Consider the following 57,671-nt stretch of genomic DNA (forward strand, 5'->3'; position numbering starts at 1 on the left):
TGCTTTTGCCGTTACGCACCACCCCGTCAGTAGCTGAACAGGAGGGACAGCTGATAGAAACAGAAGCCACTGGAGCACCTCAAAAACACCATCATACACTAAATCAGTAAGTTGGCAGCATCACCTTTTATTGAGAAAAATCTCATCACCAATTAAGTATCGACACCTACTGTACCTATCTCCATGCTGCCAGAATAATCCTGGCTTACTATTTCCGGGGTAACAGAAAGACACACCCGGTAATATTTTATCTAATCCCATAGAGAGGTTGAACTGGATAAAACGACTTTTTGGGCATTGAGTAAGACATCAGAAAACTTCCGGCAGATTATTCTGATGGGATACGCAATTGCCAGTCTGATGATTGCTGAAGCATTGAAACCCAACAGCACAAGGAAACTCGCCTTTACGCTGGAGAAAATTTGGGTCAGGGATGTTTATAGTCGGCAATTTATCCAGACCTGCCGCAACAGAAATGGAATGGAAAAGGATGCACAGCGCAAAACGCCGGGATCGATATCGCCGTATACGAAACACTAACTGTACCTGGCAATATCCTCACTACACATCACAGGTATTTGACCAACTTGAGTATCTGACGCAAAAACTCGAATACACATTACCGAGTGACACTATATCTCAGGCGATTATTACGACAGATTACTATCTGGCCTATGCGCTGGGTCGACATTTATTTTCAGGAGCACGTACCGCGATCTTCCAGACCATTGAATCGGCCAAAGTCAGCCTGCGAGAGTCGGTAATTAGTCAGTTAGTGGTTGATATGGAAGGTTTAACAATCTCTTATTTTGATGTTCTGGAGTATCTGCGCCAGCTAATTAAACCGCGGAATAACATCCAAATCTTCATATTGCTTTCCCGCCACGATGAAGACCTAATCCCTTTTATTTCTCTGTCCGGTCCATTTTATATCTTGTCACGTAGCCTGCGCCTCCCGGAGATGCGCCGCGCTTTATTGTCGCCAGTCCTTAACTATATTCACTCCAGGCACATAAACCAGCTCGATTGGGAGATGGTGGAATTACTTTTACAAGGTAACTCCTTAAAAGAGATTGCTTTGTTACAAGCTCGCCCCTACCACCGTATCATCTATCGCCTGAACCAGCTGATTGCGCGTCTGGGCTTAGCAAACCGGCAGCGTTTTTTGCACCTAATACATCGCCTCAGCGTTACCTCTGCTCATTTAATTTAACACCCTAACCCTATGTGCCATAAGATTTTTTAGGAAATTACTTATTTTTATATGAGATAAAAGATCTAAATTTCACAACTATTTAATATTTACAACTATTCCTGGTATTATGCTAACTTCCACCACCCCAGTAAACCATACTGATTCTGTGCATACCAGCACAAATAGCGTCATTCCCACCTTAACAAATCCTAAACAATTAGTTTATTGTATTGTTTTTACCATTTAAAAATTTTTTTCAGTCTGCCATAATTCAAACAGCAGTAAAATAATGCCAATAGTCATTAACACATCTGGATCTTTTAGAACATCCTAACTGACATTAACAACCTGAATGTTGTAAGCCTTTTCCGAAAGAACAGAGCAGGTATAATCCCCATAGTTTTCTGATTAATTGTTAGTTTTCCCAGTGTGAAATGGATTTTCCACAAATTCATTGTTCTGTAGAAGAGCAACCGAATAAACAAGGATGAAATAATATTTATTCGACTCTCCCTCAGAACAACCCTTGGCTATTTGACAATATTATAACGCCTGATGTTTTATAAAATTATCAAGATACGCATACAGTTTGAGGCATACAACAATGAAACCAGCATCCGTTATCATTATGGACGAACACCCTATTGTCAGAATGTCGATAGAAGTACTACTTGAAAAAAACAGTAATATCCAGGTTGTGTTGAAGACCGATGACAGCCGTACGGCAATAGAGCACCTGCGCACTTACCCTGTCGATCTTGTCATTCTGGATATTGAACTACCTGGTTCAGATGGATTTACATTACTCAAGAGAATAAAGTCTCTGCAGGAGAATACTCGGGTGCTGTTTCTCTCCTCCAAATCGGAGTCTTTTTATGCCGGGCGTGCTATCCGGGCCGGTGCAAATGGTTTCGTCAGTAAACGAAAGGATTTAAATGATATCTACAATGCGGTAAAAATGATTTTATCGGGATATTCTTTTTTCCCTTCAGACACCCTTAACTTCATTAACAATATAAATATGAAAAAAGGTGTATTGAATGACATGCCGCTCTCTAATCGCGAAGTTACGGTTTTGCGTTATCTGGCAAATGGCCTCTCTAATAAGGAAATTGCTGAGCAGCTGTTACTCAGCAATAAAACGATTAGTGCTCACAAAGCTAACATCTACGCCAAACTCGGCTTGCACACTATCGTTGAGCTGATCGATTACGCAAAAATGCATGAATTAATGTAATAGCACTCCCGGCGAGACTTCGTTCGGGAGCGTTTTATCCGCGCATTGATTAGTTATAGTTAATCATAAATGTGGCATCGGCCCTGGCGAGGCCTGGCTGAACCCCGTCTGCTAACGCGATATAGTTGGCGAAAAAGGTCAGCGTGGCATTGCCGTTTTCATCAATCCCTACGGTTTGGCTGGCCTGCTCGAGCGGTAATCGCGTACGGTCACTGTCATGCAGTTCGATCGCCACCTTTTGCGCCATCACCGCGTCATCAAGCGCCAGCAACGTCGTACCCGGGGCCGGAGTACCAGAAAACGTTATTGACGCGGATCCCGGCGGGCAGCCTTCCAGCTTCAGCGTAAACGCGACTGGTTGGGTAGTATCCCCGCTGGTCTGTAACTGCTTTGTTGGCCAGGTGCCCAATTCAACCGACTTATTGCTGTCGCTGGCAATCACCGCACAGGTAAAGTCCACCACGTTTCCGCGCAGTTCAATATTGATTTCGCCCAGCGATGAGGCCGCATGGCACAACGAGCTGAATGTCAGTATGGGCAGCATCACCAGAAGCGCCCATGAAGTTGGCGTTTGCTTGTTAGTCATAATCTACTCGCAGATAGCCACGGGCAGTAAAAGGCCCTTCGGTAGGTTTATTCCCCGTCACGCTGACCGGCCATGTCCGAATACTCACGTTTGCCGCGGCGTTATCATCCAGTTGAAATGGGATCGTGCTGGACAGATTATTGGGCGTCAGCGGTCTACCGGTTTTGTCGGCGACAATGAACCCTAAGTCAGGATTGTCTGATACCATCATTTGCCCGGAGGCTTTCTCGGCCTCTACCCGCATGGTTAAGTATGCCTGTGCAGCGACGTTGGTGCATTTTATCGCCACCGTTTTGGTCTGCGGATTAATGCCTTCGGGACGGTTTCCTGCCCCCGCCTTGCTGAACAACGATGCGCCAATATCGCCAAAATCAAACTCGACAATCTGCCCTGCGTTCACCTCACAGTTTTGTGGAACCTCCACCTTACCGCTGTAGCTGATGGTATAAACCGGCGTGCTTAGCGCATCTCCAGTACTGGTCGTGACATAGACTCTGAACATAGTCTGGCGCGGGATCGGCACCATGTTAATAAACGAGCGGATCACTTTGAGTTTAAACACCAGGTTTGAATCCTGTACGCCAAAAGGCTTCTGCTTCGAAACGTTCGAGTCAACGCCCATACGGATATAATTTCGCGGAGGATAAAACAACCCGGCATAGCTGTCGGTGATGCTCATGGCCCCCAGCAGGTAGTCATTGAGCTTCAGATACTGAAAACCACCCTCGGTACTTTGAACCGGAAGTTCAGTGACATAGCTTCGATAGGTGTAATTCACCGTTGTCCCAGCCGGACAGGTGGCATTAACGCCAACCCAGCCCGATTTTTCCGGTAACGTCACCACCTGCCCCGGCTGATTATTGCTGCTGTTAAAGACGTTCGACAGATCGTAAAAAACATCCGTTGGTGTGCCATTCGAGTTTTGGCAGACCGTCGCCCAGGACGAATGAGCCATCAGCAGTAAAGCGCTTCCCAGTAACAAACCTGTTTGTCGTTTCATCGTATTATTCCTGTCGTGCCGTTGGAGATTCGCACGTCACGTTCGTGAGCGTCACCGCCTGTTTCAGACTCTCCTCAGGCAAGGCATAGTGCGCCACGCAGCGAGCGTTAGCGCTTTCCCCCCATTGGATCAGCAATTCGCCTTTTAGCGGTAAGCCGCTCAGGTAGATTTGCCCGTCTTCGCCCACCATACTGGTCACGCCGCTGGTGTTTTCACGCACAACGGATCCAAATGGCACAGGTTTACCTGCATATTTCGCAGTTATCAGCGCCCGCACACCGATACGTGTATCAAACGCTGCTCGCACCAATGCTCCTTGCGTTGGCACGACGCTGCTAACGTTATTTTCCACATCGGTATTGTTGTTCATTGAATTGGTATCTAACGCGACGCGGTTATAGCGATAAACGGTGGCATACGGCATCACCGCGTATCCGCGCCAGTCGGTTTGCACGCCGGTCTGGTTTTCTATCCGCACACCCTGCGCGCCAGGTGCTTTAACCAGCACATTGGTGTCCCCCAGCGGCTGACTGAGCGTAATACCGTCCGCATGCCCCACCACGCCGCCGGAGAGCTGCCAGTTATAGTCATGTTGATCGCGATCGTAGTTGTATCCCACGCCCAGCGTGCCATAAGCCGCCTGCCAGTTGGCGCTGGCGTTTCCGCTGTAACCGTTGGTGCTGCTGTGCCCCTGATTCACGCTATAGCTCAGGTTGCGTCCATCCAGTAACGTACCGCCGATCCCGCTCTGCCAGCTGTTTTGTCCGTTGCTGTTGCGGTTGGCATTAAAAGTGGCGTAGGTGCGATCGAGCGCGTTATCACGCGAGTAGCGCCGTCCGCTTAGCAGGCTGAACGGCACTGACATATTGAATGCCAGAATACGGTCGGTGTCGGAGATGCCTACCGATTCATTCCACGACCAGGAGAGTGAATAGCTAATTCCCTGCCAGCCGCTGGCATAGCCCACCTGATACCAGGTATTGGTGTCTGAGGTATTCCAGTACGTTTGCTGACTCCCCGAAACATACAGCGAGCCGTAGTCTCCCAGGTTCTGCGAAATGTTAATCTGGAAGCGGCCCTTTTTGCTATAACTCAGGTTGTGGTAACTCTTCACATCGGGCACGTCGTGGCGATTGCCTTCGCTGTCGTATTCATACTCATACCCTTCCATGCTGCGATACGCGACATCGTCGAGGGTATAGAAGCCTCGCGTTGAGTAGCGATATCCCAACAGCTGGAAGTTTGTACCAAAGTTGTTCAGCGATTTTGCATACAGAAAACGCAAAGACTGCCCCTGATGCGTACTGTCATCCGCCAATTGACTGCGCGCATGGGTTAAATCCACAGAAACCGCCCCCCAGTCCCCCAGGTTTCGGCCAGTGCCTAAAACTACCGCGGTGTAACGTGAGGCCAGCTGCGTACCGCCATAAGCGGTGTAGCCTTCTGGTAACCCGGCAATTAATGTTCCCTGGAAAAAGAATGGTGAAGATTGCTGGCTATTGCCGCTGCGAAAATCCCCGGCAACCACGTCGTATTTGAAACGCCCTTCTCGTTGTAACAAGGGAACCGTGGAGTACGGCACCGTATAGCGCTGCTGGCTGCCGTCCTTTTCGTCCACCGTCACCTCAAGGTCACCGCTGGATGACGTCGGGTTGAGATCGGTTATCGAAAAAGCGCCCGGTGAAACATAGCTTTGATAAATCACATAGCCATTCTGACGAATGGTCAGTTTCGCTGCGGTACGCGCAATGCCGCGAACGGTTGGCGCGTAGCCCTGTAAGCTGTCGGGATACATACTGTCTGAGGAATAGAGCCGCGCCCCGCGAAATCCGACGCTGTCAAAAACGTCGTTGCCGGTGTTGCTGTCGCCCATCACCAGTTCACCCTTCAGCGGGATAATCGCGCGCTGAAGCCATGTACCGATATTTTTCCAGCTTTGTGAGTGGTATCCGTCACCTTTGGAATAGCTCCATGCGCCGTTATTTCTCAAGCGCCAGGGGCCATAATTCAGGCCACTGAGCATACTTAAGAAATAGCTGTCAGTGTCACTGCCGCGGCTGCCGGTAAAGCTGTAGTTGACCAGCGCAGCCGGGATCCCTTCATCCCACTCCTCCGGCGGAATATAGCCACGCGCGCTGTTTAACATTGACGCCTGCGGCAGGCTGACGTTTAAGCGCAGGGTAGAAAAATCAAATGCAATCTCGCTGCCTGGAATCGCCTCCGGTAGATTGATGCAGGTATCGTTCGGATCCTTACTGAGTGCCGGAAATGCAGCGATATTGACGCCAAGGCGCTTCACCCAGTCGAGTCCAAAACACGGCATCAGCCCACCAGACTTCTCCCCGGTTTTTCCCGCACTGCTCGTAAAACGAATATCCTGAGTGGCAACAAACTCATCGTTGCGCCAGATATCCACACGATAAACGCCTTCAGGCTGATGATTGCCTTTTTCAAAACGTGATAAATCCGCCACGGTTGCCGTATCCGCAGATAAAAAGGCCGGATTAAAATAGCTTTCCCCATGGCTTAAAGAGGGAAAGAGCGCCGCCAGCGTGGACAACGCCACCCCCGCCAGCGGTGGCGTAACCCCCGGTAACAGGCCAGGAAAATACGTTGTCTTATTCATCGTTATCTCAACGCACGCTAACCGTTTGGGCCGGGATCACGGCGCCATAATCATTGACCGTCTGGAACGTGACGTTGCCCTGAACGCCCGTTGGTAGCAGGACCTGCGCATCACTTTTCGGCGCGACCATCACGTTATCAACCTTCGTTTTCCCCACGTTGAGATTGACCAAGGTGACGTAATACGCTGACGGATTATTGATTTTCAGGTGGTTGCCGGTACGGGAGAATTTCAGCATCCCGGGCGCATCTTCCGGAATTTGCGGCAGATTATTCGGACGGACAAAAAGCTTGATGCGGGACAGAATCGCCAGTTGCAGAACGTTTTTACCCTCAAGGCTGTTTTTATTGACTGACGGAATGGCTTTCACATTCATCCAGAACAGCGATTCACGGTCTTTGGGCAGCGGAACACCTGCATAGATGATACGCAGCGTGTTTTCGCTTTTGGGTTCGCTGACGAACAGCGGAGGCGTAACCACAAACGATTTTTCTTTAACGCCTGCGCTATTCTCGATCCATGAATTGACCAGGTAACGTTCTTTGGTATCACTATTGCTAATAGACAGGGACGTTTGTTTGGCATCGGCTGGATAAATAACGCGGGTGGCACCTAATGCAATGCCTCCGGCAGCCTGAACACTGGCAGCAGAAAATAAGGCCAGTAAAAGGATAAAACCTGATTTTAGATAATTAAACATAGCTACAAATACCTTTGGTGTGATTATCGTTGGGAAATTAATCAGGGATAAACCAACGTAAACCACACGTCTGAACGAAGCGTTCCCGGCGTTATATTTTCCGAGACAGCCCGATAACGAGCAGTGAAATGAAACGTCATCTCTTGCGTTATAATCGGCGCATAATGAAGCGGCAGCGCATTCGGAATAATTTGCTGTTGGCGCTCATCAAATAACGCCAGACCGATCCCCGAAGCCGCAGACGCATCACCACTAGCAAGAAAAACCTGCGGATCTTCTGCTGGTGTCACACCTGCAAACGCAATCCCAACGTGGTCATAAACATCGGAGCTGCATGACGTTAAGCGCAGTGAAAACGGCACGCTGGTAGAGGCAAAGCTTCCCGTCCCGGAGAAAGCATTAGTGCGATACTGCCCCATTTGCACCCGCAAATTTTGGCTGTCGGTAGCGACCGTACAGGCACCATTGACAAGCTGCCCCCGTAAGTGAAGGCGGCCACTTTCCAGTATTACCGTATGTGCAAACACAGGCAGTACGCACAGCATTCCCGCCAGCGCCACGCCTTTCCCTATCATCTGCCGCATCCTTCATCATCCCCGGAAATTGCCTCATCCAGTGAGGCGAACGTCATCCTTGCGCAAATCAGAACGGCTTATTCGTACTTCATGATGAACGTCGCGTCGGCATTTGCCTGACCCGGCGTAGCGCTGGTGGCTGTGGCTTTGTAACGCGCAGAGAAACGTAGGGTGTTGGTCCCTTCTACCAGCGCCTGAGCGGTAGAGAAGGTAGCTCCATCCGGCTTCAGCGCGGTGGACGTATTGTCCAGGATTTCAATCCCGACACCGCTGGCAGTGGTACCGTTATCTGCAGAAGTGACAGCCAGCAGGTTGTTGTTGGTAATATCGGATTGACCAGAGAAAGCCACGGCTGCGGTTGCGGCAACTTTCGGGTCACAGTCGTTTAGCACGATTGAGAACGGAATTTGCGCCGTTGTATCGCCAACTGCGGTAAAACTGGCGGTACGATACTGGCCTAAGGTGACAACCTGATCGGATGACTGAGTACTGACTGCACAGGCTGCATTGACCAGTTCACCTTCAAAATGCACAGTACCGCCGCTAACGCTTACCGGATCGGCTGCAACCGCTGCACCTGCAACTAACATCAGGCTGGCAATAACAGAAGAGGTCATTAATTTACGTTTCATGGATTTCCCTTGAATTACACACATCCGGCTCCGGCGTCCTGCGGGATCCGTTTGAATCATTATCGACATTAAATGTCAGGCTAATTATCTCTGCATCCTGTAAAGATATATATCGCAAGAGAATTAGCTAACCTTTTACCCCAACTCTCCTGAGTATTTGATTCACTAATTAATCTTCGCGAATATGACTATTCGTCACAGGGTTAAATTAAACATTTCAATTAATGAAAAATACCTGCAAATCCTTTTATTGACCCTGGCCAATTCTTATTGGGACCTAAGAAAAATCTGGGTGAATATTACTTAAATGCTCCCATAAAGGTACGTAACAGACTGGTTTATGGCGCATTACCCCTGAAAACACCAGGGTGATGAATTGTTTCATTCACGTTAATTTTAATTCGCATGCTCATTAATTACCTGGGAGACTTCAGCCTCTGTGCTGCTCCCATGCTCTGACCATGGCACCCGTTATCGCACGTAAAAACGCAAACGAAAACTGACAGCACGCCCCGCTTCTGACAAAATAGTGACATCCCCTTCGGTTTAACGTAACAGACGGAATTCTCTCTCTGATGGCAGCAAAGATTATTGACGGTAAAACGATTGCGCAGCAGGTGCGCTCTGAGGTTGCTCAAAAAGTTCAGGCGCGTTTAGCGGCTGGATTACGCGCCCCAGGCCTGGCTGTTGTGCTGGTAGGTAGCAACCCGGCTTCGCAGATTTATGTTGCGAGTAAACGCAAAGCCTGTGACGAAGTGGGGTTTGTCTCCCGCTCCTATGACCTGCCTGAAACCACCAGCGAGGCGGAGCTTCTTGAGCTGATCGATACGCTCAATGCAGATACCACCATCGACGGTATCCTGGTACAACTGCCGTTGCCGGCGGGTATCGACAACGTGAAAGTGCTGGAACGTATTGCGCCAGATAAAGACGTTGACGGTTTCCACCCGTATAACGTCGGTCGCCTGTGCCAGCGCGCGCCGCGTCTGCGCCCATGTACTCCGCGCGGTATCGTTACCCTGCTTGAGCGTTACAACATCGATACCTACGGTCTGAATGCCGTGGTCATTGGTGCCTCGAATATTGTCGGTCGCCCAATGAGTATGGAGCTACTGCTGGCTGGCTGCACCACCACCGTCACCCACCGATTCACCAAAGATCTGCGCCGCCACGTAGAAAATGCTGACCTGCTGATTGTTGCCGTCGGTAAACCGGGCTTTATTCCTGGTGAGTGGATCAAAGAAGGTGCGATTGTGATTGATGTCGGCATCAACCGTCTGGAGAATGGTAAGGTTGTTGGCGATGTGGTCTTTGACGATGCGGCCGCACGAGCGTCATATATCACGCCGGTCCCCGGCGGCGTAGGACCAATGACGGTCGCCACACTTATCGAAAACACGCTGCAGGCGTGTGTTGAATATCATGATGTAAAGGACGTTTAAGATGGCCACATTTTCACTGGGTAAACACCCACACGTTGAACTCTGCGATTTGCTGAAGCTGGAAGGCTGGAGCGAAAGTGGCGCCCAGGCAAAAATTGCTATTGGCGAAGGGTTAGTGAAGGTCGATGGCGTTGTTGAAACGCGTAAACGCTGCAAAATCGTTGCCGGACAGACCGTCAGCTTTGAAGGCCACAGCATTAACGTCGTGGCGTGACCCTAAGTGCCGGATGAGGTTAACACCGTATCCGGCCACTTCCCCCTCTCGTTTTCAGATAATGACTTCATCCCCACTTCACAGTGAACTGATAGCATGTTGTTTTTCCATACGAAGCGATCATCATGCCCACTATCGTTACCCACGCGGCCGTTCCGCTCTGTTTAGGGTTAGGTCTCGGACTTAAAGTCATCCCCCCACGATTACTGTTTGCTGGCGTCGTTCTGGCCATGCTGCCAGATGCCGACGTGTTGTCATTTAAGTTCGGCGTCGCCTACGGCAATGTGTTTGGCCACCGGGGATTTACCCACTCACTGCTGTTCGCCTTCGTGGTACCGCTGCTCTGCGTCTTGATTGGCCGACGATGGTTTAAGGCGGGATTGATTCGCTGCTGGCTATTCCTGACGGTTTCACTGCTGTCGCACAGTCTGCTGGATTCTGTCACCACCGGCGGTAAAGGCGTCGGCTGGCTGTGGCCGTGGTCGGATGAACGCTTCTTCGCGCCATGGCAGGTGATTAAAGTCGCCCCGTTTGCGTTATCACGCTACGCCACGCCGTACGGGCACCAGGTGATCATGTCGGAGTTAATGTGGGTATGGCTGCCGGAAATCGTAATGATGGGTGTGCTGTGGTGGTATCGGAAACATTAACCTGCCGGATGCGACGCGATGCGTCTTATCCGGCCTATACGGCCCGGTAAGCGTAAGCGCCACCGGGCATTACAGAGTTACTTACGACGCCAGGTGGTACCCTGCGGGCCGTCTTCCAGCACGATGCCCATCTCGTTGAGACGGCCACGCGCGGCGTCAGCTGCCGCCCAGTCTTTCGCCTTACGGGCATCCAGACGCTGTTGGATTAGCGCTTCAATTTCAGCAACTTCACCGTCATCCGCCTGCGCACCGCTTTGCAGGAACGCTTCTGGATCCTGTTCCAGCAGGCCCAGTACGCTGGAAAGCTTACGCAGATGCGCAGCCATGCCGTTAGCCGCCGCCATATCTTCACCCTTCAGACGGTTAACCTCACGTGCCATATCAAACAGCACGGAGTAGGCTTCCGGGGTGTTGAAGTCATCGTCCATCGCTTCAATAAAGCGCGCTTCAAAGGCTTCGCCACCGGCTGGCGCAACGGATTTGTCGGTGCCACGCAGCGCGGTATACAGACGCTCCAGCGCAGAACGCGCCTGCTTGAGGTTCTCTTCGCTGTAGTTTAACTGGCTACGGTAATGACCGGACATCAGGAAGTAACGGATGGTTTCGGCGTCGTAGTATTTCAGCACGTCGCGAACGGTAAAGAAGTTGCCCAGCGATTTGGACATTTTCTCGCGGTCAACCATCACCATCCCGGAATGCATCCAGTAATTAACGTACTCACCGTCATGAGCACAGGTGGACTGAGCGATTTCATTTTCATGGTGCGGGAACATCAGGTCCGAACCGCCGCCGTGAATATCGAAATGGTTGCCCAGCTGTTTGCAGTTCATCGCCGAACATTCGATGTGCCAGCCCGGACGGCCCGCGCCCCACGGAGACGGCCAGCTCGGCTCGCCTTCTTTGGACATTTTCCACAGCACGAAGTCCATCGGGTTGCGTTTCACATCAACCACGTCAACGCGTGCGCCTGCCTGCAGCTGATCCAGATCCTGGCGCGACAGCTGGCCGTAGTTCGGGTCAGTCGGCACGTCGAACATCACGTCGCCGTTATCAGCAACGTAAGCGTGACCTTTGGCAATCAGTTGTTCAGTGATTTCGATAATTTCAGCGATATGGTGCGTAGCACGCGGCTCCAGATCCGGGCGCAGAATATTCAGCGCATCGAAATCGCTGTGCATTTCCGCGATCATTCTGTCGACCAACGCCACAAAGCTTTCGCCGTTTTCATTCGCGCGCTTGATGATTTTGTCATCGATATCGGTAATGTTGCGCACATACTTCAGCTTATAGCCGAGGAAGCGCAGATAACGCGCAACGACGTCGAAAGAAACGAAGGTACGTCCGTGGCCAATATGACAGAGATCGTAAACGGTAATACCACACACGTACATGCCGACTTCCCCGGCATGAATAGGTTTGAATTCCTCTTTTTGGCGCGTCAGTGTATTAAAGATTTTTAACATCGAAGATTCCGTGTAGACGTGTGTGGATAGTAAAGTCTGTATAATACCCATAATTTAGACCGGAAGCAGCACACTTTGCGAGGTGATCGCAGCTTGCGGTTATGCTATAACACACCCCTAACTCTGACCCTTGACGGGGTCGAAGCACCAATCTATCGGAACAGGATGCAAAAATGGTTACTTTCCACACTAATCACGGCGATATCGTAATCAAAACGTTTGATGATAAAGCGCCTGAAACAGTTAAAAACTTCCTGGACTACTGCCGCGAAGGTTTTTACAACAACACCATTTTCCACCGTGTTATTAACGGTTTCATGATCCAGGGCGGCGGTTTCGAGCCAGGCATGAAGCAAAAAGCCACGAAAGAAGCGATCAAAAACGAAGCGAACAACGGTCTGAAAAACACCCGTGGTACGCTGGCGATGGCGCGTACTCAGGCTCCGCACTCCGCAACCGCACAGTTCTTCATCAACGTTGCAGACAACGACTTCCTGAACTTCTCCGGCGAAAGCATGCAGGGTTGGGGTTACTGCGTGTTCGCTGAAGTTGTTGAAGGCATGGACGTGGTTGATAAAATCAAAGGCGTTTCCACTGGTCGCAGCGGTATGCATCAGGATGTGCCAAAAGAAGACGTTATCATCGAAAACGTGACCGTCAGCGAGTAATCGTGGCGACACTGTTTATTGCAGATCTTCACCTCTGCACAGAAGAACCGGCGATCACCGCCGGTTTTCTGCGTTTTTTAGCCGGTGATGCGCGAAAGGCCGATGCGCTATATATTCTTGGCGACCTGTTTGAAGCCTGGATTGGTGACGACGATCCTAATCCGCTGCATCGTGAAATGGCCGCGGCGATAAAATCACTGACTGATTCCGGCGTTCCCTGCTTTTTTATTCACGGCAATCGTGATTTTCTGCTCGGTAAACGTTTTGCCCGTGCGAGCGGCATGACCTTGCTTCCCGAAGAAAAAGTGCTCGACCTGTATGGCCGCAAGGTGCTGATCATGCATGGCGACACCTTATGCACCGACGACGCAGGCTATCAGGCATTTCGCGCCAAAGTGCATCAACCCTGGTTACAGAAGCTGTTCCTCGCTCTGCCGCTGTTCGTTCGCCAGCGAATCGCTGCGAAAATGCGTGCCAACAGCAAAGCAGCCAACACCACCAAATCGCTGGAAATCATGGATGTGAATCAGCAGGCCGTGATTAGCGAGATGGAAAAACATCAGGTTCAGTGGTTAATTCACGGCCATACCCACCGCCCTGCCGTCCACGAGCTTACGGCCAATGAGCAACCCGCTTTCCGCGTAGTTTTAGGCGCATGGCACACCGAAGGTTCGATGATCAAAGTCACCCCTGACGACGTTGAACTGATCGCCTTTCCGTTTTAATTCTGCAGATACTCAGTTCCTCTTTACACAAAATTATTCGAGTTGCATCGAGGCGGCAAATCTGTGAGTTCCCTGGAGCTTACAAAAGTAAGTGACTGGGGTGAGCAGATGCAGCCAACAAAGAGGCAGCTTGAAGAGTGAAGTGCAAAGCGCGCAATCGTTTTCCTTGGCGGTGAATTATGCTATTCTCTGTGGCCTCAAAAGTCGAGTGTAGTGCACCACAGGAGTTTTCAGACGCATGTCTTCCCGCAATAATCCGGCGCGTGTCGCCATCGTGATGGGGTCCAAAAGCGACTGGGCTACCATGCAGTTCGCCGCCGAAATCTTCGAAATCCTGGACGTTCCGCATCATGTTGAAGTCGTCTCCGCCCACCGCACCCCAGACAAACTGTTTAGCTTCGCCGAAAGCGCTGAAGAGAACGGTTATCAGGTGATTATTGCCGGGGCCGGTGGCGCAGCGCATTTGCCTGGCATGATTGCGGCGAAAACGCTGGTGCCTGTCCTCGGTGTTCCGGTGCAAAGCGCAGCGCTGAGCGGCGTAGATAGCCTCTACTCTATCGTTCAAATGCCGCGCGGTATTCCGGTCGGCACGCTGGCGATCGGCAAAGCGGGTGCGGCAAATGCGGCCCTGCTGGCAGCACAAATTCTGGCAACACACGACAAAGCATTACATCAGCGTCTGAACGACTGGCGCAAAGCGCAAACCGATGAGGTGCTGGAGAACCCGGACCCGCGAGGTGTCGCATGAAGCAGGTCTGCGTACTTGGCAACGGACAGCTAGGGCGCATGTTGCGCCAGGCCGGTGAGCCACTGGGCATAGCGGTCTGGCCCGTCGGGCTGGACGCTGAACCGGCTGCGGTCCCTTTTCAGCAAAGCGTGATCACCGCTGAGATTGAGCGCTGGCCGGAAACGGCACTCACCCGCGAACTGGCACGCCACCCGGCGTTTGTTAACCGCGACGTCTTCCCGATTATTGCCGACCGTCTGACGCAAAAGCAGCTTTTTGACAAGCTCGGTCTGGCGACCGCGCCGTGGCAGCTGCTGGCAGATAAAAGCGAATGGTCTGCGGTATTCAACAAACTTGGCGAGCTGGCGATCGTGAAACGTCGCGTCGGCGGCTACGATGGACGTGGACAGTGGCGCTTGCGCGCAAATGAAACTGAGCAACTGCCGGACGACTGCTACGGCGATTGCATCGTCGAGCGGGGAATCAATTTCTCCGGTGAAGTCTCACTGGTTGGCGCTCGTGCGCACGACGGCAGCACCGTTTTCTATCCGCTGACCCATAACCTCCATCAGGACGGCATTCTGCGCACCAGCGTGGTATTCCCGCAGGCTAACGCCAGACAGCAGGAACAGGCTGAAGCAATGCTCTCTGCCATCATGCAGGAGCTGGGCTATGTCGGCGTGATGGCGATGGAGTGTTTCATCACCCCGGAAGGTCTGCTGATTAACGAACTGGCTCCGCGCGTGCACAACAGTGGCCACTGGACGCAAAACGGCGCCAGCATCAGCCAGTTTGAGTTGCATCTACGTGCCATTACCGACCTGCCGTTACCGACGCCGGTGGTGAACCACCCTTCGGTGATGGTAAACCTGATTGGTAGCGACCTGAACTACGACTGGCTCAAGCTGCCGCTGGTGCATCTGCACTGGTATGACAAAGAGGTGCGTGAAGGGCGTAAGGTGGGTCACCTGAACCTGAGCGACAGCGATACCGCGCGCCTTAGCGCAACGCTGGAAGCGCTTATCCCCCTGCTACCGCCGGAATATGCCAGCGGTATTATCTGGGCGCAGTCAAAGCTGAAATAAGCCAATAATGCCGGGGAGTTGATTTTATCCTTCCCCGGCCCCTCCTCTGGCGCGTAAAATCCCCTCCATTGCTGTTTTGTATTTTCAGGATCAAACATGAACGATGGAACGGACTACCGCGCAATTTTGCTCGCCGGTACGCCTTTAATCGATGTACGCGCCCCCGTCGAATTTCAGCAAGGCGCAATGCCGGGCGCAATCAACCTTCCCTTAATGAACGATGACGAACGTGCCGCCGTCGGGACCTGTTACAAACGCCAGGGACCTGAAGCTGCCCTCGCGCTTGGTCATCAACTGGTTTCGGGTGAAACCCGTCAACAGCGCATGAGCGCCTGGCTGGATGCCTGCCGTCAACATCCTGCGGGCTATTTATGCTGCGCGCGCGGCGGTCAGCGTTCACATATTGTGCAGCAGTGGCTGCATGAGTCCGGCATTGACTATCCGTTGATTAAAGGCGGTTACAAAGCCCTGCGCCAGGCAGTGATACAGCTGACTGAAGAATTAGTGCAAAAGCCGATCGTCTTAATTGGCGGCTGTACCGGGAACGGTAAAACGCAGCTGGTGCAACAGCAGCCAAACGGTGTGGATCTCGAAGGTCTGGCGCACCATCGCGGCTCCTCGTTTGGGCGCACCGTTGAACCTCAATTGAGTCAGGCGAGTTTTGAAAACCTGCTGGCGGTTGAAATGCTCAAAACCGATAGCCGTCAGGATTTACGTCTGTGGGTACTGGAAGATGAAGGCCGCATGATCGGGGCTAATCATCTGCCAGAATGCCTGCGCGAGCGCATGACCCAGGCATCAATTGCGGTGGTGGACGATCCTTTTGAGCGTCGTCTGGAGCGACTACGCGAAGAGTATTTCGTGAAGATGCACCACGATTTTACCCACGCTTATGGCGAGAGCCAGGGCTGGCAGGAGTACAGCGAGTATCTGCACCACGGCCTGTTTGCTATCCGCCGTCGTCTGGGTTTACAACGTTTTGCCGAGCTGACCACCCTGCTCGACGAGGCTCTGCGCGAACAGCAGGCAACGGGCAGCACCGACGCCCATATGGGCTGGCTGGTGCCGTTGCTCAATGAGTATTACGACCCGATGTATCGCTATCAGTTGGAAAAGAAAGCCGCGAAAATTGTTTTTCGCGGCACATGGCAGGACGTTGCCGAGTGGCTTAACGCACAGTGATCAGTGTCTGTCGCGCTTATCTGCGCGTTTTGCCAGCCAGTCACCCAGCACCTGAACGACCTGCACCAAAATAATCAGCGCCACCACGGTGACGATCATGACCTGGGTTTCGTAGCGGTAATAACCAAAGCGAATCGCCAGGTCGCCGACTCCACCGCCGCCAACGATCCCGGCCATCGCGGAGTAACCGATCAGACTCACCAACGTTATCGTCAACCCACGCAGCAGACCCGCGCTCGCTTCAGGTAACAGAACGGTGCAGATGATGCGCATCGGGCTGGCACCAAACGCTTCCGCCGCTTCAATAATGCCTTTATCGACTTCACGTAACGCGCTATCAACCAGACGGGCATAGAAAGCGATTGCCGCCACCGAGAGCGGGACCGACGCCGCAATCGGGCCAATGGTATTCCCGAGCAAAAACTGGGTTAGCGGCAGCAGCAGAACCAGCAGGATCACAAACGGTACCGAACGAATGATATTCACCAGCACGGAGCTGAGCAGATACACAAAACGGTTTTGCCAGAATAAATGCCGGTCGGTGACGAAAATCAGAAAACCGAGCGGCAGACCACCAATAATTGCCAGCACCGTAGAGATGCTCAGCATCTGGAAGGTTTCATTAAACGCCAGCGTTAAATCAGGCAATAAATCATCCACGAATCACCTCCACCTGTGCAGTACGTTGACGAATATGTTCCACGGCGACTTCCACCGCTGAAGGGTTATGCGGCGCGGTCAGCTGCACGACCAGAATCCCCAGCGCACGTTCGCCAATATATTCAATTTTGCCGTGCAGAATGTTCACCGCCACGCCAAATTTAACCGCGACTTCTGACAACACCGGCTGTTCCGCCGAATCGCCGATGAACAGAATTTTTAGCAACTGACCAGGCAGATGCTGGCGCAGACGCTCGGGCAGCGTCAAATTGAGGGTATGCGACACCAGCTGCTGCGTGAACGCGTGCTGCGGGTGAGCAAAAACGTCAAACACCTCACCAGACTCCACCACCTTGCCGCCGGACATTACCGCCACGCGATCGCAAATCGATTTGATCACGTTCATCTCGTGAGTGATCAGCACGATCGTGATCCCCAACTGTTGGTTGATCTGCTTAAGCAACGCCAGAATCGTGGCTGAGGTTTCGAGGTCCAGCGCCGAGGTAGGTTCATCACACAGCAGCACATCCGGGTGATTGGCAATCGCGCGGGCAATACCCACACGCTGCTTTTGCCCACCGCTGAGCTGAACCGGAAAGCGGTTCGCCTTGTCGGACAGCCCCACCAGCGCCAGGATTTCGCTCACGCGCGGACCAATTTTACTGCGCTCCCATCCGGCAGCCTTCAGACTAAAGGCGACGTTTTGCGCCACGGTACGGGTATGCATCAGGTTAAAATGTTGAAAAATCATACCGATACGCTGACGGGCTTTACGTAGATGCCCCCCTTCCAGCGCGGAAATTTCTACGCCGTTCACCTTCACGCTTCCCTGGCTCGGACGCGTTAAGGCGTTCAGGGTGCGCAGCAGCGTACTTTTCCCCGCGCCGCTGGTCCCGACAATGCCAAATATCTCACCTGCGCCAATGCGCAAGCTAACGTCATCAACCGCCCGGGTTGATGGTCCACGGCCTGCGCTAAAATCCACGCAAACTTTCTCAATCTCAATCATAGCCACCTCAGAAATGCGAAAAGGGCAGTCGTCGCTGCCCCTGTTAACCCTTGTGCGCAGCGATTATTGGGCTGTCGACATCCATTCCGGTTTCTGGAAGGCGCTGTAGATATTTTGCGGATCGTCGATCACCGCGCGATACGCCGGAGATTTCACCGCCTCAACAATATCTTTTGCGAACGGTTTATCCGCATCTTCACTGCGTACCGCGATGATATTTTTCAGATTTTCGTCCAGGTGTTCCTGCTTGATGGCGCTGGCGAGATCCATTTTTGCCGCCACGGCAAAGTTACCGTTGACCAGCGCACCGGTCACACCGTCCAGCGTACGCGGCAGCTGTGCCGCTTCCAGCGGTTTAAACACCAGCCCTTTGGGATTGCTGGCGATATCGCGCTCGGAGGCTTTAGTTGGATCAATATTGTCTTTGATGGTGATAAGGCCAATAGACTGCAGGAAACGCAGACCGCGAGCCAGGTTGGTGGGATCGTTGGAGAGCGTGATCACATCCCCTTTTTTCAACTCATCCAGGCTTTTGATTTTATGTGAGTAAAAACCCATCCCGGCTGTCGGGACCACAATCAGCTTGCTCAGCTTCAGGCCTTTATCGGCAGTGAATTTGTCAAAATAGAGCGAATGCTGGAACAGGTTAGCATCAATGCTACCGTTGGAGAGCGCCATGTTTGGCTGCACGTAATCGCTGAATTCGCGCACCACTACCTTGTAACCTTTCTCTTTCAGCGTGGGGGCAATGGCCTGTTTCACCATATCACCGTATGGCCCAGGCGCGACGCCAAACACGATTGTGTGCGGGTCACTGTTCGCATGAGCAAATTGTAAGCCGCAGGCCAGTAACAGCGCCCCGGTCGCGACGCGTAAACTCTGACGCAATCCCATATTTTCTCCATTTTAACGTTGTGGTGTCATGTCTCACGCCGTTCATGCGGCGTTGTTCTCGTTGGCCTGATAACAGGCAGATTTCTAACATGACACAGATCACAACCTGCTGTCCTTGAAATTATTTCATGATGTTGCAGAGTATGTTTTTAAATGTGAGAAGGTATGAAAAAGCCGGATGTCGGCACAAGTGCCTTATCCGGCCTACAACTGCTTTCTTAGGCCCGATAAACGCAAGCATATCGGGCGGCAGGCGTCGATTAGAAGTCGTAACGCAGACGCACCAGGTTCATGTCACCCAGATTGTCGGTGCTGGAGGTAAAGACGTGTTCGTAATCAACACGGAAACCGTAATCCAGCTGGAAGCTGATCCCCACGCCGTTGTCGGTACGCAGGTAGTTACGGCCATTCACGTACTCAATACGGTCGCCCATAAAGTAAGGCTGAACGGATTTCAGCGCATACTGACCCACCGGGAAGGTGTAACCGGCGAAGTATTCCAGACCCCAGGCGTCACCGGCAAAGTAGTCGTTAACAGAGACTTTTTTGGTGGTCATGAAGTTTTGATACCAACCGCCGCCCATCGAGAAGGTCCAGTTGTCCGGTTTCCAGCTCAGCGCGGTACCGACGATGTTTTGATCGTAGGTTTTGCTGGTGTTGCCACGCATTTCCGCGCGAGTGTAGTTCCACGCCGTACCCCAGGTCAGGTCATCAGTAATATGATAATCCACACCCAGTGAGCCGCCGCCTTTACGCTTGTAGCGCAGACCGTTGTTCGGGTTGTAATCATCACTGAACAGATAAGAGGCGTAGAGATCCACATCACCAACGGTATTCTTATACTTCAGTGATTTACGCGTACGATAGGAACCATCATAGTCGCCATTGATACCGTTACCTGGCGCCTGACCGATCATGTCGTAGTCCCAGATATCCGTTTTCGCACCGACTACATCATAGTAAATGCTGTTTTGTTGACCGAAGGTCAGCGTACCCCAGGTTGCACTCTTCAGACCGGTGTACAACATACGACGCGTGGTATCGTTGGCACCGTCAGCGTAGTGGTTATCCCAGTTGAACATCGCCGGGAAGTTAACGCCCAGCTCGTAGTAGCTCACCCAACTGATATCATCAAACAGATAGTAGTCAGCGGCGAAGCGGAAACGTGTACCGCCATCGAAGCCATTACGTTTGTAGCCATTCTTACCATCGTCACCGGCCATATTCTGGAACTGCGGACGAATACTGCCGCCGACGGTGAAGTTAAGACGGCTCAGCGGGTTGCCCGCCTGCGGATCTTGTTTCAGGACCGTGATTTCCGCCTGTGAAGCGAAAGTCGTTAATGCCACTGCTGCGCCGATCGATACCGCCAGCGCTGTTTTTTTTATAGTCATTATTTATACCTTGATAGATAGCCTGCCAATTATTCAGCACACAAATATTAACGTTTATTAATACTCTCGTGTTGTTGGGTTTTTATTGTTCTGTGCTGTTAAATATCAAGGAGTTATCAATTTGTGCTACATAGAAAAAAAGACGCACCGATTTTAAAACCGGTGCGTAATCATCACGAATATGAATTAACTACTGAACTGACGGAACAGCGCTTTACCTTTTAGCAGACGTGAACCGAGCCATCCACCGCATAAAGAGAGCAGCAATGCTCCACTAAATGGTAATACTACCCACAGTCGCCAGTCTGGCTCCCACGGGAAATCAAACACTTTGGTTTGCAGTACCGCCAACGCTGTTTCCGCACCGATGGCCGCCACCAGTCCGGCAACCATCCCGAGCATGGCGAACTCGCACCACAGCGTGGTACGCAGCAGCTTCTTACCCGCGCCCAGCGTGCGCCAGACCACCAACTCCTGATGACGCTGACGCATCCCGACCTGGACCTGCGCCAATAGCAGCAGCATGCCACAGGCGGTGACCAGTACCACCATCACCTCCAGTGCGCGGCTCACCTGATCCAGCACCTGGCTCACCTGTTTGAGGATGGCGCCAATATCCAGCAGGCTGATGGTCGGGAATTCGCGGTTAAGCTGCGTTAGCATGCCGTTGCCGTTCTCCCAGCGAAAGCTGGTTAACCAGCTTTGCGGCTGAGCATCCAGCGCGCCGGAGGGGAAGATAAAGAAGAAGTTGGGCCGCAGGCTTTCCCAGTCCACTTTGCGCAGACTGCTGACCGTGGCGCTGAAATCCTGGGTATCGCCCATAAAAGTCACCTGATCGCCGAGTTTGACGTTCAGCCGTTTCGCTAACCCCTCTTCCATCGACACTTCGCCCGCTTTTGGCGGCCAGCTTCCGGCGGTTATCGGGTTATGATCCGGTCGGGTATCCTGCCAGGTCAGGTTAAGCTCGCGGTTCAGCGCCTCATCCTGATTGCCTTCGGTCGGCTTCTCATTGATAGCCGTCAGACGCGCCCGCACAATCGGATAGAACGATTCCGGGATCACCTGATGCTCGGACAGGAAAGCCTTCAGCGGAACCACCTGCTCGGTGGCAATGTTAATCAGATAATAGTTCGGACTTTCCGGCGGCATTTGCTGCTGCCAGCGGTCGAGCAGATCGCCGCGCAGCACCAGTAACAACGCCAGCAGCATAAAGGAAAGCGAAAATGCCGATAGCTGGCTGAGCGTTGACCACGGCTGGCGTAACAGTCGACTGACCGCCAAACGCAGCGGCAGTGAGGAGAGCGTCAGACCACGCAGCACGTTGAGCAGCATCCAGCCGAGCACCCCGCACAACAGCGCCAGTACCACCGCACCAGCCAGTACCGCCCACAGCAGCGGACTTCCGTCCATCAGTCCAGCAAGCAGTGCAATCACGACTATCACGACCACCGGCAAATAAAACTTCAGCGGCCAGACGTTTGCCACCACGTCACGGCGCAGCACCCGCAGCGGCTGCGTCGCCAGCAGCAGGCGGTAAGGGCGTAACCCGACCAACAGCGAAATCACCGTCATGGTGCCTAGTGCCCATAGCCACGGCCAGGGGCTGGCAGGCGGTAGTTCTCCAGGCAGAACCGGCTTGAGCAGTAGCACCAGCACGCGCTCAAATAGCAGTCCGAACAGCCCGCCGGTCAAGCCAGAAAGCGCCAGCACCATCAGCCATTGACCAACAATCAGCCTGCGCAGTTGCGCTCTGCCCGCACCGAGCGTTTTCAGAATAGCCACCAGATCGTAACGGCTGCGGCAATAATGGCTCATAGCCACGGCAACCGCGGCGACCGCTAGCAGCAGCGTTAACAGCGCCGACAGCAGCAAGAACTGTTGCGAACGCTCAAGTGATTTCCCCAGCGCGCCTTCATCCTGCTCCAGCCCGTACCAGCGCTGTTCAGGCTTTAGCTGCGGCAACAGCCATTTTTCGTAGGCGTCCAGTTGCTGCGGCGTTCCGCCAAATTTATAGCGCCAGGTCACGCGGCTTCCCGGCTGGACCGCCGCCGTTTTTTCGACATCCGCCATGTTCATCATCAGACGCGGTGCTATCTGGAACGGATTAAAACCAGAGTCCGGCTCCTGCACCACCTCCCCGGCAATACGCAGCGTGGCATCGCCAACGTCGATGGAATCACCGACTTTTAAGTTGAGTAGCGCCATCAGACGTGGGGCCAGCAGAACCGAGCCCGGCTGCGGTTTCAGTCCCGGCGGGTTGGTTTGCAGTGTGCCGTACATCGGATACACATCATCTACCGCTTTGACGTTCGCCAGCTGCGGCGTATCCCGGGCAAAAGTCATGGTGGCAAAGGTGAGCTGTTCGCCCACCTTCAGGCCACGCTGTCGCGCCTCGTCAATCCACGCTTTCGGCACGGTACGCGAACTTTGTAGCGACCGATCGCCCGCCATAAACTCACGGCTTTGCTGGCTCAGCCCTTTTTCCATACGATCGCTGATATTGCCCAGCGCCAGCACACAGGCTACCGCCAGGCTCAGCGCCAGCCAGACAATCAGTAGTGAAGGCGAGCGCCATTCGCGCCAGAACCAGCGTGCAATCATGCCTCCTCCTGCAACTGTCCATTCACCAGACGTAAGCGCCTGTCGCAACGCGCCGCCAACTGCGGGTCATGCGTCACCAGAATCAGGGTGGTGCCGTGTTCCCGGTTCAGAGAAAACAGCAGGTCGGCTATTTTGTCTCCGGTCTGGCGATCGAGGTTGCCCGTTGGTTCATCGGCAAACAGCACGTCAGGGCGACCGTTAAAGGCCCGCGCCAGCGCCACGCGCTGCTGCTCCCCGCCGGAAAGCTGGGCCGGAAGATGATCAAGACGTTTTCCCAGTCCCAGTTGTTCCAACAGCGTTTTTGCCCCGTCACGACTTTTTCCGCTATTTTCGCCGCGCAACAGCGCGGGCAGTTCGACGTTTTCCAGCGCGTTGAGGGTCGGAATTAACATGAATGACTGGAAGACAAAACCCACGTGCCGCGCCCGCAGCTGCGCCCGGGCTTCTTCGTCCATGGTGTGCAGCGCCTGCCCCACCAGGCTGACTTCACCGCTGGTGCCATCGTCCAGCCCGGCGAGGATCGCCAGCAGCGTGGATTTCCCCGATCCCGACTCGCCAATCAACGCAATGGTCTCGGCGCGTTTGACAACCAGTTCAACTCCGGTAAGGATGGATAGCTCATGATCACCCTGACCGACGGATTTCTTAAGATGATGAACTTCAACAATGTTTTCCGCTGGCATTGGCCTTTCCTGTTCCTGGTCCTGTTAACTTTCCGCGCCGCCGCAGCGGACACGTTATTAATTCTGGGTGACAGCCTGAGCGCCGGATACCGAATGTCCGCCAGCGCCGCGTGGCCTGCGCTACTTAATGATAAATGGCAAACCAAAACGCCGGTGGTGAATGCCAGCATTAGCGGCGACACCTCGCAGCAAGGTCTGGCCCGTCTGCCAGCATTACTCAAGCAGCACCAGCCGCGTTGGGTACTGGTCGAACTTGGCGGCAACGACGGCCTGCGCGGCTTCGCACCTGCGCAAACCGAACAAACCCTGCGCACGATTCTGCAGGACGTAAAAGCGGCAAATGCCGAACCACTGCTGATGCAAATTCGTCTGCCGGCAAACTACGGTCGCCGTTATAATGAAACCTTTAGCGCGATTTATCCAAAGCTCGCCAAAGAGTTTGATATCCCTCTGCTGCCATTTTTCATGGAAGAGGTTTATCTGAAACCCCAGTGGATGCAAGATGATGGTATTCATCCTAACCGTGACGCCCAGCCGTTTATCGCCGACTGGATGGCGCAACATCTCACCCCTTTTCTATCCTAAATAATTCGAGTTGTATGAAGGCGGCAAGTGAGAGAGTTCCCAGGAGCATAGATAACTATGTGACTGGGGTGAGCGAGCGTAGCCAACGCGCAGACAACTTGAAGTATGACGGATATAGTAAATCACGACTCGTAATTCAACGGAGATTCTGACAGGTAAAGTTATGCAAAAATCGGTCTTAATAACAGGATGTTCCAGCGGAATCGGCCTGGAAAGTGCGCTTGAGCTAAAGCGCCAGGGTTTTCAAATTCTGGCAGGCTGTCGCAAACCTGACGATGTCGCGCGTATGAACAGCATGGGATTCACTGGCGTGTTGCTGGATCTGGATTCACCCGAAAGCGTGGATCGTGCCGCCGATGAAGTGATCGCCCTGACCGATAATCGTTTATATGGGATCTTTAACAACGCCGGATACGGTGTCTATGGTCCCCTGCCCACCATCAGCCGTGAACAGATGGAACAGCAGTTTTCCGCCAACTTCTTTGGCGCACATCAGCTTACCATGCGCCTGTTACCTGCCATGTTACCCCACGGCGAAGGGCGCATTGTGATGACCTCATCGGTGATGGGATTGATCTCAACGCCGGGACGCGGCGCCTATGCCGCCAGCAAATATGCACTGGAAGCCTGGTCCGACGCACTGCGTATGGAACTGCGCCACAGCGGGATTAAGGTCAGCCTGATTGAACCCGGCCCCATCCGTACCCGCTTTACCGAAAACGTCAACCAGACCCAGAGCGATGCTCCCGTTGAAAATCCCGGCATTGCCGCGCGTTTTACGCTGGGACCAGAAGAGGTTGTCGCCAAAGTGCGTCATGCGTTTGAGAGCGATAAACCAAAGCTACGTTATCCGGTTACGCTGGTGACCTGGGCAGTGATGCTGCTTAAACGCCTGTTGCCAGGCCGCATAATGGACAAAATTTTACAGGGTTGAGTTGAAGCTCGCGCGTCAGCCCCCATGTAACAAGAAATCGACAAAAGAGAGTAACTCCATGTCCACACAGAATATTGTTAACATTAACGAATCGAACCTACAGCAGACCCTCGAACAGTCGATGACCACACCGGTCCTGTTCTATTTTTGGTCTGAGCGCAGCCAGCATTGTCTGCAATTAACGCCGGTACTGGAGAGCCTTGCCGCCCAGTATAACGGTCAGTTTATTCTCGCTAAGCTGGACTGCGACGCCGAGCAGATGATCGCCTCCCAGTTTGGTCTGCGCGCGATCCCTACGGTTTATCTGTTCCAGAACGGCCAGCCGGTAGATGGATTCCAGGGCCCGCAACCGGAAGAGGTTATTCGCGCGCTGCTGGAGAAAGTGCTGCCGAGCGAAGAAGAGCTGAAAGCACGCCAGGCTATCGAATTCATCGAAGCTGGTAATCACGCGGATGCGCTGCCGCTGCTGAAAGAAGCCTGGCAGATCTCCAACCAGAGCAGCGAAATCGGTCTGCTGCTGGCGGAAACGCAAATCGCCCTGAACCGTTCTGATGAAGCCGAAGCGGTACTGAAAACCATTCCGTTGCAGGATCAGGACACCCGCTATCAAGGGCTGATCGCACAGATCGAACTGCTGAAGCAGGCCGCTGATACGCCGGAAATCCAACAGTTGCAACAGCAGGTCGCCAGCAATCCACAGGATGCGGCGCTGGCAACGCAGTTGGCTATTCAATTGCACCAGGTCGGGCGCAACGAGGAATCGCTGGAATTACTGTTCAGCCACCTGAAGAAAGATCTTACGGCTGCCGATGGTCAGGCACGTAAGACCTTCCAGGAGATCCTTGCCGCACTGGGTACCGGTGATGCGCTGGCCTCGAAGTATCGCCGCCAGCTGTACGCGCTGTTGTACTAATTGGTTCATCATGCCCGATGGCGCTACGCTTATCGGGCCTACAAACACAACCAACACCTCATTCCCGTCGGCCGGATATGGCGGTAGCCGCCATACGGCATCACATCACGGTTTCTTTAATGGCGTCACCACCAGTTGGTGGCGCGAATTATAGAATTTTCGATAGGTTAAGTAGCAGGCGATAATGGTCGACAGGCTGGCGGTTGATAGCAGCATAAACGTCACCATAATCTGATACTTAATCGCTTTTACCGGGTCAATACCTGCAAAGATCAATCCTGACATCATTCCCGGTAAACTCACCAGCCCCACGGTCTTCGCTGAATCAATCGTCGGGATCAGCGAGGCGCGAATGCTGTCGCGAATAAGCGGCGCGGAGGCCACTTTCGGCGTCGCGCCGAGGCTGAGTTTTTCCTGAATTTGCTGCTGCTCGCTGTTAAACCTCTGCCCCAAATTGTTGTAACACAGCCCCACCGCCACCATCGCATTGCCTGCAATCATGCCGGAGATCGGGATGACCTGCATCGGCGTGAACTCGATAGAGCCTGAAAGAACCAGCACCGAAAGCGTTAGCCCCGCTCCCACCGTAATAGCAATAAACGACGAGAGAAAAGCTTTATCAATATATTTACTGCGTTTTTGCGCGTTATAGGCCGCGTTAAAGCAGATAAACAGCACCATCAATAAGGTCAGAATGCTATGGTTGACGCCGAAAATATATTTCAGCACGTAGCCCACGATAATAAGCTGAACCACTGCCCGGCAAACGCTCCAGAGAATATCTTTTTCCAGCGCCAGCTTTTCTTTGTTGCTGATCAGTATCGCGACCACCACCAGCATCATCGCTAACGCCAAGGATTCATTGGTAATATTATGCTCGTTCATTACTTACTTCCTGCATTTCACCGGCGTGCGGTTGAAGGGTTATGACGTTATCCGCATGATCAATTTCATCTTTGTCATGCGTCACCCACAGCACAGCAATATTCTTATCGCGAACATAGTGGTGAATTAATTCGTTCACATTACGCTTGTTGGATTCATCCAGCGCGCTGGTGATTTCATCAAGCAGCAGAATTTTCGGCAGAAACTGCAAATTACGAATTAACGAGACGCGCTGCTTTTCGCCGCCGGATAGCTCATTGATATTTTTTTTGAGGATCGTCTCGGGTAACTCAAAGCGGGCCAGATCGGCCAGAAACACATCCGGATCCGGACGTTTGTCGCGAATTTGCCAGGGGAAAATGAGATTGTCGTAAACGGTGTCACCAAACAAAGCGGGCGTTTGCGCGCAATAAGAGACCTGCTGGCGATACGTTTCCGGCTTGAGGGTATTTATCTCTTTGCCCTCAAAGAGAATCTCACCACCAGTCTGACTTATTAACGACGCCACAATCTTGAGTAACGTGCTTTTACCGCAGCCGGACTGGCCGGTAATCAGCTTAAATTCTCCGGCGCGGAGATCAAAACAGATGTTATTAAGAACCTGCGTCGCCCCTGCCTGCCATGCGACATTTTTTAACTGAAGCAGAATGCTGCTTTCTTCCATTACTAATCCCTTTTTACATCTTTCGTGCAGATAGTCTATCCCTGTAATTTATTATAGGGGAGCCCACCTTGATAAATCGGGTATAATTTGACTAATGAGGCAGTAAAGGACAGCACAACAGGAGGTTTCATCAATGCTCATTTTTATTCCTATTCTTATTTTTGTCGCGCTGGTGATCGTCGGCGCAGGCGTCAAAATCGTCCCGCAGGGATATCAGTGGACGGTAGAGCGTTTTGGCCGTTACACCAAAACCCTGCAACCGGGTTTAAGCCTTGTTGTACCGTTCATGGACCGCATTGGTCGTAAGATCAATATGATGGAACAGGTGCTTGATATCCCCTCTCAGGAAGTCATCTCCAAAGATAACGCCAACGTCTCGATTGATGCTGTGTGCTTTATTCAGGTGATCGACGCGCCGAAAGCCGCGTATGAAGTCAGCAACCTGGAACTGGCGATCATCAACCTGACCATGACCAACATTCGTACTGTTCTCGGCTCGATGGAGCTCGATGAAATGCTCTCCCAGCGCGACAACATCAACACGCGCCTGCTGCATATCGTTGATGAGGCAACCAATCCCTGGGGCATCAAAATCACCCGTATTGAGATCCGCGACGTGCGTCCTCCGGCAGAACTTATCGACGCCATGAACGCGCAAATGAAAGCCGAACGTACCAAGCGCGCCTACATTCTTGAAGCCGAAGGGATCCGTCAGGCAGAAATCGTCAAGGCCGAAGGTGAGAAGCAGTCGAAAATCCTCATCGCGGAAGGTGAACGTCAGTCCGCATTTTTACAGGCTGAAGCGCGTGAACGTTCCGCAGAAGCAGAAGCCCGCGCAACACAGATGGTGTCTGAAGCCATTGCCGCCGGGGATATTCAGGCCGTGAACTACTTCGTGGCGCAGAAATACACCGAAGCGCTGCAGCATATCGGCTCGTCGAATAACAGCAAAGTGGTGATGATGCCGCTGGATGCCAGCAGCCTGATGGGTTCCATTGCCGGGATCGCCGAACTGGTTAAGGACAGCGCCAGCGAGCGGAAAAAATCATGATAGCGATGATTCTGGTGCACCCGCATATCTTCTGGCTCAGCCTCGGTGGTCTGTTACTGGCCGCCGAGATGCTGGGCGGCAACGGCTATCTGCTGTGGAGTGGCGTGGCAGCGGTGATTACCGGTCTGGTCATCTGGCTCGTTCCACTAGACTGGGCGTGGCAGGGGGCGATGTTCGCCGCCCTCACCCTGCTGGCGGCCTGGCTGTGGTGGAAGTGGCTGGCAAGACGCGTTCAGGAGCAGCAGCCAGCCGACAGCCATCTTAACCAACGTGGACAACAGTTAGTTGGCCGTCGATTTACTCTGGAAACTAACCTGGTCAATGGCCGGGGACATATGCGCGTCGGCGACAGCTCCTGGCCCGTTAGCGCCCGCGATGATTTGAGCGCCGGAACGCAGGTTGAAGTCATTGCCGTTGAGGGAATCACCCTGATTATAAAAGCGGTATCACACTAAAGAGACAGGAAATAAGATTATGGTCAGGAAGACATCCCTTGCCTTTGCCCTTTGCACATTGCTGACCGCCGCCCCGCAGGCATTCGCTTCGTTCGATATGGAAGACTGCAAATGGAGCGACGACAGCTGCCTGCTGAAGGGAACGCCGACCTTTAACCCTGAAAACGACAGCCGCGACAATCTGCTGCGGCTGCTGAGCCAGGAAAAATCATTTGCTCTGCCGGTGCAATCAATGCCCGCAGACATCACCCGCTCCCGTGATTTCTATTTTGCCTATCACCCGCAATGGGATGAGGCTGCCCCGCAAACAGCGGCAGCTCAGGCATCCGCCGCGGACAGTCCTCTCTCCCGACAGATGGCCGAGCTGAACATTAGCGCCGACGAAATAAACATCAATGACGCTGAGCTAGAGAACCGTCATGTTTCGAATAACGCCGAGAGCGTTAGCGCCTTTTTTGCCGCGCTGTTGGCCGATTCCACATTAACAGCGGAACAGCGTCAGGCTTTAGCCCAGGCACGTACAGGACTGCTTTCCGGAGCAACCCGCGAGCAAATTGAGTCTTCTCTTGCCACCTTCCCGGCAGATTCTCAAGCTCTGCCCTATAAAAGCTATCTGGCAGCAGCCGCCAGTTTCTATGTCGGTGATTATGCCAGTGCCGAACGGGATTTCACTCAACTTGCCAAAAGCGATCGTCCGTGGCTGGCAGAGACCGCGCAATACATGCTGATGCGCACGGCGTTGAACAAGAGCAGTCAGAACAGCGTGGGCGAGTACGGCGATTTTGATATTGCGAAAATTAATCGCGAGGATGCCACTCAGGCTCAAGAGTTGGCGCAGGCCTATCTGCAGCGTTTTCCCCAAGGACTCTACGCTGACTCTTCACGAGGCATGTTTCGTCGCATCAACTGGTATTTACAGTCATGGCCGCAGCTGGCCGGGTTGTATGAACAGACTTTGCAGCAGTCGGCAGACGCACGGCAACTGCGCGAAAATGTCATCGAATACGATAATGTCTATGGCATGGCGTTCTACGACCAGTCCGTCGTTGAGGCCTTCCCCGACGCGCCGCGAGTCAGCTATATCGAACTACTACGCGCGCTGCGCCTGGAAAACAATAACAAACCGACGCTGACGCAGGCACAGCTCGACGCCAGCAAACCGGTGTTTGAACAGAGCCAAAAACTGCCGCTATGGCGCGATCTGCAACTGAATCTGTGGCTGGCAACGGGCAACTACGCGGCAATTATTCAGGCAGTTACGCCAGCGCAGAAACTTGCCGCTCACGATACCCTCGCCTTCAGCGAACAGGTGCTGTACGGCGAAGCGTTGATGGGCCAAAAGAAATGGGCCGAGGCGCGCAATTTCTGGCAGCAGTTGTTAAAACTCAGCCTAGATAACGAACAGCAGCAATATGTACAGGCTAAGCTTGCCGCCACGCTGGTGTATAGCGGCGACGTGGCAGCGGTTTTCGCACCGAATAGCGCGGTGACCAACCTGCGCTTTCGTTCGCAGGTACTGAAAACGCAGGCCACACCAGAACTGCTGCGCCAGCAGGCCGTTCATGGCCGGAATAACGAAGAGCGTACCATTGCGTTGCATACGCTGCTGGTGCGGGATCTTACAGATAATCGTTTTGGCGACTGGCTTACTGACAGAAAACTGGCCAGCGCGATTACATCACCGGTCATTGGCGAAGCGTTTGATGACGTTAACCTGAGCATATTCGACTGGAATGGCGACACGGCGCAGGCGGGTTATACGTGCCGCAGCCTCAATGAAACGGTAACGGTATTGAGAAAAAAAGCGGATGATGCTCACGCGCTGAACTGCCTTGGCGAATTCTTCCGCACCACGCAAACACATGTTGATCTGTGGAAAAACAGCGCTGGCAACGATGTGCTTGAATCAGCTATCTCGCGCAAGAAACCGTTCGGCCAGTTCGACAGACAGAGCTACTACCAGCAGGTAATCACCTCACCCACCGCGGAAGTCGAAGATAAGAGCTTCGCGCTGTATCGCGCCATCATGTGCTATGCGCCATCAGGCGCTAACGAATGTGGCGGAGAAGACGTGGACAAATTGCAGCGTAAGGGCTAGTTCACCCAACTGAAAACGCAGTATCCGGGAAGCCCGTGGGCGCAAAAACTCAAATATTACTGGTAACCGCACTGCTTCTCGGCCAGGCACAGGCGGCGGATATCGTCGCCGCCCGTGAACATTCAGCCTTCTGGCTGTGGTCTGGGGTGAAGGCCAGTGACGAGCTGAAAGACGCGCAAACGGTTTATCTGCACCAGGGCGAGGTACTGGTTCGTTCCGGTAACGTGGTGTTCCAGCGCCTCGGACTGCCGGTCAGTCGTCTGTCTTTTCCCTCAATCTGGCTGACCATACGCTTTACCACCCTCGACGTACCGGAAGAGATCCCGGCGCGTATCATACGGTTGATGCAGCGCTGGCAGATCGCCAGGAATCACGTCGTCGGCCTGCAGGTTGATTTTGACGCAGCGACCCATCAACTGACCGACTACGCCCGCTTTCTGCAGCAACTGCGCCAACAGCTCCCGGCCGAGTTTGCGCTAGGGGTAACCGGACTACTGGATTGGGCAAAAACGGGCGACGTCGCTACGCTGAACGCGTTGGCGGTCGATGAACTGGTGGTGCAAAGCTATCAGGGGCGTCGCACGGTGACGAATTATCAGGCGTATCTACCCGCGCTGAGCCGCCTGCGCATTCCATTTAAGCTGGGACTGGTGCAAAACGGTAGCCGAGATCCACTGGCTGAAGCGCAGCTTGAGAAATCTCCGTGGTACCGCGGTACGGTGGTGTTTATGCTTAATCCTTCTCGCCGTTAAGCCTTCGCTTTGTGATGGCAGCAGCCGGAGAGATTATCCATAATCGGACATTCAGCGCTGTCATCACCCGGGCAACTGTCCGCCAGCGCCAGTAAATGCAAGCGCATGGCCTGCAGCTCACTGATATGCCGCTCAATATCCGCCACCTTTTCCAGGGTGCGCTTTTTCACATCCGCGCTGTGACGCGCCGGATCGTTAAACAGGTTTACCAGCTCGCCGCACTCTTCCAGATTAAATCCAACCTGCCGCGCCTGACGCAGCAACGTCAGTTCATTCAGATGCTGTTGGTTGTAAGTGCGATAGCCATTGTCACTACGCAGCGGCGGCGTCACCAGTCCTTTCTCTTCATAAAAGCGAATGGCTTTGCTGGTTAAACCGGTTTTTTTCGCAACATCGCTAATATTCACATTTCCCCCGCGGTGCTTGTTGGTGCTGAGCCACATTATAGCCCAGATTGCCGTAATCATTTACCCGAGAACTCTGCACATTATAAGCCAACAAAGAGATGAATAAATCCTTTCTATTCACATTGTTATACCCGATACAGATCACATTTCAGTATTTATTGACCGTACAAAATTGACTCAAATCAAAAGATATATTGGTTATGCATCTTTCATGTTGAACAAAGGGAAACATTTTATATACAAATGCGAATGATAATGATGATCATTTACATTTAATAAAGGTTCTCTTATGTTGCCACGGATTAACCAAAGGCCATTTATTCTTTCAGCCCTGACATTATGCATGTCCGGCGCTGCTTCTGCAGCTACCTCTACAACACACGCTTCAGCGCCCGACGATGATACGGTGATCGTCACGGCTAACCGCTCTGAAAGTAGTCTCTGGGATAGCCCGGCAACTATTCAGGTTATCGATCGCCAGACGCTGCAAAACTCCACCAGCGTTTCTATTGCTGATGATTTACAAGATATTCCCGGCGTCGAAGTCACCGATAACGCCCTCGCTGGCCGGAAACAAATTCGTATCCGTGGCGAAGCCTCTTCGCGGGTGCTGATTTTGATCGACGGCCAGGTCGTCAGCTACCAGCGCGCCGGGCAAAACTACGGGGCCGGTTTGCTGATTGACGAATCCGCGCTGGAACGAATTGAAGTAGTAAAAGGCCCCTACTCTGTCCTTTACGGTTCGCAGGCGATTGGCGGTGTCGTAAACTTTATTACGAAAAAAGGCGGCGATAAGCCTCTCGGCGGCAGCGTTAAGGCCGTTTATAACTCCGCAACGGCAGGATGGGAAGAATCAGCAGCAGCCTGGGGCAGCATCGGAAACTTTGACTACCGCATCAATGGCAGCTACTCCGACCAGGGGGACCGCGATACGCCTGACGGGAGATTGCCCGACACCAATTTCCGTAATAACGGCCAGGGCGTGTGGCTTGGCTACAATTTCGATCGCCATAAAATCGGACTCTCCCTCGATCGTTACAAACTGTCTACTCAAACCTGGTTTGACGATCCAGAGGGCCAGTTCGACGACTTTAGCGTCAAAATACCTAAGCTGGAACGCGAGAAAATCGGTCTTTTCTACGACTACGCGGCTGGCGGGGATTACCTGAAGAAAATCCATGTTGACGCATACACCCAGACAATAGAGCGCAAATTTGAAAACCGGGTCAAAACGACTCAGGTAATCCCCAGCCCGGCGATTAAAGCGCTGACGATAAACAATCAAACCAATACCAACGACAAACAGTATACCCAGGGGGTAACGCTGCAGGGCAATTTCTCCCTTCCCGCGAACAACGAGCTGGTGATTGGCACTCAATATCAGCATGACAAAATCAAACAGGACACGGACGGCAGTACGCGCCAGACCGCAGCTACCGGCTTCTTCGATACGCAAACCCGCACCCTGTCATACAACGAAGCGGAGCAAAGCAACACCTCATTGTTCGCGCAAAACGACTGGCGCTTTGCCGATGACTGGACCTGGACCGTAGGCGCACGCCAGTACTGGCTGTCTTCGAAGCTCAATCGCAACGATACGCAAACCCTGCAAAGCAGCGGCAGCACCTGGCATTCCACCGGGGGAAATTCAGTACACGATGATGAACTGGTGACCTCAACCAGCCTACGCTATTCCGGTTTTAAAGATCTTGAACTCCGGGCAGCATATGCCCAGGGCTATGTTTTCCCCACGCTGACTCAGCTGTTTATGCAGACGTCCGCAGGCGGAAGCGTGACCTACGGCAACCCAAACCTGAAGGCGGAACACTCGAATAACTATGAGCTGGGCGCACGGTATAAAGGGAATATGTGGCTGATTGACGGCGCCATTTATTACTCCGAAGCCAAAGACTATATCGCCAGCCTGGCCTGTTCAGGCCAACCCGTTTGCAGCGGTAATACCACCTCTTCACGGGGCGGCTATTACTACTACGAAAACATCGATCGGGCCAAAACCTGGGGCATGGAACTCACCGCAGAATACAACGGCTGGGCGGTTTCACCTTACCTGAGCGGTAATCTCATTCGCCGTCAGTACGAAGGCAATACCCTAAAAACCTGGGATACCGGCGAACCCACGCTGACCGGGCGTGTCGGCCTGAAATATACCTGGTTGATGAATGTCGCTAACGTGACGTCCGATGCCTTTATCCGCGCGGCGTCCAGCGCTAAAGATAATACCGGCACCACGGAAATCAACTACCCAGGCTGGGCCACACTTAACCTCGCATTCAACACCGAGTTCGGTCCGCAGGACCAGTATCAGGTCAACCTCGCGCTCAACAACCTGACCGATAAGCGTTACAGAACCGCACATGAATCTATTCCAGATGCTGGTTTCAATGCCGCCGTTGGCTTTGCGTGGAATTTCTGACGATGAAAAAGCTCATGATTGGCTTACTGAGCCTCGCCTGCGTTTTCAGTGCCCAGTCCGCCGACCGCCTGGTGGTGGCGGGCGGCTCGCTTAGTGAACTGGTATACGCCATGGGCGTCGGCAACCGGGTGGTTGGCGTTGATGAAACCACCTCGTATCCGCCCGAAACTGCCGCACTCCCGCATATCGGCTACTGGAAGCAGTTAAGCAGCGAGGGCATTTTGTCGCTCCATCCAGACAGCTTTATCACCTGGCAGGATGCAGGTCCCCAAATCGTGTTGGATCAGTTGCGGGCGCAAAAGGTTAACGTCGTGACGTTGCCGCGCGTACCGGCCACCGTCGAACAGATGTACGCCAACATTCGAGAACTGGCTACAACACTGCACATTCCTGACCAAGGTGAGGCGCTAGTCAATCGCCTGCAGCAACGTCTGGAGCGTATTAAGCACAGCGTGGCGGCGAAAAACGCGCCGGTCAAAGCCATGTTCATTCTCTCTGCTGGCGGCAGCGCACCTCAGATCGCCGGAAAAGGCAGCGTTGCCGATGCCATTATGACCCTCGCAGGCGCACAAAATGTCGCCACCCATGCGCAGTATAAAAGCTACAGCGCGGAGTCACTGATCGCCGCCAACCCGGAGGTGATCGTGGTGACGTCGCAAATGGTCGATGGCGGTCTGGCTCGCCTGAGCGCGATTGCCGGTATTACCCACACTGCGGCCTGGAAAAACCAGCGCATTGTGGCGGTAGACCAGGCGCTGATTCTGGGAATGGGACCACGCGTCGCCGATGCGGTTGAAGCCCTGCACCAGCAATTCTGGCCTCACTAACTGGATTTATTAAGAAGAATGAAAACTGAACATTCGCTGGATCTCACCGCGCATTTTGCGCTCGAGGGAAGTCAGCCATTTAAGGATCGCCGCGCCACGATGCCCTGGCGTGGGGCGATCCCGGTTGCCAAAGAGCTATTGTCACAGACCTGGCAGGAGGTCATCAACCAGCCAACCCCACCGCGTAAACGGCTGGTGTACTTGCATATTCCTTTTTGTGCAACACATTGTACTTTCTGCGGTTTTTATCAAAACCGATTTGAAGAAGACAACTGCGCCCTCTACACCAACGCGCTGTTGCGCGAAATAGAGATGGAAGCTGATAGCGCATTACATCAGTCGGCCCCCATTCACGCCGTCTATTTTGGCGGCGGTACGCCTTCTGCGCTGTCTGCACAGGACCTGGCCAGAATCATTACCGCGCTGCGTGACAAGCTACCGTTGGCGCCGGACTGCGAAATCACCATTGAGGGACGGGTGCTCAATTTTGACGATGCGCGAATTGATGCCAGCCTTGACGCTGGCGCCAATAGATTTTCAATCGGTATTCAGTCTTTTAACAGCCGAATCCGCAAGAAAATGGCGCGTACTTCGGACGGCCCGACCGCGACGGCCTTTATGCAGGGACTTGTAAAACGAGATCGTGCCGCCGTGGTGTGCGATCTGCTGTTTGGTCTGCCAGGACAAGACGCAAAACTGTGGGGCGAGGATCTGGCGATTGCCCGCGACATCGGCCTCGATGGCGTAGATCTTTATGCGCTGAATCTGATCCCTAATACACCGCTTGGCAAAGCGGTTGAAACCGGGCGCACAACCGTTCCCTCTCCCGCCGAACGCCGCGATCTCTATCTTCAGGGCTGCGATTTCATGGACAGCGCGGGCTGGCGCTGCATCAGCAACAGCCACTGGGCGCGTACCACACGGGAACGCAATCTGTACAACCTGCTGATTAAACAGGGTGCAGACTGTCTGGCATTCGGCTCTGGCGCAGGAGGGTCAGTCAATGGCTATTCCTGGATGGTCGAGCGCAACCTGAATACATGGCATGAATCTATCGCCGCCGGAAAAAAACCGCTAATGATGATGATGCGCACCGCCGAGCGTGGTTTCCAGTGGCGACACACTCTCCAGGCTGGTATTGAGACGGCCCGCGTTCCGCTGGATGAGCTGACGCCTCATGCACAAAAACTGGCCCCGCTACTGACCCAATGGCATCACGCAGGACTGACGCGAGATGCCAGCACCTGTGTACGCCTGACCAATGAAGGGCGTTTTTGGGCGAGCAATATTTTGCAGTCTCTTGATGAACTGATTCAGGAACTTAACGCGCCGCGCATTGCGGTAGAGCAACCATAAAAGGAGTGAATAATGAGCCATGTCTCTTTACAGGATTTTTTGAAAACTGAGCCGGACGGTACGCTGGAAGCTATCGCAGCCCAGTACAACACTACATTGCTGGAGGTGGTGAAAAACCTCCCTTCCCCAACGCTGGTTTCCGGCAGTCAATTTGATACCGTCTGGGAAACCGTCTGCGAATGGGGCAAAGTCACCACCCTGGTCCATACTGCTGATGTCATTCTGGAATTCACCGGTGAATTACCTTCCGGATTCCACCGCCACGGTTACTTCAACCTGCGCGGCAAAAAAGGCATGACCGGTCATATCAAGGCAGAAAACTGCACGCATATTGCCCTGATTGAACGCAAATTTATGGGAATGGACACTGCGTCCATTCTCTTCTTCAACCAGGCGGGTAGCGCTATGTTCAAAATTTTCCTCGGTCGCGATGAGCATCGACAGCTGCTGGCCGAACAGGTCAGCGCCTTTCACACGTTGTCTTCATCTTTAAAGGAACATGCCTGATGGCTCCATGGCTTATTTTTGGTGCAGGTGGAAGCGGCGTCGGCGCGAAAACGCTGGAGCTCGCACTGGCGGAGCGTCGTCCGGTGATTGCTGTCGTTCGCAATCCCCAGGTTGCTGCCGGGCTGCAGGAAAAAGGTGTGCAGGTCTTTATTGGCGACGCCTGCGACAGCCAGGTCACCGCCTGCGCCTGTCGCGCAGCGGGTCAGCATGCCACGGTGATCTCCTCCATGGGCGGTGCCCAGGATTATCTGGCGCACAGAACCGTCATTGATGAAGCAGAAAAAGCTGAGATCAAACGCATGATTATGGTTACCTCTCTGGGCTGTGGCGACAGTTGGCCCTTTTTGTCCCCACGCGCCAGGGCCGCATTTGGCCAGGCCGTACGGGAAAAATCGTTGGCTGAAAGCTGGCTACAAACCAGTCTACTGGACTACGCCATTCTCCGCCCCGGCGGTTTGCTGAATGGTGAAGCCACAGGTCTGGCGCAACGCATACAGGCCGAGGAGTGTCATGGCTTTGTGATGCGCGCGGATGTTGCCAGGCACATTCACGAACTGGCCACGGCGCCGACACTCAATAACCAGATTTACAGTTTAGTTGAGCCGGGACTGAAACCCGCGTAAACCCCTCGCGGCGCGGAAACTTCGCGCCGCAAAGACGTTATGGAGCGTTGCGTGCTTAAGGACTCGCTTTCTTCCGTCAGCATTCTGACGGGCCTTTCTCTCTTGCTGGTCGCTCTGATGCTGTTCGGTGCCAGCCAGGGGGCGTTGAACATTAGCTTCAGCGCCCTGTTCAACGACGAATACCGAGATATCTGGTTGAACATCCGCCTGCCCCGCGTACTGCTGGCCGTTTTGGTCGGTGCTGCGCTGGCTACGGCAGGGGTCATTATGCAGGGACTTTTTCGCAATCCAATGGCCGATCCCGGCCTGCTTGGCGTCAGCAGCGGCTCCGCGCTGATGGTCGGCATCGCGATAGTTATCCCATTTTCATTCCCCGTAGTGCTGGTGTTGTATAAGCAGATGATTTTTGCCGTCGCGGGCAGCATGGTGGTCTGCACGATTATTTTCCTGATAAGTCAGCGTCATAACCACGGCGGAATGATGCAACTACTGTTAGCAGGTATCGCTATCAATGCTCTGTGCGGTTCGGCTATTGGTGTGCTGAGCTATGTGGGCGACGAACAGCAGCTACGTCAACTTACGCTGTGGATGATGGGGAATCTCGGCCAGGCCCAGTGGCCAACGCTGCTGGTTGCCAGCACGTTTGTTCTTCCAGCCATTGCAGTCACCGTCTGTATGGCGGGAACGCTTAATTTGCTGCAGTTGGGTGATGAAGAGGCGCATTACCTCGGCGTAAACGTCAAACGTAAGCGCCAGCAGTTACTGTTGCTCAGCTCGCTCCTGGTTGGCGCTGCCGTTTCCGTCAGCGGCGTGATTGGCTTTATTGGCCTGGTGATCCCGCATCTGATCAGAATGACTACCGGCGCCGATCATCGCTGGTTGATTCCTTGCTCTACGTTGGCCGGTGCCTGTTTACTTCTGATTGCCGACACGCTGGCCCGCACACTTGTTCAGCCTGCCGAAATGCCCGTTGGTCTGTTAACCAGCCTGATCGGTGGACCGTATTTCCTGTGGTTAATACTGCGTAGCCGGAGGATGTCATGATCGTCGCTGAAAATCTGGTCTACCACATTCAGGGCAGACGACTGACCGATGACGTTTCCGTGACGCTACCTGATGGAGAAATCATCGCGATTCTTGGCCCGAATGGGGCCGGAAAATCGACGCTGCTTCGCCAGCTTACGGGCTATCTGCAGCCCCACAGCGGGCGTTGTAGCTTGTTTGGCAAGCCGCTGAACGAGTGGTCAATCACCGAGCTGGCAAAAACCCGTGCCGTGATGCGCCAGAACAGTCATATGGCCTTCCCGTTTAGCGTGCAGGAGGTCATCCGCATGGGCAGGCATCCGTATCGTACGCGCAACACGGGCGATGAAACGGAGCACATCATGACGTTGTGTGACTGCCAGGCGCTGGCCGCGCGCGATTACCGGCATCTGTCGGGAGGAGAACAACAGCGGGTACAGCTGGCGCGTCTGCTGGTTCAACTTTGGGAGCCCGAACCCAGGCCAAAATGGTTGTTTCTCGATGAACCCACCTCCGCCCTGGATATTCACCACCAACAGCATCTTTTTCGTCTGCTGCGTCGTCTGGTAGGTGAACGACAGTTCAGCGTCTGCTGCGTCCTGCACGATCTCAACCTTGCGGCGCGCTATGCTGACCGCGTTGTATTGATGGAACGCGGCAGGATAGTTGATAACGGTCGTCCGCAGGATGTTCTGCAGCAATCGTCACTAAATGCACTGTACGGCGCCGATCTCACGGTGATGAATGAACCGCAGCATCGAACGCCGCTTATCGTTCTCAATCAATAACAGACCGGGAACGTGCTGACCTGACGTTCCCGTTTTTCTTCCTTTACGCCCTTTTTGCACCTTTTCTAAAAACTCCCTTGACCTTCCCCTAGATGGAAGGTTTAACCTTTATCACAGTCAGTTAATCCTGCAATAAAGGAGTTGGTTATGTCTCAAACAATCGATCTAACCCTGGACGGCTTGTCCTGTGGTCACTGCGTAAAACGCGTTAAAGAAAGTCTGGAGCAACGCCCGGACGTTGAGCAAGCGGATGTCACTGTGACTGAAGCGCACATCACCGGGAGCGCCAGTGCTGAAGCGCTGATTGAAACCATCAAACAAGCCGGTTACGGCGCGGAGTTAAGCCACCCAAAGGCTAAACCGCTGACGGAGTCATCAATCCCGTCGGAAGCACTGGCAGCGGTCCCTTCCGAGCTTCCGGCAGCTACGGCTGATGATGACAGCCAACAGTTGCTGTTAAACGGCATGAGCTGCGCCAGCTGTGTTATCCGCGTACAAGATGCTCTGCAAAGCGTACCGGGTGTCACGCAGGCACGGGTAAACCTGGCGGAACGTACTGCGCTGGTAATGGGCAGTGCGTCCGCCGACCAGTTAGTGAAAGCGGTGGAAAAAGCGGGCTACGGCGCAGAAGCCATTGAAGATGATGTTAAGCGCCGCGAGCGTCAGCAAGAAACCGCCATAGCAACCATGAAACGTTTTCGCTGGCAGGCGGCCGTCGCGCTGCTGCTGGGTATCCCAGTCATGGTATGGGGAATGATTGGCGAAAACATGATGGTCACTGCCGACAACCGTAGCCTGTGGCTGACGATTGGTCTGGCAACGCTTGCCGTGATGGTTTTCGCTGGCGGTCATTTTTACCGCAACGCGTGGAAAAGCCTGATGAACGGCACCGCGACCATGGATACGCTGGTGGCGCTGGGTACGGGGGTGGCATGGCTTTATTCCATGAGCGTCAACCTCTGGCCGCAATGGTTCCCGATGGAAGCGCGACACCTCTATTATGAAGCCAGTGCGATGATTATCGGTCTGATTAACCTCGGGCACATGCTGGAAGCGCGGGCTCGCCAGCGTTCGTCCAAAGCACTGGAAAAATTACTCGATCTGACGCCGCCGACCGCGCGTGTTGTTACCGACGAAGGTGAAAAGAACGTGCCGCTGGCAGACGTTCAGGCGGGAATGTTGCTGCGCCTGACCACCGGTGACCGCGTTCCGGTAGATGGCGAAATCACTCAGGGAGAAGCCTGGCTGGATGAAGCCATGCTGACCGGAGAGCCTATTCCGCAACAAAAAGGCGAAGGCGATAGCGTCCACGCCGGTACGGTCGTACAGGACGGCAGCGTGCTATTCCGCGCCAGTGCCGTTGGCAGCCACACCACGCTGTCACGCATTATTCGTATGGTGCGCCAGGCGCAAAGCAGTAAACCGGAGATTGGCAAACTAGCCGACCGTATCTCCTCAGTGTTCGTTCCGGTCGTCGTCGTCATTGCGCTGGTGAGTGCGGCAATCTGGTATTTCTTCGGGCCGGCACCACAAATTGTTTATACGCTGGTGATTGCCACTACCGTACTGATTATTGCCTGCCCTTGTGCGCTGGGCCTGGCTACACCAATGTCGATTATTTCCGGTGTGGGTCGTGCCGCTGAGTTTGGGGTTCTGGTACGTGATGCCGATGCGCTGCAGCGCGCCAGTACGCTTGATACCGTCGTATTTGATAAAACCGGGACATTGACTGAAGGTAAACCGCAGGTTGTCGCCATCAAAACGTTTGGCAACACCGATGAAGCACTGGCAATTCGTCTGGCAGCAGCCCTTGAACAGGGGTCCAGCCACCCGCTGGCCAGAGCGATACTGGACAAAGCCGGTGATGTTACGCTGCCACAGGTCAATGGTTTCCGTACGCTGCGCGGTTTAGGCGTAAGCGGTGAAACGGAAGGTCATACGCTGCTGCTGGGCAACCAGGCGCTGCTCAATGAGCAACAGGTAGATACCACTGAAATGGAAGCTGAAATCACCGCTCAGGCATCCCAGGGGTCAACCCCGGTCCTGTTGGCGATTGATGGTAAAGCGGCTGCTCTGTTAGCGGTGCGTGATCCGCTGCGTAGCGACAGCGTGGCAGCACTTCAGCGCCTGCACCGCAACGGATATCGTCTGGTGATGCTTACCGGTGACAACCCGACCACGGCTAACGCTATTGCCAAAGAAGCCGGTATTGATGAGGTGATTGCCGGTGTTCTGCCGGACGGTAAAGCCGAGGCGATTAAACGTCTGCAAAGCCAGGGGCGTCAGGTTGCCATGGTGGGTGACGGTATCAACGATGCACCTGCGCTGGCTCAGGCCGATGTAGGAATTGCCATGGGTGGCGGCAGCGATGTAGCGATTGAAACCGCCGCGATTACGCTGATGCGCCATAGCCTGATGGGCGTTGCGGATGCACTGTCTATCTCCCGGGCAACGTTGCGTAATATGAAGCAGAACCTGGTCGGCGCGTTTATTTATAACAGCATCGGTATTCCCGTTGCCGCGGGGATCCTGTGGCCGTTCACCGGAACACTGCTGAATCCGGTCGTTGCAGGAGCGGCGATGGCACTCTCCTCCATTACTGTGGTGAGCAACGCTAACCGACTGCTGCGCTTCAAACCGAAAGAGTAACCCCCTGCCGCATGGCGCTCACGCTTATCCGGCCTACAAAGTGCAAGTAACATTGTAGGCCGGATCAAACCAACATTGTTCAAAATCATTGACGATAATTTAATCGCAAATATAAATGTAATTGGATTTAACGTTCCCGATAACCAAGAAACGAATATTTAAAAAATGAATGCGCGTAAACCTGGTGAACGTTATCTGTCATTCCCTGAAATAAGAGACACAGACTTAATCTTTAAAAACCTCTATTTGAATTAGAACAAGATTTAAAATATTTATTAATTCCGGGCATCACATTTACATCCTGAATATTCAATGTAAAAGTTCAAGATTTTTTTGAAATTTGCATGTAACATCACAACAAAATCAATAAAAATAGACTGATATCAACCTTTGATAGTTTATGGAAGAATTTAATTATGAGATTTTTTAATAATCGTTCTGAAGGTTTTTTATTATCACCGGGAGATAGAACGAGTTGTGGCGGATTTATATTAAAGAGTAAGGAATGCCATACCGTTGATGGAATGGAAATAGTGTATGAAATGGACGAGTATGTATGCGGCGTTAATGGTAAAAAATATAACATTAAAGGCGGCGTACCTAAAGGTTCATGGATTGAAAGAGGGAAAAACTCATTTCGCCGAACAAACTTAAGTTCCTGGGATAGTGATATGGACTCGGAAGGTCGAAAAGTAGAGCCACCATCAACATCGATGAAACGGCTTAAAGAAGAAACTACTTTGTATAGAAGGCCCCCTGATTATCTTCGGGGTTCCGAAAACGGATTTGAACATTGCAGATTTCTCGGAAGTGTAGGGGGAACGATAAACCTGAGAAAAAAAATAATCGTTAATGATGAAAGCAAAGATATCTTTTCTCATAGAAAATCTAATTTTTTATTCAGAACAAGGATAAGTAATGAATTATATGATCATTACTTAATAATGGGACGTGATATGTCTCAATACGAAACGGAAATTATCTGTTCACTGGCTGGTTCAGCACATAGCAGAGGTACATGTCCTTGCCACTGTCGATTTGTCCCCCATTTGAATATTACTTACAGATATGATGATTATATTTTAGCAAGTTATAAATCAGCAAACAGGCCTCAAAATCCCACATCTCCGGTTCACGCAACAAGACAAATTTCAGAGTCGAGACTATCAGTTGAACCGGGTTTTTGTGTAGTACCAGAATTGACGACGCCTAAATTATATGAATGTGAGTTAATGGTTAATCCGCCATCAGGAGTAAAAGAGTTATATCATCAGTTGAATTCTGAAAAAAAGAAAAAACCAGGTTCAATCTTAGTTGTTGCTGATCCACTATCCCAGTCGCCTGAAAAAATTGCGCAATTGCAAACGGCAAGGAACAAAATTGATAAAGCACTTGAGCCGCTGACGAATGAGGAAGCCAAGTTATTGTATGAAAACAGAACCCCAATAGATATATTTTCATCTAATATATATAGCGATGCTTTAGGACAAAGTGGAGATATCTTAGGATATATAAAGGATGCTTGAGGGGGTTATTATGGAGAAATTAATAAAACTCTCAATGAGATACAGGAACTTTATAAAAGAACATACAGTAGTAATTCTGGTCGTATTTCCGGGGAGGAGTTTTTTGGTCAACGAGAAAGGTTGTTTAAGAAGTTAGATGGCATTTTGAATAGGTTTTCAAAAGAACAATTAAATTTAAAACAATACAAGGAAATAAAACAAGCACTGGGTTTATCGACAAAATCCATTATACATAAGTGGGATCAAACAGGTGTGAAAGATATTGAAGGTTATGCAAGCTACATAGAAAAATCTGCCAAACTTCTAAAAATAATGAGAACGACAGGTTATGTCGGTATTGGTCTGGATTTTGCGAGTTATACAACTAACGTTTATGAGGCTTGCGCAAAGGGACGAGAAAGCGAGTGCAGAAAAGCGGCAATAACGGAATATAGTAAATTTGGCGCTAAACAGGTAGTGGGTATTGCTGCGGGAGGTGCCGCTGGACCAACAGCAAGGGCAATCTGTATGTGGGTATTGGGGCTTGTCACATCAGAAGTAGGTGCGATCGGTGCGGGACTATGCCTGGTAACAGGAATCGGTACGGGAATTGTAGCTGGAAAAGTAGCTGAGGAAGAAGGTGAAGAATGGGGGGAGTTTTGGGGAGAAACTATTAATAATGCGATAGATAATAATCCAGATAAATTAACCCATTCACCCGACACGTTTAATGAAGAATCAGGGATGCTAATATATGAAAAATTTTTTGATAGAAAACTTCGATAATATAAGGTTTTTATTTATTACGGCTATTTTATTTGGTTTTGTTGTATTAGTATTTGTTTCATATGTAATTAATAAAGATAACTATGAGAAAATCGTGAAATTATATGAGGAAAAATTTGACCGTTTACCTCAGACAGCGCGTCTGGCAAGGGGGGCTAGTTTGATTGGTTCCCCGGCTGCATATCACGCAAAAGTTGGTTTTATAATGGGTAGCCTAATATTTCCATATAATCGTGTTACAAATCATGATATGAGCATAGAAGGATATACATTTATTCGCAATTTACCTGGTTATCTGATTACAGGTTTTAAGGTGGAAGCTGCCATTTGGTTCATATTGACTATACTAATATCTAGTTTGATTTGTATTGAAAATATAGTGTAAGTTGCACAGAGGGGACTTTGTCAGAGTCCCTTCTTTAATTTTATTTCAAGGCACCATATATCTAATCAACAACCCAACCATACTTAGCATAAGGTAATAACCCACTTACAAAAACGTTTGGATTCACTCTAGGTTCTGTAACTGCCGAGTATGGCCTGTTACCTAAAATCACAATAGCCATATGATAAACCGGGTCGATAAAGGTCAACGTTCCAGTCAAGCCTGTATGACCATACGTTTTGAGTTGGCTAATACACTAAACGTTGGCGTTATCGATGCGTTGCCGTTTACACGCCATCCCTGGCGATTTCGTGTAGCTATCCGGCAATTCGCGCATTGCACCTTCCCGGACCACGCGCTAGCATGAAAGTCTACTTAGGGAGGTCGTATGGATCTGTTATACCGGGTAAAAACATTTTTCACCGCGCTACGCGGCAACCACTATACCTGGCCTGCCATCGACATTTCATTGCCCGGCAACCGCCATTTTCATCTGATTGGCAGTATTCACATGGGCAGTCGCGATATGGCACCTCTGCCTGCCAAATTACTCAAAAAACTCAACCATGCCGACGCGCTGATTGTCGAAGCGGATGTTTCCGGTGACGACGCGCCGTTTGCTAACCTTCCTACATTTGCCGCACTTGAAGAACGTATCAGCCCGGAGCAGTTAGAAAACCTGCGTAAAGTCACCAACGAACTGGGTATTTCCCCATCGCTGTTATCTACTCAGCCGTTGTGGCAAATCGCCATGGTATTACAGGCGACACAGGCACAGCAGTTGGGTCTACGGGCAGAATACGGGATTGATTACCAATTGCTGAAAGCGGCAAAACAAGCGCATAAACCCGTTATCGAACTGGAGGGCGCATCCAGTCAAATCGAGCTGTTATGTCAGTTGCCTGATAACGGACTGGCTCTGTTGGACGATACTCTGACGCACTGGCATACCAATGCCAGATTGTTGCAACAGATGATGGGCTGGTGGCTTAAAACACCGCCACGCAATAGCGAACTGGCGCTTCCCAATACCTTTAGCCAGTCGTTGTATGACGTATTGATGCATCAACGCAACACAGCCTGGCGCGATCGGCTCAGGGCGATGCCTGCTGGTCATTACGTCGTGGCCGTTGGCGCGCTACATCTGTACGGAGAGGGAAATTTGCCGGAGATGTTACGGTAAAAAAAATGGCCAATATTTCTATTGGCCCGTCAAAGAGGAATTTCATCATTATTATGATCCCAATGCTTAAAGCATCGGTGTAGTTCGATTGTCGCTCAAAGTCATCATCCTGCCAATACTATTGCGCAAGATGGTACTATTTTTTAGACAGACATCAGGCGTATGCTTGAGTCGTATTTTGTCTGGTCCAGGAAAATTGCTATGACACCCGCCGTTAAATTACTCGAAAAAAACAAAATTTCTTTCCAGATCCACACCTACGATCACGATCCGTCCGAGACGAACTTTGGTGATGAAGTGGTGCGCAAGTTAGGTCTGAATGCGGACCAGGTCTACAAAACGCTGCTGGTTGCCGTGAATGGCGATATGAAGCATCTGGCAGTTGCGGTCACGCCTGTAGCCGGTCAATTGGATCTCAAAAAGGTCGCTAAGGCTCTGGGGGCTAAAAAGGTTGATATGGCCGATCCAATGGTTGCGCAACGAACCACCGGTTATCTGGTGGGGGGGATCAGCCCATTAGGACAGAAAAAGAGATTGCCAACGCTCATTGATGCCCCTGCCCAGACGTTTGACACCATTTATGTTTCCGGCGGCAAACGCGGGCTGGATATCGAACTGGCAGCGGGCGATCTGGCGAAAATTCTGGATGCGAAATTCGCCGACATCGCTCGTCGCGATTAAGCGGTTATAGACTGATTGCCTGATGGCGCGCAGCTTTAAGGCCTACAAATCGCACTGACCTGTAGGCCGGATAAGGTGCCCGCACCGCCATCCGGCACTCCGCCCTGTTACTGCCAGGTAACTTCCCCCTTCGGCTCATACACACTGGCATCCAGCGGTGAGTTCTTCTGCACGAACTCTTTCAGCACTTCCGCATCAATAAACCCGGTATTCACATAGCCTGGTTTGTTATCAATGCGCGGATAGCCATCACCACCGGTTGCGTTGAAGCTTAGCGTTGCCATACGATAGTTTTTGGCTGGGTCAACGGGTTCGCCTTTGATTTTCAAATCGTTAAGCTTGCCGTCTTTCGTCACAAAGCTGACGTTAGCAAACTGCGGATAGGCCCCGGAGTCCGGCTTCATTTGCGCCACGGCGGTCAGATAGTCAATCACCTCTTTCCCGCTCATGTCGGCATACACCACGATGTTTCCGAACGGCTGTACTTTCAGCACGCTCTTATAAGTGATATCGCCGCCTTCGATGGAATCACGGATGCCACCGCCGCTCATCACGCCAAAATCAGCGCTGGTTCGCGCCATTTGCGCAGCCAGCAGCAAATGTCCCATGTTGGTCTGCACGAAACGGACTTTGCTTCGGTCGCCTTCGAGGCGCGCATTGACGCTACCTATTTTCACGTCGAGCTGCGCTTTACCTTTATTCTGGAACGGCGTCAGCAACGAAAGCATTTGCTGATTTTCAGCTATTTCCGGGGTGTAGAGTACGCGCTCACTTTTACCGTTGTCCCAGGTCACTTTTTTCTTCAGGTTGACGGGAATGAGCTGGTAGTTGACCATTTTCATTTCGCCGTTACGGAACTCAAAGTCCGCCCGGCCCACATATTTCCCCCACTCGTGCGCCTGCACAATCCAGATCCCATTTTGCTTGTCTGGCGCACACGGCGTACCTGGTACGTAATCAACCTGCTTCTTGTTCTCTGAAGCCATACACACCGGATCCTGCGAGTGACCACCTACAATCATCGCCAGCGATCCCGCCGGCAGGCTACGCGCCATTTCGACATCACCAGGGGCATTCGAGCCGTGGTTGCCGTTGTCATAATGTCCCATATGGGTGGTCGCGATAATGATGTCTGGCTTTTCACCCATATTCAGTTCCTGGATAACCAGTTTGGCTTCATCAGCAGGTTTACGGAACTCAATATCGGTAAAGAACTCGGGGTTGCCTATTTTCGCCGTATCGTCGGTGGTTAAACCGAGTACGGCAATTTTTAAATCCTGGCGCTTAAAGATGGCCCACGGCTTAAACAAACGCTCGCCAGTGCTTTTCTGATAGATATTGGCCGAGAGAAACGGGAATTTGGACCATTTTTCCTGCTGACGCAATACGGTCATGGGATTATCAAACTCGTGGTTTCCGACCGCCATCGCGTCATAGCCAATCAGGTTCATCCCACGAAAATCAGGTTCCGCATCCTGCAGATCGGACTCCGGTACGCCGGTATTAATGTCGCCACCGGAAAGCAGCAGTACGCTGCCCCCTTCCTCTGCCACCTCTTTACGAATACCATCCACCAGCGTTTTTTGCGCCGCCAGTCCGTATTCTCCGTATTCGCTGCGCCAGAAGTGACCGTGATGATCGTTGGTATGCAGAATGGTAATTTTGTAGGTTTTATCTTTTTCGTACGCTTGTGCAGGCTGACCTGCCAGCGTAAATGCGGCTAATAACGCCAGCGCCACGCCCCGTTTTAAAAACTTCATATTTCTCTCCCTGAGCCAAAATCAACGACTGAAATTACAATGATATGAAATAATAGTCGAAAATGTTTTCAGAAATGAGACTTCCTTCAAACACCTTCCGCAGGTATGTTAGTCAGGTAATAATAACAAAATAGATTACCCTCATAATCGCAACCCAAACAGAAGTGACTTTCTATGGCAATAAGTGAACCAACCCAGCCTGTGGCTGGCGCATCAGCGTCGGTTGCTAAAGCACGCACCTCATTTGGCATTTTAGGAGCGATCAGCCTCTCCCATCTGCTAAACGATATGATTCAGTCGCTGATCCTGGCGATTTATCCGCTATTGCAGTCAGAGTTCTCGCTAACGTTTATGCAGATCGGGATGATCACCCTAACCTTCCAGCTTGCTTCCTCGCTGCTGCAACCGGTGGTGGGTTACTGGACGGACAAATACCCGATGCCGTGGTCGCTGCCCATTGGGATGTGCTTCACGCTGAGTGGGCTTGTTTTGCTGGCCATGGCCGGTAGTTTCCATATGGTGCTGCTCGCCGCGGCGCTGGTTGGCACCGGCTCTTCGGTATTTCATCCGGAATCGTCCCGCGTGGCACGCATGGCCTCCGGCGGTCGTCACGGCCTGGCGCAGTCAATTTTCCAGGTTGGCGGCAACTTCGGCAGCTCTCTGGGACCCTTGCTGGCAGCTGTCATCATCGCGCCATATGGTAAGGGTAATGTGGCCTGGTTTGTTCTGGCTGCGTTATTAGCGATTGTCGTCCTGGCACAAATCAGCCGTTGGTATGCCGCGCAGCATCGGATGAGTAAAGGAAAACCGAAAGTTGCCATCGTAAATCCGTTACCGCGCAATAAAGTGGTGCTGGCGGTAAGCATCCTGCTGGTGCTGATTTTCTCCAAATACTTCTATATGGCGAGCATCAGCAGCTATTACACATTTTATCTGATGCAAAAATTCGGATTATCGGTACAAAACGCCCAGTTTCACCTGTTTGCCTTCCTGTTTGCCGTCGCGGCCGGGACGGTGATTGGCGGACCATTAGGCGATAAAATTGGCAGAAAATATGTTATTTGGGGGTCTATCCTCGGCGTTGCGCCATTTACCCTCGTTTTACCCTACGCAACGCTGGAATGGACCGGGATTTTAACCGTGATCATTGGTTTTATCCTCGCATCGGCGTTTTCTGCTATTTTGGTCTACGCGCAGGAGCTGCTTCCTGGGCGTATCGGCATGGTTTCTGGGCTATTTTTCGGTTTTGCCTTCGGCATGGGCGGCTTGGGAGCCGCGGTGTTAGGGCTGATTGCCGACCATACCAGCATCGATTTGGTCTACAAAATATGTGCTTTCCTGCCACTTCTGGGGATACTGACCATATTCTTACCTGATAACCGACACAAAGCCTGATTTTCTGACGGCCAAAAGTAAATTTTGGCCGTCATTACTTGCAGTAGCCATCAGCCTTTACCTCTCACATATCACCGTACTTTTCCGATCCGTGCTTTTTTACGCTTAAAATCCCGTTTTCTTCAAAATTCAACAATTATTCATAAACATAAACATTAAAATTGTCATAAACTATTACTCGTAGTTTGGGTTTTTAGGATTATCACAGCAACCAAAGGAGACGGAATGCATCACGCCACCCCGCTTATCACCACCATTGTCGGCGGCCTTGTGCTCGCTTTTATATTAGGCATGATTGCCAATAAACTACGTATTTCTCCTCTGGTGGGATATCTGTTAGCGGGCGTTCTGGCCGGTCCATTTACACCTGGTTTTGTTGCTGATACTAAGCTCGCGCCTGAGCTGGCTGAGCTTGGCGTTATTCTGCTGATGTTCGGCGTGGGGCTGCACTTTTCGTTGAAGGATTTGATGGCGGTAAAGTCTATCGCCATTCCCGGCGCGATTGCCCAGATAGCAGTGGCAACGCTGCTGGGTATGGCGCTTTCAGCCGTATTAGGCTGGTCGCTGATGGTGGGGATCGTGTTTGGTCTGTGTCTTTCAACCGCCAGTACCGTGGTGCTATTGCGTGCACTTGAAGAACGACAGCTCATTGACAGCCAGCGCGGGCAAATTGCCATTGGCTGGCTGATTGTCGAAGATCTGATGATGGTGCTGACGCTGGTTCTCCTGCCAGCCGTCGCCGGGATGCTGGAAAAAGAAGACGTCGGTTTCGCCTCGCTGGCCGTCGATATGGGCATTACCATCGGCAAGGTGGTGGCGTTTATCGCGATTATGATGCTGGTGGGTCGTCGTCTGGTACCGTGGATTATGGCCCGCAGCGCCGCAACCGGTTCACGCGAACTGTTTACCCTCTCAGTCCTCGCCCTCGCCTTAGGTATCGCCTTTGGCGCAGTAGAGCTGTTCGATGTCTCCTTTGCGCTGGGCGCGTTCTTCGCCGGTATGGTGCTGAATGAATCTGAACTAAGCCACCGTGCGGCGCATGATACTCTGCCGCTGCGCGATGCGTTCGCCGTGCTGTTCTTCGTTTCCGTCGGGATGCTGTTCGATCCGTTAGTTCTGATCCAGCAGCCGTTGGCGGTACTGGGCACGCTGGCGATTATCATCTTTGGTAAATCCCTTGCCGCCTATTTCCTGGTGCGCCTGTTTGGTCACTCCCAACGCACGGCGCTCACCATTGCCACCAGCCTGGCGCAGATTGGTGAATTTGCCTTTATCCTGGCGGGTCTGGGAATGGCGTTGAACCTGCTGCCGCAGGCCGGACAGAATCTGGTGCTGGCCGGGGCAATCCTGTCCATCATGCTAAACCCGGTGCTGTTTGCGGTGTTAGAAAAATACCTCGCCAAAACAGAAACGCTGGAGGAGCAGACGCTGGAAGAGGCCATCGAAGAAGAGAAGCAAATTCCGGTGGATATCTGCAATCATGCCTTGCTGGTTGGCTTTGGTCGCGTCGGCAGCCTGCTGGGTGAGAAATTGATGGCTGCGGGGATCCCGCTGGTGGTGATCGAAACCTCACGTACCCGGGTGGATGAACTGCGCGAGCGTGGGATCCGCGCGGTACTGGGAAATGCCGCCAACGAAGAGATTATGAATCTGGCGCATCTGGATTGCGCGCGCTGGCTGCTGCTGACCATTCCCAATGGTTATGAAGCGGGTGAAATTGTCGCTTCTGCACGTGAGAAATGCCCGTCGATTGAGATTATCGCCCGCGCTCATTATGACGATGAGGTGGAATATATTACCGAACGCGGCGCCAACCAGGTCGTCATGGGTGAGCGTGAAATCGCCCGCACCATGCTGGAGCTGATTGAAACGCCGCCTGCAGGTGAAGTTGCTACGGCCAGTTAATGTCCGTGCCGGATAGCGTTATCGCTTATCCGGCCTATGCAAGATTTAACGGTCCCAGTACGACTCTTCGAGACTGTCTTCACGTTCCGGTAAACCGCGCGTCAGGCGCGGTGAATGCTGGTTCAGCACCTGATAACTCACGCGATTAGCATACTTACACACCTGGGCTAACGACGAATAGGTCAGCCAGGTGAACTTGTGCTTGCTGGAGTTAGGCACGTTGCTGCGGTGATAGCTGTTGGCGGTAATATCATGCAGCAATGCCGCCAGCGCGCCGTCACCTGCGCCGTTGGTGTTCATTATCTTCTCAGGCCCGCCCATATACGGTGCGATGTGCGAATACACGCGCAGCGGATTGGTACAGTCTTTATGGCGCATGGCGCGGCTGAATTCGTACTGGTTAAATTCGGCAATAGCACCGGGCAGCAGCGGATGCTGGGTTTTACGTTTGACTTCTTCTTCCGTAAAGCCCGCCATATACAGACCCGCCGGACCCGCAGTGCACAGCACCAGATCCACCCAATCCAGCGCCTTGTCAGACGCCAGCAGCGGGTCGTTTTCGCCGGTCAGCGCTTCAGCCTCTTCTTCATTCATCGCCAGAATGGAGACATGCTCTTTCAGGAATGCCTGCCACCACTGTGGGTTATCGGCAATGACGAATTTGGTGCCCAGGGTCAGAACCACCGGCACATTGTGTTTTTTGGCATATTCAATCGCCTTCATGGTTGCTTCCGGCATCGGCTCACCCGGTTCGCAGCGCACCAGATAGGACGTCAGCACCAGCGCGGACGCTCCGGCAATCACCGATTCAGGGATGCTATCCGCCCGTAGCTTATTCATATGCCCAGGGCTGATTGCGAAGGTACGCTCACCTGACTCGCCAATCAGCGTAAAGCAGCGGCCAATCGGTCCGTTAACGCCTTGCAGGTAATTCAGGTCGGTACGGCTGGAGGTATTGCATAAATAGCGGTAAGCATAGCTGCCAATCTCGATATTGCTGCACATCACGCCCAGCAGCACCGAGCGGTCATCCGCCAGCACAGAGTAGTTGTGCATCGTGTTACCGATAGTACCGCCCGCAAACTGATGGGTGATCAAATTTTCACGCACCAGTTCCTGGTAGAGCGCTTCTGCGACATCATCGGCAATCACCAGAGAATGCCCTGCGCTTAATCCATAACGTTTTACAAAGTCATCATCCACTTTGGCTTCAATATCCACCAGCGTCTGGTCGATACCTACCACCCAGGCTGCGCTGGTTTCATTTTCTGGCTGAATTTGTTGCAGCAACGGATCGCGCGCGCTGACGGGAAAATAGTGTTTGGATTTGCGTTTACCGGGAAATTTCATGGTCGATTTTACGGGTGGTTAACTGAGCGATGCATGGTAGCACATTCCCTGCCACGCATGCGATGCGGCGCTAAGTTTCAATATCAGACGGTGAGATCGCAGTTTATACGGGATTAATTTCTACAATAACTCACCTTCACAAGGAGCGTTTTATGAAGCCGGAAAACAAGATCCCCGTACTCGACAGAATTTCGGATGAAATGAAAATCGTGGTGAATTTTCATCGCGACGATCTGCCGCCGTGGCCCCCTGCAGATGACTTCGTGGCCCAGCGCCAACACTACATTCATGAACGGCAGCTGTGGAATGCCGATGCCCCAGAGATGAATACCCGCGAATGCGTTATTTCTACCGCATGCGGCCCCGTGGCCACACGTATTTACTCACCGCAGCCTCATAGCCTGGCAACGTTGTATTATCTGCACGGCGGCGGTTTTATTCTCGGTAATCTGGATACCCACGACCGTATTATGCGCCTGCTGGCGCGCTATACGCAGTGCACGGTAATTGGTATCGACTATTCGCTTGCGCCAGAAGCCCGTTTCCCGCAAGCCATCGAAGAGATTGCCGCCGTCTGCCAGTATTTTCATCAGCACGCTGGCGACTATTCTCTTAATGTGAATCATATCGGTTTTGCGGGCGATTCCGCCGGAGCCATGCTGGCGCTTGCCAGCGCGCTGTGGCTACGGGATAAACGCATTGTCTGCGGCAAGGTGGCTGGAGTGCTGTTGTGGTATGGGCTTTACGGCCTGCAAGATTCACTGAGTCGACGGCTGATGGGCGGAGCGTGGGATGGGTTAACCCGCGAGGACTTGCAGATGTACGAAAACGCGTACCTGCGTAGCGCTGACGATCGCGAGTCACCGTATTATTGCCTGTTTAATAACGATCTGACGCGTGACGTGCCACCGTGTTTTATCGCTGGCGCTGAGTTTGATCCGCTGATTGACGATAGCCGCTTACTATTCCAGACGTTGCAGGCGCATCAGCAGCCCTGCCAGTACAAAATGTACCCCGGTACGCTGCACGCCTTCCTGCACTATTCGCGAATGATGAAAACCGCCGACGATGCATTACGGGAAGGCGCTCGTTACTTCAGAGCCCAGCTTTAACGGTAAGCGTCGGTCAGTTTAACCATCATTTCGATATGTTCCGGTGCGGCATTAAGCGCCGGAATATACTCATATTGCTTACCGCCAGCTTCGAGGAAAATCTCCCGGTTTTGTACCGCTATCTCTTCCAGCGTTTCGAGGCAATCTGCCGAGAAGCCCGGACACATAACCTGGATATGTTGTGTCCCTTTCTCCGCCAGCATTTTTAACGTTTCGTCGGTATACGGCGTCAGCCACGGTTCGCGACCAAAGCGAGACTGGAAGGTCATCATTACTTTTTCTGGCGGCAGGCCAAGCGCTGAAACCAGCTCTCGGGTGGTATCGCGACAGCGCTGCGGGTAGTCATCGCCTTCATCGGCGTAACGCTGCGGAATGCCGTGATAGGAGAGCAGCAGCAAATCAGGTTCACCGTGTTGAGCAAATGAATCCCGGGCACTCTTCGCCAGCGCATCGATGTAGCTGCTGTCATCGGCGTAATCACGAATAAATGAAACGCCAGGAATACCGCGTTTACGCGCTAAGATACGCGCCAGCTCGTCCCAGACTGCCGCCACCGTCGAACAGGAATATTGCGGGTACAGCGGTAACACTACCATGTGTTCAACCCCGCTTGCCAACAGTTCATCGACCGCGCTTTCAAGCGACGGCGAACCGTAGCTCATTCCCAGCGCAACAGGGGTATTTGGTAGGCGCTCTGCCAGCGCACGCTGTTGTGCCTTGCTATAAACCATCAGCGGGGAACCGTCTTCCATCCAGATTGACTGGTACAGCTTGGCTACGCGTGGCGCACGCAACGGTAAAATCACCCCGCGCAGAAGCGGCCACCACAGTGCAGGTGACGTATCAACTACGCGTGGATCGCTTAAAAACTGGCGCAGGTAGCGCTTAACGGCTTCGGGGGTTGGGGCATCGGGAGTGCCGAGGTTTGCCAGCAGGATACCGGTTTTCGTCTGACGCATTACCGCCTCTTATCGATTCAAATTGTTGATAATTGTAGCGGAAAAGCGATAAAGAAGAACTAATTGCTGTGAGAGGTAAGACGAGAATTTGCCTGATGGTGCTACGCTTATCAGGCCTACGCGATAATGGCAGGCCTGATAAGAGATTTATTACGCGAAAAAATTAGCCGAGGATTTTTTCCAGCGCTGCGCGCACGTCAGCAACGGCCTGAGTGCCATCAACTTTCGCGTATTTGGTGTTACCCGCCTGCGCTTCTTTAGAGTAGTAGCCGATCAGCGGAGCGGTCATCTGATGGTATTCCACCAGGCGCTTACGTACAGTTTCTTCCTGATCGTCTTTACGGGTGGTCAGCTCTTCGCCAGTCACGTCGTCTTTACCTTCAACCTTAGGCGGGTTGAATTTGATATGGTAAACGCGGCCAGAAGCAGCGTGTACGCGACGACCCACGATACGGTCAACGATCAGTTCGTCAGGAACATCGAACTCCAGAACGTAGTCCACGTTGATGCCCGCTTCTTTCATGGCGTCTGCCTGCGGAATAGTACGCGGGAAGCCATCCAGCAGGAAACCATTACGGCAGTCTTCCTGAGCAATACGCTCTTTTACCAGCGCGATCACCAGCTCATCAGTCACCAGCTTACCGGCGTCCATGATGTCTTTCGCTTGTTTGCCCAGCTCGGAGCCAGATTTCACGGCGGCACGCAGCATATCACCGGTGGAGATTTGCGGAATACCATACTTCTCCATGATGAACTGAGCCTGAGTTCCTTTACCCGCGCCCGGAGCGCCAAGCAGAATGATACGCATTACGAAAATCCCCTTAAAGGTTGTCGATATTTTTTAAAAAGCGCTAAACGATACCACCATCACGCAATTGGCTCAAGAAAGACGCCCGACGCTGAAACGGTTAACGGTGGGAAAATTAAAAATAAGGCGAGAAAATGCCGGATGGCGGTGGAAACACCGTATCCGGCATACTATTACGAGATGCTGTAGGCCGGATAAGCGTTAGCACCATCCGGCATTACATTACGGGTATCAGGACACCAGCAACTGGTTCATACGACGGATGAACTGGTTCGGGTCTTCCAGCGTGCCGCGCTCAGCAAACAGCGCCTGATCCAGCAGCAGTTCGACCCATTCTTTGAACTGCGCTTCGTCCTGGGTATCCGCCGTGCGTTTTACCAGCACGTGGTCCGGGTTCAGTTCAAAGATATATTTCACTTCCGGTACGGCCTGGCCCGCAGCGGCAAACAGTTTCGCCATCTGGGTGCTCATTTCATCCGCATCGGTGGTGACGATGGCTGGCGTGTCGGTCAGACGGTGAGTCAGACGCACTTCTTTCACGCGGTCGCCCAGCAGGGTTTTCACGCGCTCAACGAACGGCGTCAGCGCTTTTTCCGCTTCTTTTGCCGATTCATCAACTTCATCCGCCAGCTTGTCGATGGACTCGTCAGCTTTGGCAACAGACTGGAATGCCTTACCGTCGAACTCGGTCAGGTAGTTCATCATCCACTCATCGATGCGGTCAGAAAGCAGCAGCACTTCGATGCCTTTCTTACGCAGCAGTTCCAGGTGCGGGCTGCTCTTCGCTGCCGCATAGCTGTCTGCGGTGATGTAGTAGATTTTCTCCTGCCCTTCTTTCATCCGCGACACGTAGTCTTCCAGCGACACGGTCTGTGCGGAGGAGTCAGTGTGCGTAGACGCGAAGCGCATCAGCTTAGCGATCGTTTCCTGGTTGGCGTGATCT

Annotated in this window: 54 protein-coding genes and 2 pseudogenes (1 of these 56 running past the window's edge); 33 read left to right on the forward strand and 23 right to left on the reverse strand. The window is 52.5% G+C overall.

Annotation, left to right across the window (positions count from 1 at the left end):
- The coding region (locus tag ACHHZ7_RS13360) for an IS1 family transposase (protein ID WP_001680836.1) at positions 1-70 on the reverse strand (70 nt) is incomplete at its 3' end.
- Positions 71-490: 420 nt separating this feature from the next.
- Between ACHHZ7_RS13360 and ACHHZ7_RS13365 the strand changes: the two genes are divergently transcribed.
- Entirely contained in the window at positions 491-1,213 is a 723-nt protein-coding gene (locus tag ACHHZ7_RS13365; protein WP_220709063.1) for a fimbriae Y protein, read from the forward strand.
- Between the two features lie 586 nt (positions 1,214-1,799).
- On the forward strand, positions 1,800-2,432 hold the full coding sequence (gene fimZ, locus ACHHZ7_RS13370; RefSeq protein ID WP_003831119.1) for a fimbria biosynthesis transcriptional regulator FimZ: 633 nt from the start codon (positions 1,800-1,802) through the stop codon (positions 2,430-2,432).
- A 49-nt stretch (positions 2,433-2,481) separates the two neighbouring features.
- Here fimZ and sfmF read toward each other — a convergent pair whose 3' ends face one another.
- From sfmF to fimA, 6 genes are all read right to left on the reverse strand, one after another.
- Complete coding sequence (gene sfmF, locus ACHHZ7_RS13375) at positions 2,482-2,976, reverse strand: fimbria assembly protein (protein WP_187392937.1); 495 nt, start codon at positions 2,974-2,976, stop codon at positions 2,482-2,484.
- Between the two features lie 34 nt (positions 2,977-3,010).
- Positions 3,011-4,018, reverse strand: coding sequence for a type 1 fimbria D-mannose specific adhesin FimH (gene fimH, locus ACHHZ7_RS13380; protein WP_048214757.1), 1,008 nt, complete (start codon positions 4,016-4,018; stop codon positions 3,011-3,013).
- A 4-nt stretch (positions 4,019-4,022) separates the two neighbouring features.
- Positions 4,023-6,644 (reverse strand): fimbrial biogenesis usher protein, encoded by a 2,622-nt coding sequence (locus tag ACHHZ7_RS13385; RefSeq protein ID WP_048226211.1) that lies wholly within the window; start codon positions 6,642-6,644, stop codon positions 4,023-4,025.
- A 7-nt stretch (positions 6,645-6,651) separates the two neighbouring features.
- Positions 6,652-7,344 carry a type 1 fimbria chaperone FimC gene (gene fimC, locus ACHHZ7_RS13390; protein ID WP_060682626.1) on the reverse strand — a complete coding sequence of 231 codons (693 nt, stop codon included), beginning with the start codon at positions 7,342-7,344 and terminating at the stop codon, positions 6,652-6,654.
- A 41-nt stretch (positions 7,345-7,385) separates the two neighbouring features.
- Positions 7,386-7,919: a type 1 fimbrial protein subunit FimI gene (fimI, locus tag ACHHZ7_RS13395; protein WP_048214759.1), complete on the reverse strand. Its 534-nt coding sequence runs from the start codon at positions 7,917-7,919 to the stop codon at positions 7,386-7,388.
- Positions 7,920-7,996: 77 nt separating this feature from the next.
- Positions 7,997-8,551: a type 1 fimbrial major subunit FimA gene (gene fimA, locus ACHHZ7_RS13400; RefSeq protein WP_032934356.1), complete on the reverse strand. Its 555-nt coding sequence runs from the start codon at positions 8,549-8,551 to the stop codon at positions 7,997-7,999.
- Between the two features lie 575 nt (positions 8,552-9,126).
- On the opposite strand from fimA, the gene folD reads away from it, so the two are divergent.
- From folD to ACHHZ7_RS13415, 3 genes are all read left to right on the forward strand, one after another.
- Positions 9,127-9,993, forward strand: coding sequence for a bifunctional methylenetetrahydrofolate dehydrogenase/methenyltetrahydrofolate cyclohydrolase FolD (gene folD, locus ACHHZ7_RS13405; protein ID WP_003831112.1), 867 nt, complete (start codon positions 9,127-9,129; stop codon positions 9,991-9,993).
- A 1-nt stretch (position 9,994) separates the two neighbouring features.
- Entirely contained in the window at positions 9,995-10,207 is a 213-nt protein-coding gene (gene ybcJ, locus ACHHZ7_RS13410; RefSeq protein WP_003831111.1) for a ribosome-associated protein YbcJ, read from the forward strand.
- 125 nt (positions 10,208-10,332) lie between these two features.
- Positions 10,333-10,857: a metal-dependent hydrolase gene (locus ACHHZ7_RS13415; protein WP_060682627.1), complete on the forward strand. Its 525-nt coding sequence runs from the start codon at positions 10,333-10,335 to the stop codon at positions 10,855-10,857.
- 77 nt (positions 10,858-10,934) lie between these two features.
- On the opposite strand, the gene cysS is transcribed toward ACHHZ7_RS13415, so the two are convergent.
- On the reverse strand, positions 10,935-12,320 hold the full coding sequence (cysS, locus tag ACHHZ7_RS13420) for a cysteine--tRNA ligase (protein WP_060682628.1): 1,386 nt from the start codon (positions 12,318-12,320) through the stop codon (positions 10,935-10,937).
- A 173-nt stretch (positions 12,321-12,493) separates the two neighbouring features.
- Here cysS and ppiB point away from each other — a divergent pair, with 173 nt between their 5' ends.
- The 5 genes from ppiB (at position 12,494) to mnmH (ending at position 16,707) form a co-directional block, all read left to right on the forward strand.
- A complete protein-coding gene (gene ppiB, locus ACHHZ7_RS13425) occupies positions 12,494-12,988 on the forward strand; it encodes a peptidylprolyl isomerase B (RefSeq protein WP_003021875.1) in 495 nt (164 codons plus the stop codon).
- Between the two features lie 2 nt (positions 12,989-12,990).
- The gene (lpxH, locus tag ACHHZ7_RS13430) at positions 12,991-13,713 is read left to right on the forward strand and encodes a UDP-2,3-diacylglucosamine diphosphatase (protein WP_060682629.1); all 723 of its coding nucleotides are present in this window, start codon (positions 12,991-12,993) and stop codon (positions 13,711-13,713) included.
- Positions 13,714-13,951: 238 nt separating this feature from the next.
- Positions 13,952-14,461, forward strand: a complete 510-nt coding sequence (gene purE, locus ACHHZ7_RS13435; protein ID WP_003831107.1) for a 5-(carboxyamino)imidazole ribonucleotide mutase — start codon at positions 13,952-13,954, stop codon at positions 14,459-14,461.
- On the forward strand, positions 14,458-15,525 hold the full coding sequence (purK, locus tag ACHHZ7_RS13440; RefSeq protein ID WP_060682630.1) for a 5-(carboxyamino)imidazole ribonucleotide synthase: 1,068 nt from the start codon (positions 14,458-14,460) through the stop codon (positions 15,523-15,525). The genes purE and purK overlap by 4 nt, the downstream gene beginning before the upstream one ends.
- 96 nt (positions 15,526-15,621) lie before the next feature.
- On the forward strand, positions 15,622-16,707 hold the full coding sequence (gene mnmH / locus ACHHZ7_RS13445) for a tRNA 2-selenouridine(34) synthase MnmH (RefSeq protein WP_060682631.1): 1,086 nt from the start codon (positions 15,622-15,624) through the stop codon (positions 16,705-16,707).
- Here the strand turns inward: mnmH and ACHHZ7_RS13450 are convergent, their stop codons facing one another.
- The 6 genes from ACHHZ7_RS13450 to ybbA all read right to left on the reverse strand — a co-directional run bounded on the left by ACHHZ7_RS13450 (position 16,708) and on the right by ybbA (position 23,948).
- Positions 16,708-17,367 (reverse strand): methionine ABC transporter permease, encoded by a 660-nt coding sequence (locus ACHHZ7_RS13450; RefSeq protein WP_003831085.1) that lies wholly within the window; start codon positions 17,365-17,367, stop codon positions 16,708-16,710.
- Positions 17,360-18,376, reverse strand: a complete 1,017-nt coding sequence (sfbB, locus tag ACHHZ7_RS13455) for a virulence-associated ABC transporter ATP-binding protein SfbB (protein WP_032942581.1) — start codon at positions 18,374-18,376, stop codon at positions 17,360-17,362. The genes ACHHZ7_RS13450 and sfbB overlap by 8 nt, the downstream gene beginning before the upstream one ends.
- A gap of 63 nt (positions 18,377-18,439) precedes the next feature.
- Positions 18,440-19,270: a MetQ/NlpA family ABC transporter substrate-binding protein gene (locus ACHHZ7_RS13460; protein ID WP_003831083.1), complete on the reverse strand. Its 831-nt coding sequence runs from the start codon at positions 19,268-19,270 to the stop codon at positions 18,440-18,442.
- Positions 19,271-19,530: 260 nt separating this feature from the next.
- Positions 19,531-20,664, reverse strand: a complete 1,134-nt coding sequence (locus ACHHZ7_RS13465) for a porin (protein WP_008783995.1) — start codon at positions 20,662-20,664, stop codon at positions 19,531-19,533.
- A 186-nt stretch (positions 20,665-20,850) separates the two neighbouring features.
- Positions 20,851-23,265: a putative ABC transporter permease subunit YbbP gene (ybbP, locus tag ACHHZ7_RS13470; RefSeq protein WP_060682632.1), complete on the reverse strand. Its 2,415-nt coding sequence runs from the start codon at positions 23,263-23,265 to the stop codon at positions 20,851-20,853.
- On the reverse strand, positions 23,262-23,948 hold the full coding sequence (ybbA, locus tag ACHHZ7_RS13475) for a putative ABC transporter ATP-binding protein YbbA (RefSeq protein ID WP_008783992.1): 687 nt from the start codon (positions 23,946-23,948) through the stop codon (positions 23,262-23,264). Before ybbA ends, ybbP begins: the two co-directional genes overlap by 4 nt.
- Here ybbA and tesA point away from each other — a divergent pair.
- The 3 genes from tesA to ACHHZ7_RS13490 all read left to right on the forward strand — a co-directional run bounded on the left by tesA (position 23,916) and on the right by ACHHZ7_RS13490 (position 26,380).
- Positions 23,916-24,533, forward strand: coding sequence for a multifunctional acyl-CoA thioesterase I/protease I/lysophospholipase L1 (gene tesA, locus ACHHZ7_RS13480; protein WP_087051704.1), 618 nt, complete (start codon positions 23,916-23,918; stop codon positions 24,531-24,533). The genes ybbA and tesA overlap by 33 nt on opposite strands.
- A gap of 163 nt (positions 24,534-24,696) precedes the next feature.
- Positions 24,697-25,467, forward strand: a complete 771-nt coding sequence (locus ACHHZ7_RS13485; protein ID WP_060682633.1) for an SDR family oxidoreductase — start codon at positions 24,697-24,699, stop codon at positions 25,465-25,467.
- Between the two features lie 58 nt (positions 25,468-25,525).
- Positions 25,526-26,380 (forward strand): co-chaperone YbbN, encoded by an 855-nt coding sequence (locus tag ACHHZ7_RS13490; RefSeq protein ID WP_048226259.1) that lies wholly within the window; start codon positions 25,526-25,528, stop codon positions 26,378-26,380.
- A 105-nt stretch (positions 26,381-26,485) separates the two neighbouring features.
- Here ACHHZ7_RS13490 and fetB read toward each other — a convergent pair whose 3' ends face one another.
- Together fetB and fetA are read right to left on the reverse strand one after the other, a co-directional pair.
- Positions 26,486-27,265: an iron efflux ABC transporter permease subunit FetB gene (gene fetB / locus ACHHZ7_RS13495; protein ID WP_008783989.1), complete on the reverse strand. Its 780-nt coding sequence runs from the start codon at positions 27,263-27,265 to the stop codon at positions 26,486-26,488.
- The gene (gene fetA, locus ACHHZ7_RS13500; protein ID WP_060682634.1) at positions 27,252-27,929 is read right to left on the reverse strand and encodes an iron efflux ABC transporter ATP-binding subunit FetA; all 678 of its coding nucleotides are present in this window, start codon (positions 27,927-27,929) and stop codon (positions 27,252-27,254) included. Before fetA ends, fetB begins: the two co-directional genes overlap by 14 nt.
- A gap of 133 nt (positions 27,930-28,062) precedes the next feature.
- Here fetA and ACHHZ7_RS13505 point away from each other — a divergent pair, with 133 nt between their 5' ends.
- From ACHHZ7_RS13505 to ACHHZ7_RS13520, 4 genes and pseudogenes are all read left to right on the forward strand, one after another.
- Entirely contained in the window at positions 28,063-28,980 is a 918-nt protein-coding gene (locus ACHHZ7_RS13505; protein ID WP_003831073.1) for an SPFH domain-containing protein, read from the forward strand.
- Positions 28,977-29,435 (forward strand): NfeD family protein, encoded by a 459-nt coding sequence (locus tag ACHHZ7_RS13510; protein WP_048235951.1) that lies wholly within the window; start codon positions 28,977-28,979, stop codon positions 29,433-29,435. Before ACHHZ7_RS13505 ends, ACHHZ7_RS13510 begins: the two co-directional genes overlap by 4 nt.
- Positions 29,436-29,454: 19 nt before the next feature.
- Positions 29,455-31,599, forward strand: a pseudogene (locus ACHHZ7_RS13515) (hypothetical protein).
- Positions 31,569-32,285 (forward strand): DUF3142 domain-containing protein, encoded by a 717-nt coding sequence (locus ACHHZ7_RS13520; protein WP_060682636.1) that lies wholly within the window; start codon positions 31,569-31,571, stop codon positions 32,283-32,285. The pseudogene ACHHZ7_RS13515 and the gene ACHHZ7_RS13520 overlap by 31 nt, the downstream one beginning before the upstream one ends.
- Here the strand turns inward: ACHHZ7_RS13520 and cueR are convergent.
- On the reverse strand, positions 32,282-32,692 hold the full coding sequence (cueR, locus tag ACHHZ7_RS13525; protein ID WP_008783984.1) for a Cu(I)-responsive transcriptional regulator: 411 nt from the start codon (positions 32,690-32,692) through the stop codon (positions 32,282-32,284). The two genes, ACHHZ7_RS13520 and cueR, sit on opposite strands and share 4 nt — an antisense overlap.
- Before the next feature lie 289 nt (positions 32,693-32,981).
- Here cueR and ACHHZ7_RS13530 point away from each other — a divergent pair, with 289 nt between their 5' ends.
- From ACHHZ7_RS13530 to ACHHZ7_RS13580, 11 genes are all read left to right on the forward strand, one after another.
- Positions 32,982-35,126: a TonB-dependent siderophore receptor gene (locus ACHHZ7_RS13530; protein WP_192464018.1), complete on the forward strand. Its 2,145-nt coding sequence runs from the start codon at positions 32,982-32,984 to the stop codon at positions 35,124-35,126.
- Between the two features lie 2 nt (positions 35,127-35,128).
- Positions 35,129-35,953 (forward strand): hemin ABC transporter substrate-binding protein, encoded by an 825-nt coding sequence (locus tag ACHHZ7_RS13535; RefSeq protein WP_032942568.1) that lies wholly within the window; start codon positions 35,129-35,131, stop codon positions 35,951-35,953.
- An 18-nt stretch (positions 35,954-35,971) separates the two neighbouring features.
- The gene (hutW, locus tag ACHHZ7_RS13540) at positions 35,972-37,309 is read left to right on the forward strand and encodes a heme anaerobic degradation radical SAM methyltransferase ChuW/HutW (protein WP_060682637.1); all 1,338 of its coding nucleotides are present in this window, start codon (positions 35,972-35,974) and stop codon (positions 37,307-37,309) included.
- A gap of 12 nt (positions 37,310-37,321) precedes the next feature.
- Positions 37,322-37,816 carry a heme utilization cystosolic carrier protein HutX gene (hutX, locus tag ACHHZ7_RS13545; RefSeq protein WP_032942563.1) on the forward strand — a complete coding sequence of 165 codons (495 nt, stop codon included), beginning with the start codon at positions 37,322-37,324 and terminating at the stop codon, positions 37,814-37,816.
- Positions 37,816-38,439: an anaerobilin reductase gene (gene chuY / locus ACHHZ7_RS13550; protein WP_060682638.1), complete on the forward strand. Its 624-nt coding sequence runs from the start codon at positions 37,816-37,818 to the stop codon at positions 38,437-38,439. Before hutX ends, chuY begins: the two co-directional genes overlap by 1 nt.
- Before the next feature lie 51 nt (positions 38,440-38,490).
- Positions 38,491-39,483 (forward strand): iron ABC transporter permease, encoded by a 993-nt coding sequence (locus ACHHZ7_RS13555; RefSeq protein WP_060682639.1) that lies wholly within the window; start codon positions 38,491-38,493, stop codon positions 39,481-39,483.
- Complete coding sequence (locus ACHHZ7_RS13560; RefSeq protein ID WP_048235959.1) at positions 39,480-40,250, forward strand: heme ABC transporter ATP-binding protein; 771 nt, start codon at positions 39,480-39,482, stop codon at positions 40,248-40,250. The genes ACHHZ7_RS13555 and ACHHZ7_RS13560 overlap by 4 nt, the downstream gene beginning before the upstream one ends.
- 147 nt (positions 40,251-40,397) lie before the next feature.
- Complete coding sequence (copA, locus tag ACHHZ7_RS13565) at positions 40,398-42,899, forward strand: copper-exporting P-type ATPase CopA (RefSeq protein WP_060682640.1); 2,502 nt, start codon at positions 40,398-40,400, stop codon at positions 42,897-42,899.
- A gap of 416 nt (positions 42,900-43,315) precedes the next feature.
- Positions 43,316-44,425: a hypothetical protein gene (locus ACHHZ7_RS13570; protein WP_225623067.1), complete on the forward strand. Its 1,110-nt coding sequence runs from the start codon at positions 43,316-43,318 to the stop codon at positions 44,423-44,425.
- 120 nt (positions 44,426-44,545) lie between these two features.
- Positions 44,546-45,190: a hypothetical protein gene (locus ACHHZ7_RS13575; protein ID WP_225623066.1), complete on the forward strand. Its 645-nt coding sequence runs from the start codon at positions 44,546-44,548 to the stop codon at positions 45,188-45,190.
- Positions 45,159-45,575, forward strand: a complete 417-nt coding sequence (locus tag ACHHZ7_RS13580) for a hypothetical protein (protein ID WP_060682641.1) — start codon at positions 45,159-45,161, stop codon at positions 45,573-45,575. Before ACHHZ7_RS13575 ends, ACHHZ7_RS13580 begins: the two co-directional genes overlap by 32 nt.
- 61 nt (positions 45,576-45,636) lie before the next feature.
- Here ACHHZ7_RS13580 and ACHHZ7_RS13585 read toward each other — a convergent pair.
- A pseudogene (locus tag ACHHZ7_RS13585) lies at positions 45,637-45,875 on the reverse strand (serine hydrolase); the annotation flags it as partial.
- An 88-nt stretch (positions 45,876-45,963) separates the two neighbouring features.
- Here ACHHZ7_RS13585 and ACHHZ7_RS13590 point away from each other — a divergent pair.
- Positions 45,964-46,758 (forward strand): TraB/GumN family protein, encoded by a 795-nt coding sequence (locus ACHHZ7_RS13590; protein ID WP_060682642.1) that lies wholly within the window; start codon positions 45,964-45,966, stop codon positions 46,756-46,758.
- 201 nt (positions 46,759-46,959) lie between these two features.
- Entirely contained in the window at positions 46,960-47,439 is a 480-nt protein-coding gene (gene ybaK / locus ACHHZ7_RS13595) for a Cys-tRNA(Pro)/Cys-tRNA(Cys) deacylase YbaK (protein ID WP_003831056.1), read from the forward strand.
- Positions 47,440-47,546: 107 nt separating this feature from the next.
- Here ybaK and ushA read toward each other — a convergent pair whose 3' ends face one another.
- Entirely contained in the window at positions 47,547-49,199 is a 1,653-nt protein-coding gene (gene ushA, locus ACHHZ7_RS13600; RefSeq protein WP_060682643.1) for a bifunctional UDP-sugar hydrolase/5'-nucleotidase UshA, read from the reverse strand.
- Positions 49,200-49,373: 174 nt separating this feature from the next.
- Between ushA and fsr the strand changes: the two genes are divergently transcribed.
- A complete protein-coding gene (fsr, locus tag ACHHZ7_RS13605) occupies positions 49,374-50,594 on the forward strand; it encodes a fosmidomycin MFS transporter (RefSeq protein WP_003021788.1) in 1,221 nt (406 codons plus the stop codon).
- 225 nt (positions 50,595-50,819) lie between these two features.
- Positions 50,820-52,499 (forward strand): YbaL family putative K(+) efflux transporter, encoded by a 1,680-nt coding sequence (gene ybaL, locus ACHHZ7_RS13610; protein WP_003021783.1) that lies wholly within the window; start codon positions 50,820-50,822, stop codon positions 52,497-52,499.
- A gap of 45 nt (positions 52,500-52,544) precedes the next feature.
- On the opposite strand, the gene gsk is transcribed toward ybaL, so the two are convergent.
- Entirely contained in the window at positions 52,545-53,849 is a 1,305-nt protein-coding gene (gsk, locus tag ACHHZ7_RS13615) for an inosine/guanosine kinase (protein ID WP_003021781.1), read from the reverse strand.
- 152 nt (positions 53,850-54,001) lie between these two features.
- On the opposite strand from gsk, the gene aes reads away from it, so the two are divergent.
- Positions 54,002-54,961: an acetyl esterase gene (gene aes, locus ACHHZ7_RS13620; RefSeq protein WP_060682644.1), complete on the forward strand. Its 960-nt coding sequence runs from the start codon at positions 54,002-54,004 to the stop codon at positions 54,959-54,961.
- On the opposite strand, the gene hemH is transcribed toward aes, so the two are convergent.
- The 3 genes from hemH to htpG all read right to left on the reverse strand — a co-directional run.
- On the reverse strand, positions 54,958-55,920 hold the full coding sequence (gene hemH, locus ACHHZ7_RS13625; protein ID WP_003831052.1) for a ferrochelatase: 963 nt from the start codon (positions 55,918-55,920) through the stop codon (positions 54,958-54,960). The genes aes and hemH overlap by 4 nt on opposite strands.
- Before the next feature lie 163 nt (positions 55,921-56,083).
- The gene (adk, locus tag ACHHZ7_RS13630) at positions 56,084-56,728 is read right to left on the reverse strand and encodes an adenylate kinase (RefSeq protein ID WP_003021773.1); all 645 of its coding nucleotides are present in this window, start codon (positions 56,726-56,728) and stop codon (positions 56,084-56,086) included.
- 231 nt (positions 56,729-56,959) lie between these two features.
- Positions 56,960-57,671, reverse strand: the 3' portion of a protein-coding gene (gene htpG / locus ACHHZ7_RS13635) for a molecular chaperone HtpG (RefSeq protein WP_060682645.1). Its footprint extends 1,163 nt past the window's final position; only the last 712 of its 1,875 coding nucleotides appear in the window; its start codon lies beyond the right edge, outside the window; it ends in the stop codon at positions 56,960-56,962.

The organism is Citrobacter freundii complex sp. 2024EL-00216, from assembly GCF_043945515.1.
GTDB classification, from domain to species: Bacteria; Pseudomonadota; Gammaproteobacteria; order Enterobacterales; family Enterobacteriaceae; genus Citrobacter; species Citrobacter portucalensis.

Excerpts from the sequence above, each read along its gene's own strand:
- ybbA (WP_008783992.1), bottom strand. The coding sequence starts at position 23,948 with ATGCCAGCGGAAAACATTGTTGAAGTTCATCATCTTAAGAAATCCGTC.
- ACHHZ7_RS13590 (WP_060682642.1), top strand. The coding sequence starts at position 45,964 with ATGGATCTGTTATACCGGGTAAAAACATTTTTCACCGCGCTACGCGGC.
- ACHHZ7_RS13530 (WP_192464018.1), top strand. The coding sequence starts at position 32,982 with ATGTTGCCACGGATTAACCAAAGGCCATTTATTCTTTCAGCCCTGACA.
- ACHHZ7_RS13365 (WP_220709063.1), top strand. The coding sequence starts at position 491 with ATGCACAGCGCAAAACGCCGGGATCGATATCGCCGTATACGAAACACT.
- fimI (WP_048214759.1), bottom strand. The coding sequence starts at position 7,919 with ATGATAGGGAAAGGCGTGGCGCTGGCGGGAATGCTGTGCGTACTGCCT.
- gsk (WP_003021781.1), bottom strand. The coding sequence starts at position 53,849 with ATGAAATTTCCCGGTAAACGCAAATCCAAACACTATTTTCCCGTCAGC.
- aes (WP_060682644.1), top strand. The coding sequence starts at position 54,002 with ATGAAGCCGGAAAACAAGATCCCCGTACTCGACAGAATTTCGGATGAA.
- fsr (WP_003021788.1), top strand. The coding sequence starts at position 49,374 with ATGGCAATAAGTGAACCAACCCAGCCTGTGGCTGGCGCATCAGCGTCG.
- fimA (WP_032934356.1), bottom strand. The coding sequence starts at position 8,551 with ATGAAACGTAAATTAATGACCTCTTCTGTTATTGCCAGCCTGATGTTA.
- mnmH (WP_060682631.1), top strand. The coding sequence starts at position 15,622 with ATGAACGATGGAACGGACTACCGCGCAATTTTGCTCGCCGGTACGCCT.
- ACHHZ7_RS13385 (WP_048226211.1), bottom strand. The coding sequence starts at position 6,644 with ATGAATAAGACAACGTATTTTCCTGGCCTGTTACCGGGGGTTACGCCA.
- sfmF (WP_187392937.1), bottom strand. The coding sequence starts at position 2,976 with ATGCTGCCCATACTGACATTCAGCTCGTTGTGCCATGCGGCCTCATCG.
- ybcJ (WP_003831111.1), top strand. The coding sequence starts at position 9,995 with ATGGCCACATTTTCACTGGGTAAACACCCACACGTTGAACTCTGCGAT.
- ACHHZ7_RS13460 (WP_003831083.1), bottom strand. The coding sequence starts at position 19,270 with ATGGGATTGCGTCAGAGTTTACGCGTCGCGACCGGGGCGCTGTTACTG.
- ACHHZ7_RS13535 (WP_032942568.1), top strand. The coding sequence starts at position 35,129 with ATGAAAAAGCTCATGATTGGCTTACTGAGCCTCGCCTGCGTTTTCAGT.
- purE (WP_003831107.1), top strand. The coding sequence starts at position 13,952 with ATGTCTTCCCGCAATAATCCGGCGCGTGTCGCCATCGTGATGGGGTCC.
- ybaK (WP_003831056.1), top strand. The coding sequence starts at position 46,960 with ATGACACCCGCCGTTAAATTACTCGAAAAAAACAAAATTTCTTTCCAG.
- ACHHZ7_RS13490 (WP_048226259.1), top strand. The coding sequence starts at position 25,526 with ATGTCCACACAGAATATTGTTAACATTAACGAATCGAACCTACAGCAG.
- fetA (WP_060682634.1), bottom strand. The coding sequence starts at position 27,929 with ATGGAAGAAAGCAGCATTCTGCTTCAGTTAAAAAATGTCGCATGGCAG.
- ACHHZ7_RS13580 (WP_060682641.1), top strand. The coding sequence starts at position 45,159 with ATGAAAAATTTTTTGATAGAAAACTTCGATAATATAAGGTTTTTATTT.
- ybbP (WP_060682632.1), bottom strand. The coding sequence starts at position 23,265 with ATGATTGCACGCTGGTTCTGGCGCGAATGGCGCTCGCCTTCACTACTG.
- purK (WP_060682630.1), top strand. The coding sequence starts at position 14,458 with ATGAAGCAGGTCTGCGTACTTGGCAACGGACAGCTAGGGCGCATGTTG.
- ACHHZ7_RS13415 (WP_060682627.1), top strand. The coding sequence starts at position 10,333 with ATGCCCACTATCGTTACCCACGCGGCCGTTCCGCTCTGTTTAGGGTTA.
- adk (WP_003021773.1), bottom strand. The coding sequence starts at position 56,728 with ATGCGTATCATTCTGCTTGGCGCTCCGGGCGCGGGTAAAGGAACTCAG.
- fetB (WP_008783989.1), bottom strand. The coding sequence starts at position 27,265 with ATGAACGAGCATAATATTACCAATGAATCCTTGGCGTTAGCGATGATG.
- ACHHZ7_RS13560 (WP_048235959.1), top strand. The coding sequence starts at position 39,480 with ATGATCGTCGCTGAAAATCTGGTCTACCACATTCAGGGCAGACGACTG.
- sfbB (WP_032942581.1), bottom strand. The coding sequence starts at position 18,376 with ATGATTGAGATTGAGAAAGTTTGCGTGGATTTTAGCGCAGGCCGTGGA.
- folD (WP_003831112.1), top strand. The coding sequence starts at position 9,127 with ATGGCAGCAAAGATTATTGACGGTAAAACGATTGCGCAGCAGGTGCGC.
- hutW (WP_060682637.1), top strand. The coding sequence starts at position 35,972 with ATGAAAACTGAACATTCGCTGGATCTCACCGCGCATTTTGCGCTCGAG.
- hemH (WP_003831052.1), bottom strand. The coding sequence starts at position 55,920 with ATGCGTCAGACGAAAACCGGTATCCTGCTGGCAAACCTCGGCACTCCC.
- hutX (WP_032942563.1), top strand. The coding sequence starts at position 37,322 with ATGAGCCATGTCTCTTTACAGGATTTTTTGAAAACTGAGCCGGACGGT.
- fimZ (WP_003831119.1), top strand. The coding sequence starts at position 1,800 with ATGAAACCAGCATCCGTTATCATTATGGACGAACACCCTATTGTCAGA.
- tesA (WP_087051704.1), top strand. The coding sequence starts at position 23,916 with ATGATGAACTTCAACAATGTTTTCCGCTGGCATTGGCCTTTCCTGTTC.
- copA (WP_060682640.1), top strand. The coding sequence starts at position 40,398 with ATGTCTCAAACAATCGATCTAACCCTGGACGGCTTGTCCTGTGGTCAC.
- fimC (WP_060682626.1), bottom strand. The coding sequence starts at position 7,344 with ATGTTTAATTATCTAAAATCAGGTTTTATCCTTTTACTGGCCTTATTT.
- ACHHZ7_RS13570 (WP_225623067.1), top strand. The coding sequence starts at position 43,316 with ATGAGATTTTTTAATAATCGTTCTGAAGGTTTTTTATTATCACCGGGA.
- ACHHZ7_RS13485 (WP_060682633.1), top strand. The coding sequence starts at position 24,697 with ATGCAAAAATCGGTCTTAATAACAGGATGTTCCAGCGGAATCGGCCTG.
- ACHHZ7_RS13510 (WP_048235951.1), top strand. The coding sequence starts at position 28,977 with ATGATAGCGATGATTCTGGTGCACCCGCATATCTTCTGGCTCAGCCTC.
- chuY (WP_060682638.1), top strand. The coding sequence starts at position 37,816 with ATGGCTCCATGGCTTATTTTTGGTGCAGGTGGAAGCGGCGTCGGCGCG.
- cysS (WP_060682628.1), bottom strand. The coding sequence starts at position 12,320 with ATGTTAAAAATCTTTAATACACTGACGCGCCAAAAAGAGGAATTCAAA.
- ushA (WP_060682643.1), bottom strand. The coding sequence starts at position 49,199 with ATGAAGTTTTTAAAACGGGGCGTGGCGCTGGCGTTATTAGCCGCATTT.
- ACHHZ7_RS13465 (WP_008783995.1), bottom strand. The coding sequence starts at position 20,664 with ATGACTATAAAAAAAACAGCGCTGGCGGTATCGATCGGCGCAGCAGTG.
- ybaL (WP_003021783.1), top strand. The coding sequence starts at position 50,820 with ATGCATCACGCCACCCCGCTTATCACCACCATTGTCGGCGGCCTTGTG.
- fimH (WP_048214757.1), bottom strand. The coding sequence starts at position 4,018 with ATGAAACGACAAACAGGTTTGTTACTGGGAAGCGCTTTACTGCTGATG.
- ppiB (WP_003021875.1), top strand. The coding sequence starts at position 12,494 with ATGGTTACTTTCCACACTAATCACGGCGATATCGTAATCAAAACGTTT.
- ACHHZ7_RS13505 (WP_003831073.1), top strand. The coding sequence starts at position 28,063 with ATGCTCATTTTTATTCCTATTCTTATTTTTGTCGCGCTGGTGATCGTC.